At 58.0% G+C, this 57,671-nt stretch carries 49 protein-coding genes, 7 pseudogenes and 1 other annotated feature (1 of these 57 running past the window's edge); of the genes and pseudogenes, 32 read left to right on the top strand and 24 right to left on the bottom strand.

The features are described 5' to 3' along the window. From BG457_RS06665 to BG457_RS06655, 3 genes and pseudogenes are all read left to right on the top strand, one after another. A protein-coding gene (locus tag BG457_RS06665; protein ID WP_084657518.1) for a calcium-binding protein crosses the window boundary here: on the top strand, nt 1-481 show its 3' portion. The gene continues 2,144 nt to the left of window position 1, outside the view; 481 of the gene's 2,625 nt are visible here — the last part of the coding sequence; the start codon falls outside the window, past its left edge; its stop codon occupies nt 479-481. Nucleotides 482-671: 190 nt separating this feature from the next. Next, on the top strand, nt 672-1,700 hold the full coding sequence (locus BG457_RS06660) for an IS110 family RNA-guided transposase (RefSeq protein WP_071796248.1): 1,029 nt from the start codon (nt 672-674) through the stop codon (nt 1,698-1,700). Nucleotides 1,701-2,018: 318 nt separating this feature from the next. Continuing rightward, nucleotides 2,019-2,270 (top strand): annotated as a pseudogene (locus BG457_RS06655) (transposase); the annotation flags it as partial. A 27-nt stretch (nt 2,271-2,297) separates the two neighbouring features. Here the strand turns inward: BG457_RS06655 and BG457_RS06650 are convergent. Beyond that, nucleotides 2,298-2,681: pseudogene (locus BG457_RS06650) on the bottom strand (integrase core domain-containing protein); the annotation flags it as partial. Between the two features lie 312 nt (nt 2,682-2,993). Here BG457_RS06650 and BG457_RS06645 point away from each other — a divergent pair. Together BG457_RS06645 and BG457_RS06640 are read left to right on the top strand one after the other, a co-directional pair. Beyond that, nucleotides 2,994-3,443 (top strand): hypothetical protein, encoded by a 450-nt coding sequence (locus BG457_RS06645; protein ID WP_139257593.1) that lies wholly within the window; start codon nt 2,994-2,996, stop codon nt 3,441-3,443. 80 nt (nt 3,444-3,523) lie between these two features. Continuing rightward, the gene (locus BG457_RS06640; protein WP_071796246.1) at nt 3,524-3,850 is read left to right on the top strand and encodes a hypothetical protein; all 327 of its coding nucleotides are present in this window, start codon (nt 3,524-3,526) and stop codon (nt 3,848-3,850) included. A 489-nt stretch (nt 3,851-4,339) separates the two neighbouring features. On the opposite strand, the gene BG457_RS06635 is transcribed toward BG457_RS06640, so the two are convergent. Then, nucleotides 4,340-5,197, bottom strand: coding sequence for an endonuclease/exonuclease/phosphatase family protein (locus tag BG457_RS06635; RefSeq protein ID WP_071796245.1), 858 nt, complete (start codon nt 5,195-5,197; stop codon nt 4,340-4,342). A 339-nt stretch (nt 5,198-5,536) separates the two neighbouring features. Between BG457_RS06635 and BG457_RS20165 the strand changes: the two genes are divergently transcribed. From BG457_RS20165 to BG457_RS06615, 6 genes and pseudogenes are all read left to right on the top strand, one after another. After that, complete coding sequence (locus BG457_RS20165; protein ID WP_175546751.1) at nt 5,537-5,710, top strand: hypothetical protein; 174 nt, start codon at nt 5,537-5,539, stop codon at nt 5,708-5,710. A gap of 91 nt (nt 5,711-5,801) precedes the next feature. Next, entirely contained in the window at nt 5,802-7,937 is a 2,136-nt protein-coding gene (locus BG457_RS06630; protein ID WP_071796244.1) for a B12-binding domain-containing radical SAM protein, read from the top strand. Beyond that, nucleotides 7,912-8,169 (top strand): hypothetical protein, encoded by a 258-nt coding sequence (locus BG457_RS19905; RefSeq protein WP_139257591.1) that lies wholly within the window; start codon nt 7,912-7,914, stop codon nt 8,167-8,169. The genes BG457_RS06630 and BG457_RS19905 overlap by 26 nt, the downstream gene beginning before the upstream one ends. Before the next feature lie 159 nt (nt 8,170-8,328). After that, complete coding sequence (gene tnpA, locus BG457_RS06625) at nt 8,329-8,787, top strand: IS66-like element accessory protein TnpA (protein WP_071796243.1); 459 nt, start codon at nt 8,329-8,331, stop codon at nt 8,785-8,787. Further along, nucleotides 8,784-9,137 (top strand): IS66 family insertion sequence element accessory protein TnpB, encoded by a 354-nt coding sequence (tnpB, locus tag BG457_RS06620; protein ID WP_071796242.1) that lies wholly within the window; start codon nt 8,784-8,786, stop codon nt 9,135-9,137. Before tnpA ends, tnpB begins: the two co-directional genes overlap by 4 nt. A gap of 64 nt (nt 9,138-9,201) precedes the next feature. Further along, nucleotides 9,202-9,960, top strand: a pseudogene (locus BG457_RS06615) (transposase domain-containing protein); the annotation flags it as partial. Nucleotides 9,961-9,998: 38 nt separating this feature from the next. Here BG457_RS06615 and BG457_RS06610 read toward each other — a convergent pair. Further along, a protein-coding gene (locus BG457_RS06610; protein ID WP_139257590.1) for an IS3 family transposase occupies nt 9,999-11,233 on the bottom strand; the annotation gives its coding sequence in 2 pieces (ribosomal slippage) (nt 9,999-10,939 and nt 10,939-11,233; 1,236 coding nt in all). Further along, nucleotides 10,830-10,946, bottom strand: a sequence feature (AL1L pseudoknot). It overlaps the preceding gene by 117 nt. 86 nt (nt 11,234-11,319) lie before the next feature. Beyond that, nucleotides 11,320-11,460, bottom strand: a pseudogene (locus BG457_RS20525) (IS481 family transposase); the annotation flags it as partial. Between the two features lie 524 nt (nt 11,461-11,984). Between BG457_RS20525 and BG457_RS06590 the strand changes: the two are divergent. The 7 genes from BG457_RS06590 to BG457_RS20515 all read left to right on the top strand — a co-directional run bounded on the left by BG457_RS06590 (nt 11,985) and on the right by BG457_RS20515 (nt 17,727). Then, entirely contained in the window at nt 11,985-12,707 is a 723-nt protein-coding gene (locus BG457_RS06590) for a hypothetical protein (RefSeq protein WP_139257589.1), read from the top strand. A 90-nt stretch (nt 12,708-12,797) separates the two neighbouring features. Beyond that, nucleotides 12,798-14,051, top strand: coding sequence for a surface lipoprotein assembly modifier (locus BG457_RS06585; protein ID WP_071796238.1), 1,254 nt, complete (start codon nt 12,798-12,800; stop codon nt 14,049-14,051). A 73-nt stretch (nt 14,052-14,124) separates the two neighbouring features. After that, nucleotides 14,125-16,086, top strand: coding sequence for a sensor histidine kinase (locus BG457_RS06580; RefSeq protein ID WP_071796237.1), 1,962 nt, complete (start codon nt 14,125-14,127; stop codon nt 16,084-16,086). A 35-nt stretch (nt 16,087-16,121) separates the two neighbouring features. Continuing rightward, nucleotides 16,122-16,757, top strand: a complete 636-nt coding sequence (locus BG457_RS06575; RefSeq protein WP_071796236.1) for a response regulator — start codon at nt 16,122-16,124, stop codon at nt 16,755-16,757. Between the two features lie 134 nt (nt 16,758-16,891). Beyond that, complete coding sequence (locus BG457_RS06570) at nt 16,892-17,248, top strand: TA system antitoxin ParD family protein (RefSeq protein WP_071796235.1); 357 nt, start codon at nt 16,892-16,894, stop codon at nt 17,246-17,248. Next, a complete protein-coding gene (locus BG457_RS20520; RefSeq protein WP_245770945.1) occupies nt 17,223-17,516 on the top strand; it encodes a hypothetical protein in 294 nt (97 codons plus the stop codon). Before BG457_RS06570 ends, BG457_RS20520 begins: the two co-directional genes overlap by 26 nt. A 40-nt stretch (nt 17,517-17,556) precedes the next feature. After that, entirely contained in the window at nt 17,557-17,727 is a 171-nt protein-coding gene (locus BG457_RS20515) for a hypothetical protein (RefSeq protein ID WP_245770944.1), read from the top strand. A gap of 1,313 nt (nt 17,728-19,040) precedes the next feature. Here the strand turns inward: BG457_RS20515 and galU (BG457_RS06555) are convergent. Further along, the gene (gene galU, locus BG457_RS06555; protein WP_071796233.1) at nt 19,041-19,931 is read right to left on the bottom strand and encodes a UTP--glucose-1-phosphate uridylyltransferase GalU; all 891 of its coding nucleotides are present in this window, start codon (nt 19,929-19,931) and stop codon (nt 19,041-19,043) included. A gap of 578 nt (nt 19,932-20,509) precedes the next feature. Continuing rightward, nucleotides 20,510-21,565: a 3-carboxy-cis,cis-muconate cycloisomerase gene (locus tag BG457_RS06550; RefSeq protein ID WP_071796232.1), complete on the bottom strand. Its 1,056-nt coding sequence runs from the start codon at nt 21,563-21,565 to the stop codon at nt 20,510-20,512. A gap of 211 nt (nt 21,566-21,776) precedes the next feature. On the opposite strand from BG457_RS06550, the pseudogene BG457_RS20710 reads away from it, so the two are divergent. Together BG457_RS20710 and BG457_RS20505 are read left to right on the top strand one after the other, a co-directional pair. Then, a pseudogene (locus tag BG457_RS20710) lies at nt 21,777-22,001 on the top strand (transposase); the annotation flags it as partial. A gap of 52 nt (nt 22,002-22,053) precedes the next feature. After that, nucleotides 22,054-22,325 (top strand): annotated as a pseudogene (locus tag BG457_RS20505) (ISKra4 family transposase); the annotation flags it as partial. An 87-nt stretch (nt 22,326-22,412) separates the two neighbouring features. Here the strand turns inward: BG457_RS20505 and BG457_RS06540 are convergent. Both BG457_RS06540 and BG457_RS20160 read right to left on the bottom strand, forming a co-directional pair. After that, complete coding sequence (locus BG457_RS06540; protein WP_071796231.1) at nt 22,413-23,651, bottom strand: porin family protein; 1,239 nt, start codon at nt 23,649-23,651, stop codon at nt 22,413-22,415. Beyond that, nucleotides 23,648-24,334, bottom strand: a complete 687-nt coding sequence (locus BG457_RS20160) for a hypothetical protein (RefSeq protein ID WP_175546750.1) — start codon at nt 24,332-24,334, stop codon at nt 23,648-23,650. The genes BG457_RS06540 and BG457_RS20160 overlap by 4 nt, the downstream gene beginning before the upstream one ends. A gap of 328 nt (nt 24,335-24,662) precedes the next feature. On the opposite strand from BG457_RS20160, the gene BG457_RS06530 reads away from it, so the two are divergent. Genes BG457_RS06530 through BG457_RS20495 form a run of 3 tightly spaced genes read left to right on the top strand, consistent with a single transcriptional unit; the run spans nt 24,663 to nt 27,671 of the window. Further along, a complete protein-coding gene (locus BG457_RS06530) occupies nt 24,663-26,774 on the top strand; it encodes a sensor histidine kinase (protein ID WP_084657513.1) in 2,112 nt (703 codons plus the stop codon). After that, nucleotides 26,771-27,073, top strand: a complete 303-nt coding sequence (locus tag BG457_RS20500) for a response regulator (protein ID WP_071796229.1) — start codon at nt 26,771-26,773, stop codon at nt 27,071-27,073. Before BG457_RS06530 ends, BG457_RS20500 begins: the two co-directional genes overlap by 4 nt. Nucleotides 27,074-27,104: 31 nt before the next feature. Continuing rightward, nucleotides 27,105-27,671, top strand: a complete 567-nt coding sequence (locus tag BG457_RS20495; protein ID WP_245770943.1) for a response regulator transcription factor — start codon at nt 27,105-27,107, stop codon at nt 27,669-27,671. Between the two features lie 247 nt (nt 27,672-27,918). On the opposite strand, the gene galE is transcribed toward BG457_RS20495, so the two are convergent. Continuing rightward, nucleotides 27,919-28,917, bottom strand: coding sequence for a UDP-glucose 4-epimerase GalE (gene galE / locus BG457_RS06515; protein WP_071796227.1), 999 nt, complete (start codon nt 28,915-28,917; stop codon nt 27,919-27,921). Beyond that, nucleotides 28,914-29,804: a UTP--glucose-1-phosphate uridylyltransferase GalU gene (galU, locus tag BG457_RS06510; protein ID WP_071796226.1), complete on the bottom strand. Its 891-nt coding sequence runs from the start codon at nt 29,802-29,804 to the stop codon at nt 28,914-28,916. Before galU (BG457_RS06510) ends, galE begins: the two co-directional genes overlap by 4 nt. A 129-nt stretch (nt 29,805-29,933) precedes the next feature. Between galU (BG457_RS06510) and BG457_RS06505 the strand changes: the two genes are divergently transcribed. Next, nucleotides 29,934-30,881, top strand: coding sequence for a glycosyltransferase (locus tag BG457_RS06505; protein WP_071796255.1), 948 nt, complete (start codon nt 29,934-29,936; stop codon nt 30,879-30,881). A 40-nt stretch (nt 30,882-30,921) separates the two neighbouring features. After that, a complete protein-coding gene (locus BG457_RS06500) occupies nt 30,922-33,480 on the top strand; it encodes a glycosyltransferase (RefSeq protein ID WP_071796225.1) in 2,559 nt (852 codons plus the stop codon). A 73-nt stretch (nt 33,481-33,553) separates the two neighbouring features. On the opposite strand, the gene BG457_RS06495 is transcribed toward BG457_RS06500, so the two are convergent. From BG457_RS06495 to BG457_RS06485, 3 genes are all read right to left on the bottom strand, one after another. Continuing rightward, entirely contained in the window at nt 33,554-33,874 is a 321-nt protein-coding gene (locus tag BG457_RS06495) for a hypothetical protein (protein WP_071796224.1), read from the bottom strand. A gap of 615 nt (nt 33,875-34,489) precedes the next feature. After that, nucleotides 34,490-34,996 carry a DUF2793 domain-containing protein gene (locus BG457_RS06490; RefSeq protein ID WP_071796223.1) on the bottom strand — a complete coding sequence of 169 codons (507 nt, stop codon included), beginning with the start codon at nt 34,994-34,996 and terminating at the stop codon, nt 34,490-34,492. A 97-nt stretch (nt 34,997-35,093) separates the two neighbouring features. After that, nucleotides 35,094-35,897, bottom strand: coding sequence for an ABC transporter permease (locus tag BG457_RS06485; protein ID WP_071796222.1), 804 nt, complete (start codon nt 35,895-35,897; stop codon nt 35,094-35,096). Between the two features lie 265 nt (nt 35,898-36,162). Between BG457_RS06485 and BG457_RS06480 the strand changes: the two genes are divergently transcribed. Genes BG457_RS06480 through BG457_RS19665 form a run of 5 tightly spaced genes read left to right on the top strand, consistent with a single transcriptional unit; the run spans nt 36,163 to nt 42,888 of the window. Further along, nucleotides 36,163-37,242: a KpsE/RkpR family capsule polysaccharide export protein gene (locus BG457_RS06480; RefSeq protein ID WP_084657511.1), complete on the top strand. Its 1,080-nt coding sequence runs from the start codon at nt 36,163-36,165 to the stop codon at nt 37,240-37,242. Between the two features lie 18 nt (nt 37,243-37,260). Further along, nucleotides 37,261-37,914, top strand: a complete 654-nt coding sequence (locus BG457_RS06475) for an ABC transporter ATP-binding protein (protein ID WP_071796221.1) — start codon at nt 37,261-37,263, stop codon at nt 37,912-37,914. Beyond that, nucleotides 37,844-39,916, top strand: coding sequence for a glycosyltransferase family 2 protein (locus tag BG457_RS06470; RefSeq protein ID WP_175546749.1), 2,073 nt, complete (start codon nt 37,844-37,846; stop codon nt 39,914-39,916). The genes BG457_RS06475 and BG457_RS06470 overlap by 71 nt, the downstream gene beginning before the upstream one ends. After that, nucleotides 39,909-41,153, top strand: coding sequence for a glycosyltransferase family 4 protein (locus tag BG457_RS06465; RefSeq protein WP_071796219.1), 1,245 nt, complete (start codon nt 39,909-39,911; stop codon nt 41,151-41,153). Before BG457_RS06470 ends, BG457_RS06465 begins: the two co-directional genes overlap by 8 nt. A 22-nt stretch (nt 41,154-41,175) precedes the next feature. Next, nucleotides 41,176-42,888 (top strand): polysaccharide pyruvyl transferase family protein, encoded by a 1,713-nt coding sequence (locus BG457_RS19665; protein WP_175546748.1) that lies wholly within the window; start codon nt 41,176-41,178, stop codon nt 42,886-42,888. 31 nt (nt 42,889-42,919) lie between these two features. Here BG457_RS19665 and BG457_RS06455 read toward each other — a convergent pair whose 3' ends face one another. From BG457_RS06455 to BG457_RS19880, 6 genes are read right to left on the bottom strand one after another with little or no spacing between them, the layout of a single operon-like run. Then, entirely contained in the window at nt 42,920-43,864 is a 945-nt protein-coding gene (locus BG457_RS06455; RefSeq protein ID WP_175546747.1) for a phosphotransferase, read from the bottom strand. Nucleotides 43,865-43,924: 60 nt separating this feature from the next. After that, nucleotides 43,925-44,791, bottom strand: a complete 867-nt coding sequence (gene rfbA, locus BG457_RS06450) for a glucose-1-phosphate thymidylyltransferase RfbA (RefSeq protein WP_071796216.1) — start codon at nt 44,789-44,791, stop codon at nt 43,925-43,927. After that, nucleotides 44,788-45,636: a dTDP-4-dehydrorhamnose reductase gene (rfbD, locus tag BG457_RS06445; RefSeq protein WP_071796215.1), complete on the bottom strand. Its 849-nt coding sequence runs from the start codon at nt 45,634-45,636 to the stop codon at nt 44,788-44,790. The genes rfbA and rfbD overlap by 4 nt, the downstream gene beginning before the upstream one ends. Next, nucleotides 45,633-46,676 (bottom strand): dTDP-glucose 4,6-dehydratase, encoded by a 1,044-nt coding sequence (rfbB, locus tag BG457_RS06440; protein WP_071796253.1) that lies wholly within the window; start codon nt 46,674-46,676, stop codon nt 45,633-45,635. Before rfbB ends, rfbD begins: the two co-directional genes overlap by 4 nt. 3 nt (nt 46,677-46,679) lie before the next feature. After that, nucleotides 46,680-47,234: a dTDP-4-dehydrorhamnose 3,5-epimerase gene (gene rfbC / locus BG457_RS06435; protein ID WP_071796214.1), complete on the bottom strand. Its 555-nt coding sequence runs from the start codon at nt 47,232-47,234 to the stop codon at nt 46,680-46,682. 30 nt (nt 47,235-47,264) lie between these two features. After that, entirely contained in the window at nt 47,265-47,681 is a 417-nt protein-coding gene (locus tag BG457_RS19880) for a sulfotransferase family protein (protein WP_139257584.1), read from the bottom strand. Nucleotides 47,682-48,105: 424 nt separating this feature from the next. Here BG457_RS19880 and BG457_RS20155 point away from each other — a divergent pair, with 424 nt between their 5' ends. Continuing rightward, complete coding sequence (locus tag BG457_RS20155; RefSeq protein ID WP_175546746.1) at nt 48,106-48,264, top strand: hypothetical protein; 159 nt, start codon at nt 48,106-48,108, stop codon at nt 48,262-48,264. A 247-nt stretch (nt 48,265-48,511) separates the two neighbouring features. Here BG457_RS20155 and BG457_RS19875 read toward each other — a convergent pair whose 3' ends face one another. The 5 genes from BG457_RS19875 to BG457_RS06405 all read right to left on the bottom strand — a co-directional run bounded on the left by BG457_RS19875 (nt 48,512) and on the right by BG457_RS06405 (nt 56,220). After that, nucleotides 48,512-49,114, bottom strand: coding sequence for a hypothetical protein (locus BG457_RS19875; RefSeq protein ID WP_139257583.1), 603 nt, complete (start codon nt 49,112-49,114; stop codon nt 48,512-48,514). Nucleotides 49,115-49,195: 81 nt separating this feature from the next. Continuing rightward, a complete protein-coding gene (locus BG457_RS06420; RefSeq protein ID WP_139257582.1) occupies nt 49,196-49,873 on the bottom strand; it encodes a sulfotransferase family 2 domain-containing protein in 678 nt (225 codons plus the stop codon). Then, nucleotides 49,845-52,460, bottom strand: coding sequence for a glycosyltransferase (locus BG457_RS06415; protein WP_071796210.1), 2,616 nt, complete (start codon nt 52,458-52,460; stop codon nt 49,845-49,847). Before BG457_RS06415 ends, BG457_RS06420 begins: the two co-directional genes overlap by 29 nt. After that, entirely contained in the window at nt 52,453-53,892 is a 1,440-nt protein-coding gene (locus BG457_RS06410) for a DUF6212 domain-containing protein (protein ID WP_139257581.1), read from the bottom strand. The genes BG457_RS06415 and BG457_RS06410 overlap by 8 nt, the downstream gene beginning before the upstream one ends. Before the next feature lie 360 nt (nt 53,893-54,252). Further along, nucleotides 54,253-56,220, bottom strand: a complete 1,968-nt coding sequence (locus BG457_RS06405; RefSeq protein WP_071796208.1) for a polysaccharide biosynthesis protein — start codon at nt 56,218-56,220, stop codon at nt 54,253-54,255. 971 nt (nt 56,221-57,191) lie between these two features. Here BG457_RS06405 and BG457_RS06400 point away from each other — a divergent pair. Further along, a pseudogene (locus BG457_RS06400) lies at nt 57,192-57,551 on the top strand (IS110 family transposase); the annotation flags it as partial. Nucleotides 57,552-57,671 lie beyond the last annotated feature (120 nt).

The following is a 57,671-nucleotide window of genomic DNA, read 5'->3' as shown; positions in this document are numbered from 1 at the left end:
TGCGCAGACACTTGTGACAAACTTAGATCTGAACCATGATGGCCTGCCAATTAATGCCGGTGAAACTGATCAAGGTAGTATCGAAGATGATGATGATAATTTTTGGCAGAATCACATAGATTCAGTTTTCTCAAATAGTCCTCCAGATAATTCTACAAATGAGCCAGCCAAACCCACGCCGCCTCTCGACAACGAGGAGCAGGAAGAGGAGGCTCATTCTTCTGGAGGGTCTTGCTTCGTTGCGACAGCAGCTTACAGGAATCCATATCATCCTGATGTGGTGTTTCTACGAAGTTTTCGAGATGAGTTCTTGTGCAAGTTCTTCTTAGGGCGAGTTTTCATTACCATTTACTGGATAACAGGCCCTGTCTTAGCGGTACCTGTTAGGAACAGTGATCTCCTGGCGGCATTCTCCAGATACTGTCTCAGGGTTATTATTAGATTGATATCCTTTTCTTGGAGAAAAGTTGATCGCCAATGAAGGCGATTGGTCATCCTGATTGCGGGAAGGTTCACGTAATCGCGATGTTTCGCGAGCCGCGTCGACCTTGATAGGCTTTGATGATGTGCTCGCCCCCCCCCCCCGACAATGGGCGTTGATGATGTGACCGCCCCCTGACGGCATCTTTGTGCCAAGGTGGGTCTGTGAGGATCCACAAAGGAGGACGGTCATGTCGGAGATTATCACGGTCGGGCTCGACCTGGCGAAGAATGTGTTCCAAGCGCATGGTGCTGACGCTGCTGGGCGTGCAATTTTCCGCAAAAAGCTAAGGCGGGATCAGGTGCTGGCTTTCTTCGGGCAGCTGCAGCGATGCGTTGTCGCGATTGAAGCTTGCGGAGGTGCCCACTTCTGGGGCCGCGAGATTGGCAAGCTGGGACATGAGGTGCGGCTGATTCCGCCCGCCTACGTCAAGCCGTTCGTGAAGCGCCAGAAGAATGACGCGGCTGATGCCGAAGCAATCTGCGAAGCGGCGATGCGCCCGACGATGCGGTTCGTGCCCGTGAAGAGCGAGGAGACCCAAGGAGCCGCGACCGTCTTCCGGATCCGCGAGCTCCTGATCCGGCAGCGGACGCAGGCGATCAATGCGCTCCGGGGCCACCTGGGCGAGTTCGGCCAGATCGTGCCGCAAGGCGCCGCGAACGCTGCACGACTATTCGCCATAGTCGAGGACCCGGGCAGCGGGTTGCCCGCCGATGCCATCGGCACGCTGAAGGTGCTGGTCAGCACCCTCACCCATCTTGAAGCGGAGATCGGCAAGCTCGACGCCGAGATCGCGCGCCGCGCCAAGGAGAACGAGGTGGCCCAGCGGCTCATGACGGTGCCCGGCATAGGCCCCCTGATCGCCACCGCCATCGCGGTGCTGGCCCCGCCGCCTGAGACCTTCCGCAAAGCGCGCGACTTTGCGGCGTGGCTGGGTCTGACACCCCGCCAGCATTCCACGGGTGGCAAGCAACGGCTAGGGTCCACGACGAAGATGGGCGAGCGATCCTTACGTCGGCTGCTGATCATCGGGGCGAACAGCGTCATCATCAAACGGCATGTCCATGCCGCAGCCCGGCCGGGCACCTGGCTGGGTGGAATGTTAACGCGCAAGCCGCCGATGCTGGTGCGCGTAGCACTGGCGAACAAGATGGCGCGGATCGTCTGGGCTTTGATGGCCCGTGGCGGCGTCTACCGGTCTCCGACCGCGGCGGCGTAAGCCGACCGTCGGTCGCGAGGACGTCGGCGCGGAAGAGGGCAAGGAGAAGTTTGGCGCAACGGTCGTGAGACGGGATCAGGGAATCCAGCCTGCAACAAAGTGCCATCGAGCACGCGGCGTTGATTTGGGACCTGATCCGCGAACACCATACGGGCCCGCGGCATGGTGATGGCCGCAACTGAGGCCGGATACATGTCAGCACCCGACAGCGCGCGAAACTGATCTAGAAACCCTCTTGCGCATGGGGCGGTTATACATGTTGCAGAACCCCGACCGCGCGGGATGCACATCATGAATTCATGCGGTTAGATGGGCGGCATGAGCAAGCCTAAGCCCGCCCACTACCGCGTGACGAACTGGTCTGACGACAACGCGGCCCTCAGCAAGCGCGGGTCACTGCTGCTCTGGCTGGACAAGGAGATGGGCTGGTACGCGCCGCATGAGGGCCGTCCGGGGCACCCGCCGGTTTTCTCTGATGCGGCGATCCGGTTCTGCCTGTCGATCAAGGTGCTGTTCAAGCTGCCACTCAAGCAAACGGCCGAAAGGGTGGCCAGCCTGCTGCGTCTATCGGCGGGCGGGCACGCTCGAGATAAGCGACTAGGTGTTTAGTCCCAGCGTGTGATGGCTTGGGCAAACGATGAACCTTTCTGGTTCCGCTGTCCAGATTTTGCAGATGTATTCTTGGGGCGTGAGGCCATTGAGCGTCTTCAGACCGTGCGCGCAATTGTATGCCGCGATGAAATCTGTGACGAGCGTTTGCAACTGGGAATGGGTTTCGTAGTGGTATCGCTTCACTGTTGCTACCTTGAAGGAACGATTCATCCGCTCGACCTGGCCATTCGTCTAAGGGTGGTTCACCTTGGTCAGCCGCTGCTCGATGCCATTTTCTCGACAGACGCGGCTGAAGATTTGCTCGAAGGCGTATGTGTCTCGCTTGCGATTGGTGAACTGGATGCCGTTATCGGTCAGCACGGTATGGATAGCGGTGTCAGCAAATCGTGTTGGTTCGCACTTTGTTTCAACGCGTCAATGAGGTATGCTGAGGTTTCCGAGGCCCGAGGAGACCCGCCATGCCCCGCTTCGATCCAACCGAGTTTGGCCGCATGCTCGCCCGCCTGACCCCGCAGGAGCTGCGCTAAGCCGAGGGCCTCGTGGCCGATGCGCGTAAGCGTGCGGAGGCCGTCCTTGAGATCGACGCTCGGGCCAATGCCGGCAGCCCGGCCGCGCTGCGGGGGCGACGCACGCCTGCGGTGGGGTCGGACCAGAGCGGGCGCATAGCGATGGAATGGCTCGGTGACGGCACCTCCGGAGGGCTTGCGGGCCTGGGAGAAGAAGCTCGTCGCGGTAACCGATCGCGCCAGCCACCGGGCTTTCGAGGTCATCGCCGATGCGGGCCAGCAGGCAACATCCGCTGCGCTGCTGCCCGTGATGGCGCCCGATGCAGTGCTCTGCACGGACGGATTCGTCACCTACGAGCGAATCGCGAAGGACGAGCATATCCCGCACTTCTCACTGAATGCCGGACGGCGCTCGAAGCGCCCCCCGCGCAGTCACCACATCAACACCGTCAACGCCCTGATCAGCCGGTTCCGCGCCTTCATGCAGCCCTTCTGTGGCCCCGCGTCAAAGAACCTTGCCGCCTACGGCCGCTGGCACGCCGCAAAGAACAACGCGGACCGCTCCTACTTGGATGTGCTCAGGCCGCTGCTCGCTTCAGGCCCGCGCGCCAACACGATTTGCTGACTCCACCGCCCGACATATTAAGACTTAATCAACCAACTACAGCTAGGGATAAAGATGAGTTCAAATAGGGAGGCACAACCGTGACGAGCGAATTGATCCGATATGATCTAGTCAAGGAAGTTTGCGGGTTCATAGAACGCGTCGAAGAACTTGGTTTTCTACAGACTCGGGAAATCCTACTTGTGGGGTTGAGCATTCTAAGTCAAGAGACCCCACATCTTCGCAAACAGGTGGTCGTCCCGCTACGTGCAATTGGTGACGACCACGCAAACCGCGACACTGACTGGTCGGTTAAAGAAGCTGGCTATCTTCAAATGTTGATTGACGCTCAGGACGGTACAGTTGATGGCATGGATGCTCTCTCCTTCTGTGATGTCTTCAACAAACATCACCTTGGCACAATGTGACGCCGTCGGGAGGGGGCATCCATGCCATCAACGGTCCCCAAGGTGGGGAAAGATTGAATCTTCGTGTGGTATCGAGACTTCGTATTAGTATTTCGTGGTAACTACTACCATAGCAGTGCCCATATAGGGCCAATCCAGACTATACAAAAAATTAACCAGCCGCAGAGGAGAATAAAGTTATTTATCCTCCTCTGAAATTTCCGTGTCCGTCTGCTATTTTTTCTGCTTCCGCTCAGTGAACCACTGCAAGCATCCTTCTCGTACCCACTCGCCATTTTGCACCCGTCTTAGCTCCATAAACTATAGGCTGCTTTCGTTAACAATCTGTTATGCTCTTTACGCCGTTATATATTTTTAAGGGAAATAGCACGGCGTCAAGGCCGGGGGTCAAGACGGAGAGCATCTAGCGGAGCGTGAAGAGCGCCACACGGACGAAATGGACGGGTTTTGAACCAGTCAGTTCAGACAACTTGGCAGTAGGCACCACGGTCACAACCGCCCCAGATCGATATCGACGGAGATCGGGCAATGGTCTGACGGATAGTCGGCGACCGGCCCGCTGAAGGTCGTCTCGGCGAACGAGCCCTGCAGCTTCGCACCAACTGCATCATCGTTCAGGATCAGAAAATCGATGAACTCGCGGAACTGAGGCAGGCAGTTCGGGCGGATGCCCGCGCCTGCGATGTGCAGGTCGTTATACTCGTTGAGAACAGCCCAGAAGGCGTCATTCGGAACCTCGAGACGACGGTTCAGGTCGCCGCCAATGAGGACGGGTCCGTTTTGTGCGTCATACCAGTCGCGCAACACAGGCAGTTGCGCGAAGAGATCGCCGCAGGCTTGACGCCCTGTGCCTCCAAAGCAGCCGGATTTCAGATGGGTGTTGAGAATGGTGAGAGGGCGGGGGCCTGTCAGCTCGATCAGCACGCCATGGCGCAGCGATCCGCGCCCCGAGACATCGAGCGCTTTGAGATCAGGCAGACGGCGATGCGCGACATCCTTGCGGATGACAATCGCAGCGGCCTGAAACGAGAGGCGTTGGCCAGGGGTATTTCGGCATTCCGGATAGGATCGACGCGGCCTGCGCTCCTCGATATGCACCACCCACTCATCGTCTTCGAACACCCGGGCAAGGGCTGCTGCGCCTTCGATTTCCTGCAAGAGCCAGATATCGGCATCGACTTCTGCGATGACATCGCGCACGCGCTGGAAATCCGCCTCGCTACGCGGCCGACAGCCGCTGTCAGTGCCGACGACCAGATGCTCGATGTTCCAGCTTGCGATGCGCAGGGGCTCGGCGCTGGCAAAGGATGCCCAGAACAGGGCGGTGATGATTGTCAATATGCGCATTTTTCTCCAGAAATTTGCTTTCACAAGCAATCCAAGCCCTCGCCCACGGGACGTCGGCCATGGTCGAAAGGGTGATATGTTTCTGTCGATCATAGCGGTGGGATTGCAAACGTGCCAGACGCACAGGCATTTGATCGCGAGCGCGATGGCTGGGTGCGACCGTGACGCTCGACCGCCACGTGACCTAGACCACATGATCGCCTCTAAAGGGTTCTGTTGCAACAGAGCCTCTCTACAGATTCAAACATCTGTGACAGAAATTGTAGCGTTAACGGCTCAGATATGTTAACATCAACATCGAGCAGTATAAAAATTTTAAGCTGACTGGAGGATTTATTAATGGCTGAAGATCGTTCGAAGAAAGCTGTCTTGGTTTTACCTGATATGGGACTGAGCGAGGAGCAGATTGACGGACTCAAAGGCGAATTTCAGAATAACATCGCCGATACCATCCGTAGAGCTGCATCGGCAAGCAACGTATCCGTTATAGTAACGGTCGTTATCGTTTTCTAGCGTAGAAAGCGAATCATTGCGGGAGGCTGCGTAGTCGATTCAAGCTTGCGGGAGCCTCCCGCAAACAACTACCCTCGCGTGGGAGGCCTCGATGAAGGTTTGTCTTGTTAGCCCAGCTACCGTCACGGAATTTGAGAAATCCGTCGCGGAGGCTGATGCAATACGCAATTTAGCAGAACATGCGCCAATAGGTATTCTTACTCTGGCTGCAGTCCTAAAGGATCGAGGCATTGATCATTTTCTCTTTGATCTGAACACTGCCTACTATGACTTCTTACGCTCTGATCATCACTGTCAAGGACAACGCTTTTTCGATTATGTCATTGAACGCCTCAGCAAACTTGAGTTCGATCTTATCGGCTTTGGAACGATCTGCAGCACCTATCCACTTACCCTGCGACTTGCCGAAGGCGTAAAGAAAGCGCGCCCTCATAGCACTGTGGTTCTGGGAGGTCCTCAAGCATCGGCCGTTGATCAAGCTACATTGAAGGAATTCAATTTCATCGATTTTGTAGTACGATATGAAGCCGAGGAAACCTTTCCGGCACTTATCGAAGCACTAACGAGAGGCACATGCGTATCTGTAGTTCCCGGGATCACCTACCGCAGAGGTGGTGATGTTAAAAGAACCCAATCACCGCCGATAATCGCAAACCTTGACGCATTGCCCGTTCCATCATTCGACCTTTACTCAGCCATCTCGAAGGCTAAATTCATTCCGTTGGAATTAGGTCGAGGTTGCCCCTACGCATGTACGTTTTGCTCTACTAACGACTTTTTTCGCCGCAGGTTTCGGCTAAAGTCGCCAGAATTGATCGTTGAGCAGATGGTTTCTTTGCGTAATCGCTATGGGATTGCTCTCTTCGATCTAATCCACGACATGTTCACCGTTGATAAGAGAAAAGTTATTGAGTTTTGCGACTTAGTGAAGGCAGCGGAAGTTGATCTGTTCTGGAATTGCAGCGCACGGACTGACCGAGTCGATTTGGAATTACTCGAAATCATGGCGGACTCTGGCTGTAGAGGCATCTTCTTTGGCATTGAAACTGGCTCTCAACGCCTTCAACACACCATCCAGAAAAACTTAGTACTATCTGATGCGATTGATACCATTCGATCTGCAAGTGATCTTGGCATGAATTGTGCCGTTTCCCTCATCACAGGCTTTCCAGATGAAACCGTGCTGGACGTCCGAGACACAGCTGATTTTTTTGCTCGGTCAACTGCCTACGAAAATAGCATTCCACAACTACATATATTGGCTCCGCTCGCCGACACTCCACTCTCGCGCCAGTATGAGGCACAACTTACTTTTGATGATATCGTATCAGATATGTCTCATCAGGGGTGGGAACAAGATGATGAGGACCGTGAGTTCATCGCATCTTACCCAAACATCTTTCCAAATTTTTACGCCATTCCAACTGATCTTGACCGGGAATGGCTTAAGGAAGTCCGTTCTTTTTTGCTATATGGTGCCCGCGCTTTTTCGTGGCTTCTAAGCATGTTGCACACTTCTGAAAGCCATATCATTGACGTGTATGAAAGTTTCAAGGTATGGGTCCTTTCCCAAAGTAGTGAATCTAACCCAAGTGATCTTGCTCCTTATTTTCAGACAAAGGCCTTCAGAAGTGATTTTCTGAGATTTCTCAAAGAGCAGCACGCTGACTCAACTCGATGGCCGGACCTAATACGATTTGTGAGCGACTACTTCGCCATAGTTGATGAGGTTGCAATTGAGAGCATTGGTGACGAAAAGGATAAATCGGAGCACAATGACAAGAAGCGGGAGAGTTCGGAGGATCGTGTCTATGTAAAGGCGTTTGCTGACACTTCAGTTCCTAAAGTTTGTAGTGGCGTTAGAATCATCGAATCACCTGTCAGCTTCATTGATCTTAAGCTCCGCGTCGGGAAACATCTTGAGCTCGACACCTTGCCCCGATCTGGAGAGTCTTTGGCGACCCGAAGGCTACTTGGGCACTGGCCTGAGGTGCTTCATCTAAGCCATTTATCTCTCGAATTACTCTGTCTTTGTGACGGAAGCAGAACAGTCGAAAGTATCAAGCAAATTATGTGCTCCAGACACCCTGATATTGCTGGTGTATCTACCGACATAGCGGTGATGTTTGGTATGGAACTTCTCCGCTATGATGGACTTGTAGAAGTTGATACTAAGAAGTTAGCATGCGAGGCATTAAGTGATGCGAGAGAAAATCACGCCGCGTGACTTGGCACAACTGATCCAAGAAGAGTTCGACAATTGCTCGAAACTGTTTGGGTGTGAGTTGGTCGGCACACCTTCAAAATTGCCGGAACCTTACCCGGACGGTGGCAATTGGGATAGGAGTATTGCTATACGATTGAAGCGTCGCGACGATATCGACTGGGATCCACAGAAGTGTGGCGAGATGGCTGCTGAGGCGGTCGAGCGAATTGGTAAGAATTACAATTTGCTTTAGAGTGGCTCCCTGTTCCGTAAGCGGGAAGCTGAGGCCGTACGAGGTCCGTAGGGGACTGTTGCGTTAACTGTAAGCGACGTCTCCAACCCATTGATTTGTTATATTCCTGACGCGTGATGCGCCTGCGAGAAGGTCTGCGCGAGCAGATGGAGGTTTCGCATGGCGGATGGTGGCGATGGATTTATGGGGCGGTGTGAAATTGTTGAACCGCGACGGCGCAATCGCCGATGGCCAGCGGAAGTGAAAGCGAAGATCGTCGCGGAGAGCTATCGGCCTGGGGCTCGGGTCGTGGATGTGGCTCGCAAATACGATTTGCTCCCACATCACCTGTCAGATTGGCGTCGCCATGCCCGGCAGGGTCGGCTGGCTTTGCCGGGTGACCTGATGGATACGCTGAACGGATCGCCAGGGTCGGAGGCGGCGGAGCCTGCCTTTGTGCCGCTGTCCATTCTACCTGAGCCAATGGATCAACCGGTGTCTTTCACGGCTGAGGCCGCGCAGGCTGGCATCGGCGTGATGACGATTGAGGTCGGGTCCGATCTGCGCTTGCGCGTTCCTGGTGATGTTACGGTGGAGCGCGCGGCCGCGCTGGTGCGTGCATTGCGCGGGGCGACATGATCGTCGCGGGTCAGCGGCTGCCGATCCTGATCGCGACGAAGCCGGTAGACTTCAGGTGCGGTCACAACGCTCTGGCGCTGATCGTGCAGACGGAGCTGAAGCTCGACCCGCATTCCGGGGTGACGGTGGTGTTTCGGTCAAAACGCGGGGACAGGTTGAAGATCCTTGTGTGGGACGGCACCGGAATGGTGCTGATCTACAAGGTTCTGGAACAGGGCGGCTTCGCTTGGCCGAAGATTCAGGACGGGGTTATGCGGCTGTCCCGGGCGCAGGCGGAAGCCTTGTTCGAAGGTCTGGATTGGCGGCGGGTGGTGGCGCAAAGGGTTCTGGCACCGACTGCGGCAGGATGACTCAAGCCGCTGTTTTTGGCGTTGTTTTATTGGTCTTTCTGTCCCGGTTCGGGTAGAAATGCGCATGTCGCAGCCCTTCGATCTCAGCCAGTTTCCGGACCTGCCGCCCGAGGTGATGAAGGCCTTCGCGGCTGTTCAGCTCGAGCTTTCGGTCGAGCGCGCGGCGCGTCAGCACGAACAGGCTGTGGTCGCCGAGAAGGAGGCCTTCATCGCAGAGCTTGAGGGGCTGATCGAGAAGCTGGAAGGTCAGGTTCAGGATTATCGCCGCACCAAGTTCGGGCCGAAATCCGAGAAGCTCGATCCGGCCCAGCTGGAACTGGCGCTGGAAGATCTGGAAACGGCTATCGCCGAGACGCAGGCTCAGATTGCCGAGGCAGAAGAGAAAATAGCGGCCAGCGCGAGCGATCCGGAGAAGAAGAAACCCCGCAAAACACGCAAGGCCCGCGCATTGCCCGAAAGCCTGCCCCGCGTCGAGAAGGTGGTCGAACCCGACAGCATCGTCTGCCCCTGTGGATGCGGTGACATGGTCCGGATCGGCGAAGACCGCACGGAACGGCTGGATTACATCCCCGCGCGCTATCAGGTCATTGTCACCGTGCGTCCCCGATATGCCTGCCCCAAGGGGCGCACCGGTGTGGTCCAGGCAAAGGCACCTGCGCATCTATTGGAGGGGAGTTGGCCAACCGAGGCGCTGCTGGCGCAGGTCGCCGTGTCCAAGCATTCAGAATATATGCCGCTCAATCGCCAGTCCGTGGTGATGGCCCGTCATGGTGTGCCTATCGACCGATCTGTGTTGGCGGATTGGATGGGCCGCACGGGGGCTGAATCGCCCCGGTTTCATCGGAGACCTATAGCTTCACTTCACGCGACCATATCGAGCACGTCGCGCTGTGCATAGAAGTTCTCTTCGGCCTCTGCTGGCGGTATGTTTCCGATTGGGCCAAGCAGGCGCCTGTTGTTGAACCAATCGACCCAGCCGAGGGTGGCCATTTCTAGATCCTGCATGTTGCGCCACGGTCCCTGGCGGTGAACCAGCTCGGTTTTGTAGAGGCCGTTTATGGTTTCCGCGAGGGCGTTGTCGTAGCTGTCACCAACGCTGCCGACCGATGGTTCGATACCGGCTTCGGCTAAACGCTCGGTGTATCGAATGGACAAATATTGCCCGCCGCGATCCGAGTGGTGGACCAATCCGCTCTTTTGGACGGGCCGTCGATCGTGCAGGGCCTGCTCAAGAGCATCGAGCACAAAGTCAGTTTTGGCTGACCGCGATACCCGCCATCCCACAATGCCATCAGCGAATGTGTCGATGACGAAGGCCACATATACAAAGCCTTGCCAGGTTGACACGTAAGTAAAATCACTGACCCACAGCAAGTTTGGCGCCGGTGCCCGGAACTGACGGTTCACCTTGTCACGCGGACAAGGCGCTGACGTGTCTGGAACCGTTGTTTTGACCACCTTGCCGCGCACAGCCCCACGGATGCCGATCTGCTTCATCAAGCGCGCAACCGTGCAGCGAGCCACCTCAAAGCGCTCGCGCTTCATCTGGTGCCACGCCTTGCGGACGCCATAGACCTGATAGTTTTCATCCCAGACCCTTTTGATTTCTGGTCGCAATTCCGCATCCCGCTGATGTCGCGCCGATGCTTTGGACGGGTCAGCGCGACGTGCAAGGCGGTGATAAAACGTTGACGGCGCAATCGGCAAAACCCTGCAGATTGACTCGACGCCGTAAACAACACGCTGATCTTCAATAAAGGAGATCATCGCTTCAGTGGGCGGTCGAGTTCCGCCTGCGCAAAATAAGCTGACGCCTTGCGGAGAATTTCATTCGCCTGGCGCAGCTCCCGGACCTCACGCTCCAGGGCCTTGATCCGGTCCCGTTCCTCAGTGGTCACCCCATCGCGCATGCCGCTGTCTTTCTCGGCCTGCTTGACCCATTCGCGCAGCGTCTGGGGAATACAGCCAATCTTGGGTGCAATGGCCGCGATCGCGCCCGCCTGCGTTTCGTATGAGCCCTGATGCTCGAACACCATCCGCACCGCACGTGCGCGGACCTCGGGCGAGTAGCGATTTGCCATTTTGCTTTTCGTCATAACCATCATCCCAACTTAAGTTGATGGTCTCCGACAAACCCGGAGCGATTCAGTTACAGAAGTGGCAATCAACACTCAACAGCCTCGCGCTTGCGCCACTTCGCGACGGACTTAGGATTGATGCCCAGCTCCCGGCTCAGCTGCGCGAGCGAAGCTTGCGATCGCTGTACTGCAGCTCTGACAGCGTTAGTGGTCGTGGCGCTCCCCTGACGAACTTGTCCTAAGATGCTTCCCTTCCATTCCTGCGAAAAGATCGCACAATCAAACCGTGGGATCAAACACCTACCGCTCTATCGCCAGTAAGGGATCTATGCCCGCGAGTTGGTGGAACTCGACAGCCTGATTTTCTGGTAGTCGTCGGGGACCTTGAGAATAATCTGCTGCAGGCCTGGCCTCTACCGCTGGTGCGCCATGCCCGCGAGGCTTGATGAGATTGGCGATATGGATCCGAAGCATGCCGATGAAGAGCGCGTCCTTCTCCTTCTGGATGTGAGGCTCGGCTTCCTCGACGGGGTCCCGAACCGAAAGACGGGCATCGGCCGGACCAGTCGTCGCCATTCCCCGGCGCGTGGTGATCGCGATAAGTAGATCAACGCATGCTGCCCTGTTTCCCGATCAGTTTCTCTGACATTCACCCCGAGGCCACCGAAATTGCCAAAAACATTCCAAACCGTCCCCCGAACGGGGGACGCCGAGAACTCAACCGGTTGTTAAGTTACCGGCGCGGAATTAATCGAAAAGAGGGAAGAATATGCATATTAAACGCTTAGTGGCGCTTGGGCTCCTGATACCGTTGCTGACAGCGGTGGCGGCTTGTGGCAGCAGCACTAGTGGAGGAAGCGGCACGGGGGAGCCCATCAACGATGGGGGCGACGGCAATGGCGGTGGCAACGGCAACGGCAACGGCGGTGGAAATGAAGACAGCGTCTATGACGCGTCTAACATCCCTGCACCCGGAAGCGCCGAATACAATCTGCTCAATCCCAGCGGACAAGCCTTGATCGACGAGTTCCTGGCGCGCAATGCCGGTGAAGGATTTGATGTCGGTGGCCTTGATGGATCGGCGACCTATTCAGGGACGGTGGGAATGGTCTTGGATAACGCCCCCGAAGGCCAAACAGGAACATCCGTATTGGGCGACATCGGACTGACCGCAAATTTCGACACAGCGTTGGTGTCGGGCGTCCTCGACAGCTTCCTTGCCTACGACGATGAAGCAGACGATATTCCCATCACAGGGTCGCTTACCTTCAGCAATGGCGTGATCACCGGTAGCAGTTTCGGAGCGGCTAATCTTGGCGGGTCACTGTTCAATCCCGCAAGCGAAGAATTCCAGTTCACCGGCACGATTGAGGGAACTTTCCTGACTGATGGCGCCGGTCAGGTGATCGGTATCCTGGATGGTACTGTCTTTGATGTAGAAGAAGGCTTCACCGACAAGGTCGAGGGCATTTTCTCGGCAGATCGCAACTGACGCCCAGCACGTCGTTCCATTCTGACAGGCTTGCGCAGCGCCCCTACCGAGGCGCTGCGTATTCCCCTCGAACATGCGCAAGGCCATGTGATGAATTTCAAGCTGCGACACCTGCTTGCCGCGGGTCTGGCGATCCTTTTGACACCGGCGCTGGCCGTGGCACGGACGGCGGAAGGACAAGCTGACACACCGCAACAAATGTCCCGGCATGAATTGTTGCAACGCGCGGCATTGCAGACATGGACCGAGGCGGTCGGTCATATGCGCGAAAATCGCCCCCGTACCGCGATCCCGATTCTCGAACGTCTTGTATCACTGGCACCATCTGAAACACGTTTCCGACTGGAACTGGCACGCGCCTACTTCCTTGTTCAGGACGATGAAAAGGCCGGTTTCCACTTCGAACAGGCTCGGGGCGGAGCTCTGCCCCAAGAAGCCCGCAACGCCATCCAGACCTACGAGGACCGCATTCGGGAACGCAAACGCCGGCAAGCGCAGTTCAGCTTTGCCATTGTGCCCGAATCCAACCCCGGGCGTCGGACGAATGCGGAAACTGTCACGATTCTTGGTCAGCAATTCACCCTGAACGAACAGGCCAAAGCGGCTACAGCGCTTCACATGACCGGTCGGCTGACCTATTTGCCACCGATCACCCGCGACCTGAGCGGGCGGATTTCGGGCTCCGTCGACGCGCGCCTGTTTGAGAACAGCGCGCTAAACGACATACGCCTTGGCACCGAACTGGGGCTGAGCCTGCGCGCCGATGGTGGCCGCGAAAGCGGCCTCGGGCTGACCGGGTCGCGCCGCTGGGTCGGGTCCTCGGCCTTTTCCTACAGCTACGGAGTTTACGCCACCTTTGAAACCCGCCTGACCGAACGCACGAGGCTGCGGTTTCGCGGCGATCTGGAACGTATCCGGCACGACAACCTGCCAAACCGCGACGCAACAAGGCGCAGGGCGCAGGTTGATCTGACCCATGTTGTAAGCCCGAAATTTGGCCTGCGCGCCAGCACGTTTGTTGGCCGCACGAACGCGCGGACCGATTTCGAAAGCGGCTTTCAGGCGGGCGTCCGGGTCGGGGCGACATATGCCTTTGACGGAGGTCTGGTCACATCGATGGAGCTTGGCCACGCGCGCGAGCGACGTGATGCGGCGTCAAGCCTGTTTCAACGGGTACGCTCGGACCGCACAAGTTCACTCACAATCGGATTGCTGCATCGTGAAATCGAATTTGCCGACTATGCGCCGCGTCTGGACCTTTTGCTGGAACGTCGCAAGTCAACGATCGAGGTCTATGATTTCAACAATGCGCGGGTCTCTATCGGTCTGACCCGGAGCTTCTGAGTGATGCGCATCTGCACGACGAAAGCACGAATCTTCCGGCGCGGAGCCTCCCAAGTTGACGTATGGATAACCGATGGCTAGTGTCTCAGAAGCGGCGGGCGAACAGATCGTGTTTCTCAGGCAGAGTTATTCCATTGCAACGCTGACGCTATTTTGCGCAGTCATTCTGGCGGTCGGCTATCTGGTCCTGACATTTGACCCGCATCGCGCAGCGCCGCCGGTCGTCACGCTTGATCATGCCCAATCGGTTGAATTCACCGTCCTGAACACGGGCGAAGAGCTTTTGCGTCAAGGCCCCGTGCGTCTGTCACAGGACTGGCGCAACGACGTGCCGGTCAACGGGCGGGCGCCGTCAGGGCTGGTTCTTGGTGTCTATACGATTTCCTTTTCACTTGAAGAAGTTCCGCTCGAGCACATGTCGATCGTCATCCCGCGCGTGTCGCGAACGGTGGAGCTGGTGCTTAACGGACAGCCGGTTTACGCGGATGTCGAACAAGACCCCGCGTTGAGCTGGGAGTGGTACTCGCCACGGCTGGTTCCTCTGCCCGACAACGCGCTACGCGTGGGCGAAAACACCCTGATCATCCGCGTGACCGCGTCCTTCTTCGCCACTGCTGGACTATCAAAGTTGATGCTTGGACCGACAGCCTTGGTCGATGATATTCTTGACCGGCTCAGCTTCTTGCAGACCACCCTGCCACTGGCCACGAATCTGGCGACCCTCGTGATGGCCATTCCGCTAATCCTTGTTTGGTTGCAAGGCCGCAGGATGACCGATCATAGCCATTTCGCCACTTATGGGCTGCTTGCCGCAGCCATGGTGATCTTTGCGCTTCGGTCGCTGCATGTGCATGTCGAGAATGTCCCGCTGCCTATCGCTGTCTGGGTCCCGCTTGTGGCAAGCAGCCTCGCTTGGGCCGTGGGTTTCTTTTCGGTTTTTCTGTTGCGCCAATCCGGTGTGACCTGGCGCCTGCCTGAGCGGGTGATTTTTGGCGCGGTCGTACTTGGCACGTCGATCCTGTTTTTGTTTCCTGATAGCTATTTCTTCGAAAACAGGACTCTGTTGTTCTATTTTCCGGTCGCAGTTATCGGGGTCGGCTGCATCGCGTTCGTCTGTGCACGCACGGCCATGCGCCCGGAACGCGACCAAATCTTACTGGCGCTTGCATTGCTGTGCATCGTACCGCCGACAATCAACGATCTGGCCTGGCTTGGTGGTGCGATGCCATTTGAAACAGTGCTTTTGCTGCCAATCGCGATGCCTGCTGTCCTGTTCGCCATATCGGTTTCCATTGCCAACGCCTATGCCCGCGCCTGGGTAAGTGCGCATAAAACCAATGCTGAACTTAATCTTAGGATAGAGGCGGCGCGCGAAGAACTGCGCAGTTCCTATGAAGCGCGCATCATTGCCGAGAAAAAGGAAAGCATTGCGCAAGAACGCGCCCAGCTTATCGAGGATCTACATGACGGAGTCGGCAATCGGCTGTCGATGATGCTGGCGTCGTTCAAGGCGCAGAACCTTCCAGGCGCGGATGCATTGCACGGATGCCTAGATGATCTGCGCATCATCATGACCGCCCGCGACGTCGATACCATCGGCGAGGCGCTTTCGGATATGTGCCATATCCACCAGGGCGCGGCCAAAGCGTTGGGGGTTGAGATCACCGTCGAATGTACGTCGCAGGTAAAGGGCCTGAAATTGCAACCTGCCCAGATGCTCAGCTTGCTGCGCATTGGACAGGAAGCGCTGGCAAACGCGCTGCGGCACGGGAAAAACAGCAAGATCAGGGCGCAGGCCATGCTGGGCGACAGCGATGACTTTATCCTCAGGATAAGCGGCGCGGGCGCCGCTCTTGCGCGCAATCGGCCACCCGAAAACCCGGGCGGGCGCGGCCTCAAAACCATGCCAGCCCGCGTCGCGCGACTGGGCGGGCGTCTGACCATCGACCGGGACTACGACAAAGGCTGGGTCGTAGAATGCTCGATACCCTTGGCGACCTTCAACAACACATACAACGGCGCGCAATCGCGGTAACATGGCCCCATGATCACGGCGGCAAAGGGGGCAGTATGAAGCACAGGGTTCTGATTGTGGAAGACGACCCGGACTGGTCGATCTTCTTTCAGACCATATTTTCGCAATCGGTGAATTTTGAAGCCACAGCAGTTGCCTGCAACCTGCGCGCGGCGCAGTTGGCTTTGCGGCGCTATCGCTTCGATGCAGCCCTTATCGACATCGGCTTGCCTGACGGAACCGGCCTTGATGTGCTTGCCAATCTGGCCCGGTCGCAACCCGATGTCGAAGCCGCCATTTGTACGATCTTCGAGGATGAGGAAACCGTGGTCGCCGCAGTTCGCCAGGGAGCATCGGGCTACATCCTGAAGGAGAGTGCTGCGGATAGCCTGATCGAAATGATGTCGCAGATGATGGCGGGTGGTGCGCCCCTCAGCCCGAAAATCGCGCGATACATTCTTAAGTTCGTCATGCCTGCCCCCGAGGCCCCGTCAGAACCGGTCACATTGACCGAACGCGAGATGGATGTGCTTGTTAGCATTGCGGAAGGAAACACGCTCAGACAGGCCGGTCGGTCCCTTGGTGTCGCCGAATCGACCATCAGGACGCATGTGAAACGCATATATTCCAAGCTTAATGTGAACAGTCGTGGCGCGGCTCTGCTGGAAGCGACCCGTCGGCAGATTCTATGACACCGGCTGCGATCGGACTGCCGTCCCCATGCAGGAAAATTCACTCTGATCCCCAGAGCGATCCTGGGCTGGAGATACTCTCTAGTATTTTAGGTGGCATTATTCCACCTCTACTGTGGAAATAGGTGGATGGCATGGCCAAGTCCGTGAAGCTCGCGGACGGCATGATGGTTGCGGTGCGCCGGGAGGCGGTACTGCACAGACGGACTGTCGCGGGCCAGATCACCCTCCGGATCCGGCTCGGCCGCGCGATTGAGCAGTCGGGCGCCTATGACCATGCGCGCGTGACTGCGGCGCTGGAGGGCCGCCTCGACACGGTCGCGCTGCGGGACGAAGAGGTGGCCGCTTGGCTGAATGCGTTCACCAAAAAGATGTCCGCCCCCACTGTCGACGAGAAGACCTTCTTTGCGAAGCGCCGGAAACTCGGTTTGGGTGTGGGCCTCGACGCGGCGGGGAAGCTCGTGCATGCAGGATCTGACGCCGCAGCATGAGACCCAGCCTCGTCCAGCACGTCGGCCCCAACGGGCCGGGAATTCCACCCTCTACGAAACCCGGGTCGCGCCCAGCTTCGCCGGGCCGTTCATCAACGCGGACCTGACCCAGCGCGATGAGCTGAAGGACGCCTCGATGGAGGCGTCCTGCCGGGTGGCCGAGATCGTTGCTGAACGCCGGAACCGCCTGCTGGAGGACCGAAAGAGCTTCGCGACCGAGACCGTCTTCTCTCAAGCTTCGAAACTGTGTGTCATCACAGAGGCCTAGGCCCGCGGCTTCATCGTGACCGTGATGCATGTGGGTGTGGATGATCCGGCAGGCCGTGCGCCAGGCGGATCAGGGCATGGTCTTTGACAACTCCGGGCTCAACGAGCCTCCGCGCAATATGCTTCTCTTCACGGCCGGGCGTCTTGTCCGGGCGGAGCCGGTGCCGCCGGGCTGGATCCTGTCTGGCTATGCCGAGAATCTCGTCAGCTGACCCCGCCTCAGATTTCTCACGGGTGGTCACGATCTGGAAGCCCCACCCGACAGCGCCCGCTGCCGCGCAAGCACCCGTACCCTGACCGACCGGAAGTTATACGGGACGGAGCTGCCGGTCAGGTTACCCTGCGTCTGAAAGGAAAATGGTTGCTTCCATGAATGTTCCAGCATTGTCAGCCAGTAGCACGCGCTTTTCGGTCATTTCACAGTCAAGCCATCCACGCACACCGAAGCCTGAATAGCCATCTGCCTATTTCGGCCAAGTTTTTCAGCCCAGTATGGCACTAAGCCTTCCAGACATTGCGCCGCGATGGCCTCCGCCAGGACATACCTTCGATCCTCCGGCACTGAAGGATCGAACGGCAAATGACTGCATGTCATCTGTAACCCTTAACCCGAGAGCATGCCCCAACTCACCCATAGCCCGCCTCCTTCTGATGCCGCACGACCAGTACCACGGCCCTATTCCCATCGAGCCGATACAGAGCCAAGTATCCGCTATCGCCAAACCCGATCAACCATTCACGGAACCTTGGATCCATTTGCTAGACGGGTCGGCCCGCAGCAGAATGTTCGGCCACCACACGCGTTCCCTCCCGGATGGTCCGGACCGCGTTTGGGGCCGCCGTGGGGTTTTTGGGGGGCAAGGAACTTATGACAGTCCTGAATGTTCCGGAGCGCCTCGGGCGTCCAGATCAGTCGTGCCATTCAGGGGGGTCAGATCCAGCCCGGCTTCGAACTGGGATATCCACTCATCAGCCTCCTCATGGGTCATATGCTTCCCGGAAAGCCGTAGGCTTCCCATGCGTAAAGAGCGTCACGCCGCAGGGCTTCACGCCGCTTTTCCCGGTCAACCTATTGCGCAATCGCTTCGCGCATCAGGTAATGCACCAAGCGATCCTGCCTCTTCGCAAATTCCTTGATCCGGGCATGACACGCCTCATGGGTACTAAAAGGTATTGCCACTGGGGTCTACCACATCCTTGAGGCACCAAGAACAAGATAAATGCCGTGCAACTCAGTCGCGTTCCTCGATACTGTACTCGGTCCGTGCAGTGATGGTTTCTTCTGGCCTGATATGAAGGGTGATGATCGAGCCATAGGAAGGTCTCTTTCGGCTATCCGGAGGATGCGCCGCCGGTTGCAGAGGTGCAGATCCTGCGGCGCAGGGTGCTCGTGGAAGATGAAGCCCGTCCAGGAGCGCCGTGCGAAGGCCCAGAGCGCAGAGGGCAGGAAACACAGCAGAGAGATGCGGCGCGCTCCATCCCTGCCTGCCAAGGATTTCCCGGACCGCGCAGGCCGCGCGGTTGCTTATTGGCTGCAGCCAGGCCCGGTCAACCGGTCGCGCAGCAAATCCAGAAATCGCGTGCGGTAGTCCGGATGGGCCAGCGCATGATCGACAATCGCGGTCAGATATCCGAATTTCGAGCCGCAGTCATAGCGCTGTGAGGGGTTGGAAATGGCCGCAACCTTGCCAGCCTCTGCAAGCTGGTCGATCGCATCTGCCAGCTGGATTTCCCCACCGGCCCCCGGTTTGAGCGTGCGCAACACGGCAAATACCTCCGGGGTGAACACATAACGGCCGAAAGAGGCCAGTCGCGAGGGCGCGTCTTCACGCGCGGGCTTCTCGACGAGTCCCTTGACGGAGATCAGCCCATCTGCGCCCCGCTCACCAGGGCGCAAGATGCCGTATTTCGAGACCTCCTCGGCCGAGACCTCGGAAACGGACAGAAGGTTTTGCGGCTTCTGATCAAAGGCTGCAACCAATGCCGCAGTCGGCAAGGTCTCGCCTTGCATGAAGTCATCGGCCAGAAGCACGGCAAAAGGGTTGTTGCCGACAGCCGGGGCCGCGCAGAGCACGGCATGGCCCAGCCCCAGCGGCTCTGGCTGGCGCACGAAAATGCAGGACACGCCCTCTGGCACGATATTGCGCACCAGATCGCGCAGCTCCTTTTTGCCCTTGGCCAGAAGCTGGCTTTCCAGTTCCAGATTGGCGTCGAAATGATCACCCACGGCGCGCTTGTTGCGCCCTGTCACAAAAACCAGCTCGGTGATTCCGGCGCCGATGGCCTCTTCTACAGCAAACTGAATGATCGGCTTGTCGATGATCGGCAGTAATTCCTTGGGCATCGCCTTTGTCGCGGGCAGAAACCTTGTCCCCAGCCCCGCAACGGGAAAGACGGCCTTTGTAATACGTGTCATGTTCTGAACCTCTGAATTCCTGATACTAACCTGTAAAAGCCGTAGCATCTTTGCCTAGGACTATCCCGGTTTGCTTGCAAGGGGGCAGTCGAAGTGGTTTCGGCACGCTTGGCCCGAGGCGAAGCTTCGACGTCAGAATTGTTGCAACATGCTTGAATTTCATGGCCTTTTAGCCGGGTCTCCCTCAATTTATGCGGCGGGGGCAACATCATGGCCCGGAGGAGTTCTGGTCTTGCACCGCCGTACATGGCGCGCTTCAGGGACTTCAGGGGATTGATTTGGAGATTATGTACTTTGCAACACAAGTCGTCAAAGCTGTAGCGTTCGGGCGTGACGCAGTTTCAGTCAGTCCTTCTTCTTGCGGGGATATGAGCTAACCCATCTTTATCCACGCACGCCCGTCACCACCCGCTGTCTTCCGGTTCCCTGCACCTATCTCTGTCAAACCGTGCAGTATTTGCTGTCAGGCCACAGATGCGCTTGCGGATCTCGCGGCGCCACGCAAACGCAAGAACAATCAGACCATTCTGAACCGGCCTCTCAGGCAGATCACCGCATGACAGGAGCCGCGCGCCAGATCATTCCGGCGCGCCAATCCGCTTGATCGAGTCGATCAGTCTCTCTGCATGATTGAGCGCCGCGCCAGTCGCCTCCGCCATGGCAGGTAGAGTCAACCATTCCAGTGCCCAGGCGGCCCCGGAGCGTTCCTGTTCATGGACCAGTGCCTGACCCAGAATGCCTTGCTGTGCGGCGACAAAGCGCGCCAATGCGACCAGCATCTCTGCGGCAACGGGATTTTGCTTATGCACCATCGCTGATGATCCACCGCCACCGGACAAGGTGATTTCATCAATGCCCTGCTGCGCCATCAAGGCCACGTCTTGTCCGATCTTGCCGAGGGATCCGGCGACCAAGCTCAGCCAATGCCCAAAGGCCACGACCCGGCTGCGATCTGCATGCCAGACAGGGCCAAGGGACAGGCCAAGTGTTTCGGCAACCATAGCCGCACAATCCGCAACATGAGGATGCGGCGTTTCGCGGATGCCGATGGGTCCGCCGATCTGCGCCACGGCAAGATCTGCCCTGACAGATGCCGTCTGCGACAGGCGGTCTGCCAACGGGCGCCGCCACGCCGCAACGCGCAAGCCGACGGTTGCAGGCAATGCGGCCTGCATCCGGGTCCGGGCCTGCAGCGGGGCATCGCCATATCTGTCCAGAACAGCATCAAGCCCCGCAACAACCCGCGTCATGCGATCAGTCAGCCGCTCCAGCACCGACAGGCAGGTCAGTATCAGCGCCGTATCGATCACATCTTGACTGGTCGCCCCTGTATGAACAGCGCGGGCCGCGCCATCTTTCAACCCGGACTTCAAGGCCGCGACCAAAACCGGCACAGGTATCCCGTCACGATCACTGCCCTGCCCAAGATTGTCGGCTGAAAACCCCTTGATTGCAGCCAATGCGGTGTTTGCCTCCTGCGCGGTCACAACACCGCAAGAGGCGAGTGCCTGGGTCCATGCCGCCTCAAACTCAAGCATGCGGGTGCAAAAGGCCGATGCGCCGAACTCTGCTGCAATTTCCGGGTCAGACAAAAGGCCGCCAAGGATGCCGGATGTTGTGAAGGCATTGGTCACAGCAATCTCCTTTACTCAGGTTTCGTTTTCTGTTCACGACTGCCGAAGCCTCAAGCCGATTTGCGGTAGCCATTCACACCATGAGCAGTTCGTTGCACGAGGATCGCAGAAATTGCACGTCAAAACAAAAGCTAGAGGCGTTTAACTGATGTAAGCGGGAAGCTGAGTCGGTTCAGAGCCTGTAGTTCCAGGGCCGTTGTTCCGGTTATAGGCCCAGATCCGGAAGGTCATCTACACCACCAACGCCGTGGAATCGCTGAACCGGGTTGTCAGGAAGACGTTCAAAACAAGGCGCTGCTTCCCGACCGAGGAGGCCACCACGAAGCTGATCTGCTTCGCTATCTGCAACCTCGAAAGGGGCGGAAGAAATGTCTGGGAATGCATCACGGCCCGCAATCAACTGGTCACAATGTTCGCCGGGCGCTTCGACGCCTGACCGTATCTGAAAACCGAATGGCCCCGGTCAGATACACAGCGTTTCAGTCACTTCCCGAGAATTACGAGCAGCAGCCAGGGGCGTTAAAACCCGGCGTGAGGCTCTCTACTCCTACCTTTCCAACAATTTCGACGCGCTTCCGATTATGGATGTCGATACCGAAACAGCCTCGCGGTTTCACCGTCCCAACCAGAAGGCTGGGTCGCTGACTTCGACAACACCCGCGGGGGAGAGCACCGACGAATGAGATGGTCAGCGCAAGGCGCACATCGCGTTGCCGATACGCTGGCTGCCACCGTTGACGGGAGGCAAGCCATGTCAGAGATGCCTTGGAAAAGGGGGAAGGAGACGCACCGACAAGAAAGTCATGATACGACGTTTTGCGGATTTCTGGCATCCAATATGACAGCCTCAGAAAGAACGACTCAATGTCAAAGAAACACGCGTGTTGCGCCATGTATGCAAAGCACTGTTCGAACGTTGCCGCGTTGTCGATGCTTCGACGACCGGGGTGTAGTGTCCCAAGAGGATATCGCGATGCATTGCGCGCAGGCCAATCCCGGTCGTCATATCTTTTCGAATGATGCCGAATATCGGGTCGCTGCCATCGCGCCGATGGCTCTGTGCAAAAGCATCAACCCCGAGCACAAGCCCGCCTGCGAAACTCTGCTGCGCGCCCAGAGCGAAGCGGATACTGTGCCCGGTCTCATGTTTCGCGCGCGCATCGACATGCGAGACGGCCAGCGTTCCTGTCACCACCAGATCCGGGCGCAGGGCATGGCGCAGCGCCACCGAGGCCGAAAGGCGCAACCCGTCCAGTGACGGATGGCTGGCAAAGCGCCAATCCACGGCCTCAGCGTGCAATTGCAGCAGGGATCTGCCTCCCAGCCGCTGCGCCCAGCTCAGATGCAGCCCCACACCCTGACCAAAACTGCGCCCCCCCAATGCGCGCCGCGCAACGGATCCGGTAATCTGCCAGTCATGCCCGGCCATGGTCTGGCCCTGAAACCCCAGATCACCGCGCAGCGTGATATCGTGCAGCGCGCGATCCTCATACAGGCGCGCTGTTACACGCGTCCCGATGCGCAGGCGCAGACCCTGCGCGATCTGCGGCATGAGCGCCCCGCCTGCAGTTATATGCAGCCCGGTCGCGCGTTCTGCCTGCGCATTGGCATTCAGGCGAAAGGGCAGACCTCCGATCCAGACCGTATCGGTATCCGCGCGCTGGCCGGGGTTGGTTTCCGGCACGATTGCGAAACTGAACCAGCCTTCGCGGTCGCGTTGCGCTTCGATGCGCGCCAGCAATGCATCAAGTTGCGCGCGGTCCGCGTCAGTCAGAGGGGCCGCGCGTGCCTGCAGAAGGTGAAACCGGGCGCGATCCTGCGCGCCCGATTGCAGCAAGGCGATGGCCAGCCGGATCCGCGCCTCTGGATCATTCGGCTTCACAGAGACCTGACGATTGAGTGCCGCAAGGCTTTGCTGCGGTTCAGGCACCACTTGCGCCCAAAGCTTCGATGACCCCAGCAGCAGGATCAGCACCAGAGCGGCAAGGAATTCGGCGCCTCTGTGGGGCAGGCCAGAAAGATACCGCAGGGCGCGCGTACCTTTCTGAAAGCGCCCGGCCCACGCTTCCTGATATCCGCAGATCACTGTTGTTCGATATACCAGGTGCCACCGACAGTGTAATCCGACGCCCCGCCCGGTCGCCACCAGCTGCCCGCAGCCGGGCCATATGCCACCTGACCGCCCGCGCCAGCGAATGTGCCACCCAACATCAGATTTGCCTCTCCGGTCTCACCGTCGACAGTCACATCGCCGCCGAAATTCGCCATGATCGCGCCGGTCGTCAATGTCATTCCGGCAACATCGGTCTGGCTGATATTCATTGTGCTGGGGGGGCCCGCAGCGGCGGTTGTCAGCTCTCCTTCAAAAGTGACATCTTCGTCACCGACTGTTCCGCGGATGTTGTGCACGCGCCCTGACACACTCTGCGCAGTCGCGTCGGCAAAAGCCTGGCCGAAATTGAGCTGCATCTCGACATCGGCCAGCAATGTTCCGATCGGAGTGCTGCCCTCATTTAGAATGGTCTTGACGGAACCTGCATAATTCGCGCTGCCGCTTGTGGGCATATCAGTCGTCGGAACCATGCCCGAGATCTGATCGAAGCGCGCGTCATGCTGGCTGACCGTCCCGGCTCTACCACCACCGCCACCACCACCACCGCCACCGGCACCACCGCCGCCGCCAGCACCGCCACTCCCAAAACAGCCCGCCAATGCAAAGCTTGCCGAAATCGCGATAGCGGTGCGGATCAAAGAAATTCTTGTGACCATGTTTTCCTCCAAATGGTGCCGGGCAATAAGGGGCAAAGGACCCTTGATTGCCCTTCTGGTTCTTGTGCGGGTCAGCCTACCGGCCGCCCCAGACCTGTCACCCCCCTGAACAGGGGGGGCAACAACTGCTTTCCCAGATTGATAAAAGATCAGGGCGCGATAGAATGATAGTCGCATTGCAGTCCTGTATTTACCCAGTCCGCCAAGTCTGACCCGCCTGTCCGAACCAGGTTTCACGCCATTGCACATTCGCATTCCGCCGGTCATCCAGATTTACACTCTTGTCGCGGTCAGTCTTGTTCTCGCTGGGCTCGCTCTTGGGGTCGCCATGGACCAGCGCTATCTGGGCCTCAGGCTAGCGCCAGAGGCCCGCGTCGCAGTCCCCGTCCGTTTCGATGGGCTCTGGATCGACGCAGTCGTTCCGAACAGCCCGGCGGCGGCGCTCCCGGAAATAGGCATTCAGCCCTCGGTTCATGCGCTTGTTGCGCTGACAGATGCGACCGGGAAGACGCTTGCGCTCTCACCTGCTGATCTGATCGAAGAACCTGATGTGCTGAAAACCTATGCTGCGATGCAGGCATTCTTTGATCGCCAGGATGAGATTGCAGCAATGTTGCGGCGCGGCCCTGTCACCCTTGAGGTGCAGTTTATGGGCGAAAGTCGCTTTCATACGATACGGCCCGCGCGCCAGCGTCCGGCACTCAGCCTGCCTTTTGCCTTCTGGCTGCAGATTGCAGTGGGGTTGGGCGGGCTCTGGATCGGGGTTTGGATCTGGATATTGCGCCGGGCCGACTGGGCGACACGATGTCTGGCGTTCAGCGGTGTGGGGTTGATGATCTCGGCCTTTGCGGCGGCTGTCTATTCGACACGGGAACTCGCCATTCCGGGCGATCTGTTTCGCATTCTGTCTGCATTGAACCATTTTGGGGCCTTTGCTTTTGGTGTCGGAATGATCGGGCTGTTCATGGTCTATCCGCGCCGCTTGTGTCACGCGCGCTGGCTGGCCGTTCCGGCCTTTGTGCTCGGGGCCTGGTTCGCCCTGGCGCAATCGGGATTGATCAAAAGCCCCGCTATCGGAATTCATCTTGGCGTTATTCTGGCGCTTCTTTCCATCTTGACTCTGGTCGGTCTGCAATATCGCGCGACACGGGGCGATCCGCGCGACCGAGCGGCACTGTCCTGGCTGGGGCTGGCTGTTCTGGTGGGGTCGGGGGCATTTGTCGTGACCGTCATTGCGCCGCAACTGCTGGGAATGCCTGCCTATATGTCGCAGGGTGTGGCCTTCGTATTCTTTCTGCTGATCTATCTGGGCGTGGCACTGGGTGTGGCGCGGTTCCAGCTTTTCCAGCTGGAGACCTGGGCCTTTCGCATCCTCTATTATGTCGTCGCTGTCCTGTTGCTTCTGGGGATTGATGCGCTGCTGATTTTCACGATCATTGACGACCGCGCCCCGGCTTTCGCGCTGTCACTGCTGATTGTGGCTCTGGTATGGTTGCCTTTGCGCGACACGCTCGCGCGCTGGGTTCTGCGCCGCAAGGAGCCCGCGCGCGCTGACAGGTTTCGCAAGATCATGGATGTTGCCCTGACACCGCCCGAGCGCGATCAGTTGGGCCGCTGGCACGCCTTGCTGGGGGATCTGTACAATCCGCTGAAATATGCGCCCGGTTCCGAGGTCAGTTCCCCTGTCCTGCGCGAAGATGGGCTTGCGCTGGCTTTGCCGCGCATCGGCGCGATCCCGGCGCTTGAACTGCAATATGCTGACGGGGGGCGCAGACTGTTTTCAGCGCGGGATCTGGAACTGGCGACCGAGATATTCGCGATGCTGGTTCAGGCGCTTGAAAGCCGTGAAGCCTATGAAAAAGGCGTGTCCGAAGAACGCACGCGCATCGCCCGCGACATCCACGACAATATTGGCGTGCAACTGATGGCCGCGCTGCACAGCCCGGAACCGACGCGCAAGGATATCATGATCCGCGAAACCCTGACGGATCTGCGTGATATTATCAACAATGCGTCGAATCCGGATATGTCCTTTGATGAAGTGCTGGCAGATCTGCGCGCGCAGATCGCAGAGCAGCTTCACATCGCCAGGGTAAAGATGACATGGACAGTCCTGAATTCTCACGCTGTCGTGTTACCATTGCAGGTCGCGCATATGCTGCGCTCGATTATCCGCGAGGCGGTGCAGAACGCGCTGAAACACGCCGCCCCTGCGAGAATAAGCATCTCGGTCCAACTCACGGACGGAAAGATCATGGTTGGCGTAACCGATGACGGGAAGGGGTTTGATCCCATGCATGCCCCGCGCGGCAATGGACTGGCCAATCTCAGGGACCGCGCCGAGGCCGTGGGCGGTGTGATGCGCATTGACAGCAGTTCCGGCGGCACCCGCATGGAAGCCGAAATTCCGATGTCAGAGGCTGCAAGAGGGGGCGCATGATGCAGGTTCTGATTGTCGAGGATCTGAGCGAAACCCGCCGCTGGCTGAGCGAAGTCACGACCACGGCATTTCCCGACTGCACCATTCATGATGCGGCCAGCCAAAGCAGCGGTCTCGCGCAACTGGCGCGGCGCGACTATGCGCTTGCACTCATTGACCTGGGACTGCCTGACGGATCAGGGCTGGAGGTGCTGCGCAAGATGCGCTTGTCGCAGCCGGACGTGACTTGTGTTGTCACGACAGTCATGGGCGATGATGCATCAATCGTGGGGGCGTTGTCGGCAGCCGCAGATGGCTAACTTCTGAAAGAACAACCCTCGCGATCTGCGGGTGGTGCAGCTGAAACAAGTTGCTGCAGGCATTCCGGCGCTGTCGCCCTCGGTCGCGCGTCGGATCATGCAGCATTTCCAGCGCACGGGTCTCACCGCTTCGGAAGAGACCCTGACCCTCCGCGAACGCAAGGTGCTGGGCATGATCGGGCGCGGTTTGCGCAATGCCGAAGTTGCGCAGGCCCTGCAGCTTTCAGAAAATGCAATTGCGGGATATATAAAGGGAATCTACTGGAAATTGGGCATTTCATCGCGCGCAGAGGCATCATGGCATGCTGCAAGACTGGGTCTCGGAACCTCGGACATGATGCAAGGGCACCCTTTCAGGTTGGCTTGTCAACAACGCACCGGTCGCCGCCACCTCTGTATGGCCGTACGCTTCGCATCCTGTCCCTGCGTCGTGCAACCGAAACTCCCCTGGTTTTGGACTAAAGTTCTTGTTCCTTTGCTGTACACCAACGCATGTCATTACATTCATGTTCTTGCGTCACTTCCGGATTATAGTAATGCTATCGATCCATGTGGTTGGAGGCCTCGGTGGAGCAGGTTTGGGGTTATGTTCATCTGATTGGTACCCAGCGTTCGAAACCTGTTGCTTTTGCTACCTATTTTGCGCCTTTCCTTCGCGGTCCACAGATCAAATGGAAATTACCTTGGCGAGAGAGCCGATCTCGCTCGAACCCGCGATAAAACTGAAAATACGTCCGCCCCTGCACTGTAGCCTATTCGGCAATGTCCGATAACGCACTATTGGACATTGCGGACCGCGAGAGGGGCGGCGAGGAAAGGCATTCTCCGCTCAGACAGCGCCGGTTTCAAGCGCTATAGCCGCCGCTCTGATACCACCGCCAAGCATCGGCAATCATCTGCTCCAGACTGGAATGCCGTGCCTCCCAGCCCAGCTCTTCATGAGCGCGCTTGCTGCCTGACACCAGCTGTGCTGCATCACCTGCCCGCCGGGATCCTACAACATGGGGGACTTCGCGTCCTATCACATCAGGAACCGCCTTCAGCACTTCCGCCACAGAAAACCCGTGCCCGGTGCCAAGATTGAACACCTTGTTGCCACGCCCTGCGCGCAGCCAGTCGAGCCCGCACAGATGTGCATCAATCAGATCCATGACATGCACGTAATCGCGAATGCAGGTGCCATCTGCCGTGGGGTAGTCGCAGCCATGAATCGTCAGGGCATCTCGTGCGCCCGCAACCGCTTCGAGCATGACCGGGACAAGATGTGTTTCCGGCTGGTGCCATTCGCCGATTTCGGCCTCCGGATCAGCACCGGCGACATTGAAATAGCGAAAAATAACTGCGTTGAGGCCGTGGCTGACACCAAAATCACGCAAGACATCTTCAACAGCACGTTTGGAAGCCCCATAGGCATTGAGCGGGCGCTGGGGACTGTTCTCATCGAGAAGCACGCCGTCTTGATCGCCATAAGTGGCGCAAGTCGATGAAAAAACGATATCGCGACAGCCATGCGCGAGCATGGCCTCAACCAGATTGAGTGAGCCGCCGAGATTGTTGCGCCAGTAGCGGCCAGGATCACGGGTGGCCTCGCCCACCTGAGACAAGGCCGCGAAATGCATCACGGCCTCAGGGCGGTATTGGGCAAAGGCCGCATCAAGCGCGGGGCGGTCAAGCAGATCGCCCTGAACCAGCGGACCGAATTTCACGGCCTTTGCCCAGCCTGTCGAGAGATTGTCAAATGCGACTGGCACAAAGCCTGCGCGGGCAAGGGCCTTGCAGGCATGTGAGCCAATGTAACCTGCGCCACCAGTTACCAGAATGACGGGCTTGCCTGCTTTACTCATTCGTTCCGCTCCAGCTTGGCCACACGATCCCGCAGCAAGGCAGAAAACCAGTCACGGTAATCGGAATTTGCGAGTGCCAGATCCACGATTGCGTTCAGATAGCCGAATTTGTCGCCACAATCATACCGGCGGGAGGGGTTCATGATCGCACTAACCTTGCCCTGGGCAGCAAGCTGGTCGATCGCATCCGCAAGCTGGATCTCTGCGCCTGAGCCGGGCTTGAGGGCGCGCAGGAGGTCAAATACCTCTGGGGTGAAGATATAGCGCCCGAATGAGGCCATGCGCGAGGGCGCCTCTTCCACGGCGGGCTTTTCCACCAACCCCTGCACAGTGATCAAGCCTGAGGCGTCTTGGGCGCCGTGCTTGAGAATGCCGTATTTCGTTACATCAATTTCTGGCACTTCCGATACCGACAGGATCGTGTGCTGCGCATCTTTGAAGGCAGCCACCAATGCCGATGTTGGCAAATCTGTCCCATGCATCAAGTCATCGGCCAGAAGCACGGCAAAAGGGTTGTTGCCGACAGCCGGGGCCGCGCAGAGCACGGCATGGCCCAGCCCCAGCGGCTCTGGCTGGCGCACGAAAATGCAGGACACGCCCTCTGGCACGATATTGCGCACCAGATCGCGCAGCTCTGTCTTGCCCTTGGCCAGAAGCTGACTTTCCAGTTCCAGATTGGCGTCGAAATGATCACCCACAGCGCGCTTGTTGCGCCCTGTCACAAAAATCAACTCGGTGATTCCGGCCGCGATGGCCTCTTCCACGGCGAATTGCACAATTGGTTTGTCGATGATCGGCAAAAGTTCTTTCGGCATGGCCTTGGTCGCCGGAAGAAACCGGGTGCCTAATCCGGCAACGGGGAAAACGGCTTTGGTTACAGCAGTCATTGAAAGGGCTTTCTTGCATAGGAGGTTTACGTCTTCATGGCATACAGGCCAAGCACTAGCCCATCAAGAATGATAACCCCCGGGCATTCAGGCTTGCGTGCTTTTATGCCGACTGCCATAGAAATCACCATGCACGCCCCTGTTTCCAGCACCGCCCCAGAGCCCGATCATGACCCGAGGGTGCATGTCCTGCTATGCACCTGCAATGGGGCAGCCTGGCTGGGAGCACAGCTCGACAGTCTTCTGGCACAAAGCTACCCCGACTGGCAGCTTTGGATCAGCGACGATCATTCAACCGATGAAACGCTGAGTATACTGGCCGATTTCGCGCGCCATCATCCGCAGCGCGTGGCTGCGATCATGGACGGGCCCGGTCAGGGAAGTGCTGCAAATTTCCTGTCCCTTCTGTGCCATCCTGATCTGCCCGAGGGCTATGTCGCCCTGTGCGATCAGGATGATGTCTGGCTGCCGCACAAGCTGGAACATGCCATGATGCGACTGCGCCCGATGGCAGGCCTGCCCTGCGCCTGGTCGGGGCGATATGTCTTCACGGATGCGCAGATGCGTCCGCTCAGCCTGCCGGAAGCCTGGCCGCTTGGCCCGTCGCTGGAAAATGCGCTCGTGCAGAATATCATGTCCGGGCACACATTGACCCTGAACCCCGAAGCCCTGGCCCTGGTCAGACGCGCCGGACCCGTGGCCGTCCCCCATCATGACTGGTGGATCTATCTGCTCCTGATGGCCTGTGATGCACAGGCACTGATCGATCCGGAGGTCGTGCTGCATTACCGTCAGCATGGGCGCAACACGATCGGACGGCGGTCGGGCCTGCGCGCCCGTGCAGCGCGGTTAAGCGGGTTGATGAATGGTGCGCTGCGTGACTGGATCGTGGCAAATCTGGCCGCACTTTCGCAAGCAGATCTTCCGCTGTCGCCAAAGGCAAGCCGACTGATCGCCCTTCATGAGCAAGCGCAGGGGGCAGGATTGCATCATCTCCTGCGGGATTTCGCCATTCACCGCCAGAACCGCAGCGAAACCCTGGTGCTTGCACTGGCCAAACGGCTGCAACGTCTCTAGACAGAGAGCGCCAGTCTATTTTCAGTGAGGCTTTCGCCGCATGTCGCTTTCCTATCATCTGGCGCGGTACAGATGGCTGCGTGATTACTACCGCCACGCCCATCTGGAAACAGAGCTGGCTGGTTGCCCGCTGCGTGACGGGGACGGCACCACCCTTGGGTATCTGGAAGAAGCGCGGCTCCAGGAAGGGCGGCTCTATCTGCGCGGCTGGGTGCTTGCCGAACAGATCACTCTGCGTCTGGACGACATGCATGTGCGGCGTAGCGCAAAGGAAGAGCGCGAGGATGTCGCTCAGGCGCTTGGCTGTGACAAGCATGTGGGCTTCCACGCCAGCCTGCCTTTTTGCGATACGCCTTTGCTGATTGAGCTTCTGCAGGAGGGCAGGAAAATCAGCATCCTGCATGATCTTCAGGCTGCCCGCTTCCTTGCGCAGGCAGAGCGCCGTCTGAACCGCCGTTTCCTGAGGGATGTCCTGCCACTGGTGCCGATGATCCTTGCGGGCCTGTGGCGCCGTGATCCATCTCTGCCACGCAAAATCAAGGTGGCGCTCGGATTGGGAAGCAATCCGGCCGAAGCCATGCTTGATGCCGCTTTTCTGGCCCCGGCCGCTGCCACGGGACTGCCCGGCTCTGCTGCAGATGATGCGCAGGATGCACAGACAGCGCATGCCTGCGTGATCCTGCCGGTCTACAATGCGTTCGAGCTTCTGCCCGAGACCTTGCAGCGGCTGGAAGATCACACGGATCTGCCCTGCGATATCCTTGTGATCGAGGATGCCTCGCCCGATCCGCGGGTGCGTCCCTTCCTGCGCGACTGGGCCGCGCGGGATCATGGGCATTTGCAGGTCACGCTTCTGGAAAATGACCGCAATCTGGGGTTCATCGGTTCGGTGAATCGCGGCTTCGAGCAGGCGCTGGCGCAGGCTGGCGGACCCGTGATCCTGCTCAACAGCGATGCGATGGTGCCCGATGAATGGTGCAGCCGCTTGCTCGCGCCGCTGGCAGATCCGAAAGTCGCCAGCGCCACACCGCTGTCAAATGACGCCGAGATTTTCGCGGCGCCGATCCTGTGCCAGCCCACAGCGCTGATGCCCGGTCAGGCCGATCATATTGATCGCGTGCTGCGCGAGGTGATTGCCGCTGATGCCCCAAGGGTCGAAGCCCCGACCGGGGTCGGGTTCTGCATGGCGCTCAGCCGTGACTGGCTGACACGGCTGGGCGGGTTTGATACGATTTTCGGGCGGGGATATGGCGAAGAGGTGGACTGGTGCCGTCGTGCGGCAGCCGCAGGCGGGCAGCATGTGGCCGTGCCGGGATTGTTTGTCGAACATCGTGGCGGGGCCAGTTTTGGACCTGAAAAACTGGCGCTGGTACAAGAACACAATGCCATCATCGCGACGCGCTATCCCGGCTATGACCGCCTCGTGCAGGATTTCATCCGGTCCGATCCCTTGATCACCCCGCGCTTGATGGCCGCGCTGCTCTGGGCCGACAGCCTGCCCGAGGTGAGCGAGATTCCTGTCTTTATCGCCCATTCCATGGGAGGGGGCGCAGAGCATTACCTTCAGGCGCAAGTACAGGCCGCGCCCGTGTCGGTCGTGCTGCGCTTTGGCGGGGCCACGCGCTGTCGGATCGAGCTGAACAGTCCGGCTGGCCGTCTGATTGCCACGACAGAGGAACTGGCAATGGTGGGGCGTCTGCTGGCACAGGTTTCGAAACGGCGGATCCTCTATTCCTGTGCAGTGGGCGACCCGGATCTGGTCGATCTGGCAGGATTCCTCGAGAATCTGGCGCGGACAGCCCCGTTCGATCTCATGTTTCACGATTACCTGCCCCTTAGCCCCTCCTACACATTGCTGGATGCAGATGGGCGCTATCGCGGCGTGCCGGATGCGGATTGCGCGGATCCGGCGCATCAGTATCGCGGCAGTGACGGGCGCGTCACTTCGCTGCGTGGATGGCGCGAGCTCTGGGGGAATGTGGTGGCCGAGGCGCGACAGTTGGTCGTGTTTTCTGCATCAAGCGCCAAGATCGTCGCGGCAGCCTATCCGCAGGCCACAGACAAGCTTGTGATCAGGCCGCATGACCTGCTTCAGTTCATTCCGCGCCTGCCCCAGCCGGACAGCGCGCGCAAAGTGATCGGTGTTCTGGGAGCCATCGGGCCACAGAAAGGCGCAGCGGTGGTATCTGCCCTCTCCAATGCGCTGATGGAGCGCACGGATATCGGTCTTGCCCTCATCGGCCGTATCGCACCGGGCTTTCCGCTGGGGCGGCATGTGGCGCTGCACGGGGCCTATGTGATCGAGGATATTCCGGTGCTTGCGGCGCGCTACGGTATCACGCATTGGCTGATCCCCTCGGTCTGGCCCGAAACATTTTCCTACACTGTCCATGAATGCCTGGAGACAGGCTTGCCGACCCTGGCTTTTGATCTGGGGGCACAGGGAGATGCGGTCAGGGCCGCACACAACGGGATCGTGCTGCCCTGGAAAGCCGAGACTGTTGCTGCAGACAGGCTTGCCCGGCTTGTCCTGGAGGCTGTGAGCGAAGGCGCGCGCGTCGCGCGGCCCGCAACAGCCATGCGGCGGGCTGTGTCCTGAAGGCATGGTCTTGCCTGCCCCTGGCGGCGACAGGATATCCGCGCTTTGGCTGTCTGCAGGCAGGCACCCTGTCTCAGCCCGATTGCACAAGTCCGTGCAGGCCCTGCCGCAGGCGCTGTGGCCGCTGAAGCGTCCCGGCACGCAAGGCGCTCTCTTGCCCCCTTTTCAGCAAAACCGGCGGGTGCAGCCAGAGCGCCGAGGGTATCTCCCCAGGCGGGACTGGCCTCTGCTGCAGGCGTCTTGAGGGCGATGGCTGGTCCACGGGCATGAAATCGGGCAGGCTTTCTGTATGATCGCTCAGACTGCGCTCCAGCATGTGCAGAATATGCACCATAGCGCCCAGCACAGCCAGCACAAGAAGAGCGCTCACCCCGAGAACATAGATCATCACCATCGCAGATCAGTCCCATTTTCGTTGTCTCTTCTGCGGCATGACAGAACGTTGTGACCCCTTCATGACGCTGTTGCGAAGGTATTAAGGCATCTCGTCCCTTCCCCCGCTCAGAACAAGGCGCGCCTGACGCACATCATCGCAAACCGCTTCGCCGGTTTCAGCCTGGCGCATAAGCAGCCAGTCCGTATTCTACAGACAGGCCCGCGCCTCGGCGTGGCTGACGGACCGGGCGTGCGGCTGTGCTGCGGCAGTGATTTCTTCGGGGGTTCTGATCCGCAACTTCATGTGCTTGCATCCTCCTACTGCATGTGGCCTCTGGCCGGGATCTCGATAAGTCCTTGGGTATTGTCGATCCTCCAGAGGCTTGCCTGATCCGACGCGGCCGTGTCACCAAGCCGGGCGATGGCGGGCACATGCAGCACGCCGCCTGTCCGAGTGAATGGCGCGATGAAGGGGGCTCATCCTCGGGCCAGCCTTCCCCGCCTACGGGGATGATCGACAGGTCATAGGCCGTGCCGTCGACGGTGATCACATCGTCCGCGCCATGGAGGGAGATTTTCCGGCTGTCCGGGCAGGCCCTGTTCTGGTTTGAGTATGAGATCCATTGCTTTCTCCTCAGAACCAGCGGCCAAGGATGACCGTATCACTCGCGGCATTTTTGTCGATCTTGAGCAGATGGGCCGCGCCGTCATGGGTCAGCAGCGTGGGCTTTGACGCCACGGCCAGACGATTGGTCGCGTCAAAGCAGGTCTGAATGCCCAGCCCGTCAAGATTTTGCAGTTCCGGCAGATCCGGTACGCGCCAGTCGCCGTTCGGCCAGACCCGCAATTCACTGCCGCGCGCCGCGCGCCAACCCCTGCGCGGGATCAATAACAGCCAGCCGCCATTGAACCAGGCAGCGAGGTGGCCGCTCTGGCCAGCCCAGTCGCCCGAAGGCACACGCCCAAGGGCCCATATCTGACCGTACTCGCACAAAGCAGGCGGGGTGCTGGAGTCAAAGGATTCGACACTCAGCTGGACCAGCAGGTCTAGTTGCTCCAGCGCGTCATTATGGGTGACATCTGTTTGCGCCTGCGCGGGGTGGATATAGGGCAGAGCGTGGCGTGCTGTGCTCTGGGACATAGAGCGCCTCCGGTGAACTGAAAATCTGCGCAGAGCTTAATCTGCAACTCTTCAGTTTCGCCGAAGACAGCGTACGGGATTGCGCGGACCAGCGGCCTCAGCGGTAAAGCAGCTCGCGATGGTAGCGGCGCAGAAGCAAAAGGCCGATCCCCATCGGAACGAGCGCGCAAGTCAGCACGAAAACCAACGAGATATAGTCAGGTCGATACATCGGGTAGAACCCGTCGCGCATCAGACCCGTCAGATGCAGGATCGGATTGTACCACAGGACGGCCTGCGCCATGGGAGGCATGTCTTCATAAAGGATGATCACCCCCGAAATCAGAAAGAGCGGACGTGTCAGAATTCCCCAGATTTGCTGCCAGACCGGAAATCGCATGAAAAGAAACGCGTTCAGACAACCAATCCCAAGCCCCAGAAATGCGGCCAGTCCCATTGCCAGAAAGATCGGTCTCCAGCTTAGCAGCGTGTCGATATTCTCCAGGATCAGGATACCGCTTAATATCAGGAACGTCACCACATAGACCACCAATGCGTTGAGCATAAAGCGGGCGGCAATGGCATCAATCCAGGCCACGCGCGGATAGCGCAGCAAAGGCTTGGAGAAGGTCAGCGCATGCCCGACCTGTCCGCCCAGCACTGTGAAGGTCTGCAATACCAGGTAGCCGGTTGCTTTGAACAACAGAAAGCTTGTTCCCAATGTGGGCGTTCTGGCCAGCAGCGACCAGGCAAAGCTCAGGATGATGATCATGCCGAGCGGTTCCAGAATGGCCCAGAGATAGCCGCCAGGAGTGCGCCCATAGCGCGTTGACATTTCACGTAAGACCAGCGCCGCGATTGCGCGCAGACTGGACTGTGCCGGGGAGGGCACCCCACGCGTGCTGGAACCATCCCGTGACATGCAGTCATCCTTCCGCTCGGGCCATTGTGATCAAATCAGCGCTTGGGTTTCCCCGCTTCTCTTGTTAATTGAAACTTCAAGCGGGCTCCACAGCTGTATAGCGAGATGAACAGAGGTATAACAGTCCATGGCTGATACTGTGGAGTCCGGAACGGAAAAGCCCGAGAAGAAGTCCCGTACGCGTGACAAGGCCTCCGGATCTGTGACTCCGATCCGCCCGACTGCCCGGCCTGCGCGCCGCCAGACCCGACATCGGGGATTGCTCTTGAGCATTCTCATTATCGTGGGGCTGCCTGTTCTTCTGACAACGGTCTATCTGACAGTCTTCGCCAAGGATCAGTATGCTTCAAAAGTCGGCTTCACCATCCGGCAAGAGGAAACCAGCACAGCCAGCGAGTTGATGGGTGGCCTGAGTTCGATCCTGGGGGCCGGCGCGCAAAGCCACGCAGATTTGCTCTTCGAATTCGTCCAGAGCCAGGAAATCGTCCAGCGTATTTCGGAAGAGTTCGATCTGGTCGGGCATTACAGCGCGAACTGGCCCTATGATCCAATTTTTTCGCTCTGGCCCGATGCCTCCATCGAGGATGTCGTGTGGTTCTGGGGTCGTATGGTACGTGTTACCTTTGACAAGGCCTCGGGCCTGATGCTGGTGCAGGTCCGTGCGCATGACCCGGAGACAGCGCAGGTCATTGCCCGCCTGATCGTGCGCAAGAGCGAGGAGATGATCAACCGTCTCAACAGCACGGCCCGCATGGATGCAATGCGCCATGCTCAGGCCGATCTGGAGGCCGCGCTTGAGCGGCTGCGCGCGGCGCGCGAAGCGCTCGCGGAATTCCGGGCGCGCACCCAGATCGTCGATCCGCAAGCCGATGTTCAGGCTCGGATGGGGGTATTAAGCAATTTACAGCAGCAACTTGCCGAAGCGCTGGTCGAGCATGATCTGCTGTCACAGACCACCGATGCCAATGATCCCCGCCTGCGTCAGCTTACGCGGCGCATCGAGGCAATCCGCACCCGCATCCGCGATGAGCGGCAAAGCTTCACGCAGCTGGATGTGACCATTGACGATACGGATTATCCGCGCCTGATCGCCCAGTTCGAAAGCCTGCAGGTCGATCAGGTCTTTGCTGAATCGACCTATCAGGCGGCATTGACCGCGATGGATGCAGCCCGCTCGAATGCCTCCCGGCAAAACCTGTTTCTGGCCAATTTCATTCAGCCGACCCTGGCACAGCGGTCACAATACCCGCAGACGACACTTTTGATCAGTCTGAGCTTCTTCTTCTCGCTCATGTTCTGGGCGATCCTGGCGCTGGTCTTTTACAGTCTGCGTGATCGCGGCTAGGGCCGCTTCGGAGGGGGCGTGATCGAGTTTCGCGACATCACCAAAGGGTTCTGGGTCCGCGGGGAATATCGCCCCGTAATTCACGAACTGAACCTGATCCTGCCCAGCGGACGCTCGCTGGCCCTTCTGGGACGCAACGGCGCGGGCAAGTCCACTTTGCTGAACATGGTATCGGGCACCATGCGCCCCGATACCGGCGAGATCATCAGCGATGGAAGTATCTCTTTTACCGTCGGCTATTCAGGCAGTTTCCACAAGGACATGACCGGGGCACAGAATACCCGCTTTCTGGCGCGGGTCTATGGTGTGGACACGGAGGAGCTGTGCGATTTCGTCGAGGATTTCGCCGAGATCGGCCCGCATTTCCATATGCCGGTGCGCACCTATTCCTCAGGAATGAAATCCCGGCTGGCCTTCGGGGTGTCCATGGGGATCAAGTTCGACACCTATCTGATCGACGAGGCCACAGCCACCGGCGACGCGCGTTTCAAGCGCAAGAGCAAAGAGGTCTTTGCCGCGCGCATGGCACAGGCCAGTGCCGTGATGGTTAGCCATTCCATGACCGATATCCGCGCCTTCTGTGATGCAGGGCTGGTGCTCAATGATGGGCAAATCGAAGTCTTCGAGGATGTGGAGGATGCCATCAAGCGGCATCAAGAGCTGTTGGAGTGAGGCAACAGTTGGCGGACTGGGTTGCAAGTTGTATTCCGTGTATAACCCCGATACCCTTAAGTATCGCAATTATTTGCTTGCAGATCAGGAGAGTAAATTGAAGCTGAAAGAAATTTTTGCGGGTCAGCCACAGCTGGCTGGTACACAAGCGGAAAACAGTGCTCCAGCTATTCGCGAGATTGGTACGAAAGCTGCGGTTCAACGCCAGCCTGTGATCGTGAAAGACTCGTCTGCGCGCGAATTCAGGCTGTTTGTCGATGTGCTCACCCGTCTCGACGGACAGATCATCATCCTTGGCTGGTGCACCAGCCCAGTCATGACAATGGATCTCCTGGCAGGCTCTCAGAGGCTGGTCTCCACACTGACCAGACATGCCCGGGGCGATGTCGCCGAAGCACTCAGCCTGCCCTCGGGCGATATGTTCGGGTTTTGCCTGATCGCCGAGGAGGCATCCAGGGCAGCAGCGTTGGAGCTGGCTGTACATCTCCCGCGTGCTGCCCTGTTCCGCTCAGGCCCTCTTGCTGAAAAAACCGGCCTGAGCGATGCACAGCGCGCTTTGGTTCCGAAGCTTCTGGAAGGTCGCGTGGCAGCCTTGCAACGCTTGCCCATGGGCAGTGCCGACTGGTGGGAGGCCCTCTCCGACCTGCCGGAAGCAAGCAAGGTGCCTTCCGGCTTTCATGGGTTTGTCGAAGGTGTCTTTGTCAGCCCGGCGGGAAACGGCGTGGTGTTTGGATGGGCGCTGCATCCGGAGGAGGCAATTGTCTGGCTGGAAGACGAAATGCAGAACATCCATCCGCTCAAATCTGCCTTTCGTAGAAAACGGCAGGATATTTCCGAGGCGTTCAGGTCGCTCTCATGGTGCGATATGGACTCTGCCTTCATCGCCGTGCTGCCCGAGATCACGCATAACCCCTTTATCAAGCTGCGCGCGGCGACCGAAGCTGGCATTGTCACCTTGTCCGAGCGGGGCGGGGCGGAAATGCTGCCCGCCAATCCACGCGGCGCTGCGGAAAATCTCTTCGCCATTGAAACCGAGGCAGAGCACTATTGCGCCCGCGCGGCTCTGGTGGACTGGCCTGTTCTGGCCCCGATCATTGCGCGCCATTGCACCGAGCTGGATGCTATTACGCCTGAGACGCGCATATTCGGCACCCTGCCGGGCGCGCCCGAGGTGTCTGTCATTGTCCCGCTCTACAAGCGCTTCGATTTCATGGAACATCAGATCCTGGAATTCATCCGCGACCCTTATTTCCGCGAGCGGGTCGAACTGATCTATGTGATTGATGACCCCAATATCCAGAGCGCAACTCTTGCTGAAGCGAACAAGCTGTTCCAGCTTTATGACTTTCCTTTCAAGGTGGTCTCGGGGTTGCAGAATCGAGGCTTCAGCGGCGCCAATAATCTGGGCGCGCAATATGCCAGCGGCAAGGCCTTGCTGTTTCTTAACAGCGATGTGATCCCGCAGGGTCCGGGTTGGCTGGAAAAAATGCTGGCCGTATTGGAGGATGAAACTGTCGGCGCAGTTGGCGCGCAATTGCTCTTTCCCGGTGGGGGGATCCAGCATATCGGCATGGATTTCGAGTATCTGCCAGAGTTTCGCATCTGGAGCAACCAGCATCCCGGCGCAGGCATGCCTGCGCGCGATCCGGCCAGCCCTGCCTTTGACGTCCCCGCCGCGACAGGGGCCTGCCTGCTGATCCGCAGCGCAGTTTTCGCGCAGATCAAAGGCTGGGATACCGGCTATCTGCTGGGCGATTTTGAAGACAGCCATTTCTGTTTTGCGATCCGCGCGGCCGGATACCGGATCATGTGTCAACCTGCGGCGACCCTGACCCATCTGGAACGGCAGTCCTTTACCGGCATTGGCGGCGATGCTTTCCGTATCCGCATGACCATCTGCAATGCTGTGCGCCATCAGGCGCTCTGGAAAGACTATCTGGAGCAAGACCCGATGATATCCGAACCTGCCCAAGCCCCTCAACAGGATGCCACCGATGCGTAATCCCGGACACCGCATTCTGGTCACCAGTCACGGTCACCCTGATTTTCATCTGGGCGGGGGCGAACTGGCCGCCTATAATCTCTACAAAGCCTATAGCGCCCATCCGGATGTTGAAGCGGCCTTCTTTCTGGCCCGCCATGATCGCGGGCGCGGGCCGACAGGCGCTTTCTTTCCCCGCCGCGAGAATGAATTCCTCTGGGAGCAAGGTGTTGGCGACTGGTTTCGGATGAAAATGGCCACGCCGCGCGGAACGACCCACAATCTGGCAGAGCTGATCCGCCATCTGCGGCCCACAATCGTGCATGTGCATCACTATGTGCATATGGGGCTGGAATATCTCCATATGATCAAGCAGATCGACCCCAGCATCAGGATCGTGATGACGCTGCATGAATATATCGCGATCTGCTTCAATCAGGGGCAGATGGTCAAACCCGGCACAAACCGGCTGTGCTTTCGCGAAAGCCCGGATGACTGCAACCGCTGTTTCCCGCAGCACAGTATCGAGGATTTCTGGCTGCGCAAACACCGCTATCAGAGCTTTTTCAGACTGGTGGATCAGTTTGTCGCCCCCTCGGACTTCCTGCGCCAGCGCTATATCGACTGGGGGATTGCGCCAGAGCGGATCGTCACGATCGAGAACGGGCAGGCCAGTGGCGAAATCTTGCCACCCCGCCCGCTGGCCGAGGGCGAGACGCGCAACCGTTTCGCCTTTTTCGGCCAGATCAATCCGTTCAAGGGCGTCAGCCTGCTGCTGCAGGGGCTGGCGAGCCTGAAGAAATCCGAGCGCCGCAAGATCGTGCTGGAAATCCACGGCGCCAATCTGGAAGAACAGACGCCCGAGTTTCGCGACATGATCATGGCGCTGCGCGGGCCGCTTGAGAAAGAGGGCTGCCTGCAATGGATCGGCCCCTATGAGCCCTTCCAGATGGCCGGGCGCATGGCGGCGGTGGACTGGGTTGTCATTCCCTCCATCTGGTGGGAGAACTCGCCCATGGTGATTCAGGAAGCCTTTAGCCTTGGCCGCCCGCTTGTGGGCTCTGATATCGGCGGGATGGCCGAGAAGATCACGCATGGCCTGGACGGGGTGCATGTGCCGGTGGGCAATGCCAAGGCCTGGGGCGAGACGCTGCTGCGCCTGTCGGGCTATACCGAGGAGTGGGACCGCCTGCGCGCAGGGATCACGAAACCGATCAGCTATGCGGATTGCGCGCGGGCGCATCTGGAGTTGGTGTGATGCAAAAAATCAGGGCAAGCTGATGAAGCGAGTGATTTACGTCGTTGCTCCAACGTCAAGTGGCAAGACAACCTCCGCGCTAAACCTTTCACAAGAAATGAACCTTCCGTTAGTTCATGCGGACTCAGCATATCATATTATTCGCGATCAGCTGGAGATAAATGAAGATGCTGGTCAACTCACTGACTACCGTCGCTGGAATGACCCCCAGAGTTTTGGGCTGGCTAGCTGGGCTGGGCATGCCCACCTCGACGATCTGAAACCATCAGCATACAGGAAACTCCTTGAAGGAATTAATGGAGACTTGATAATTGAAGGATTTACATTGTCGTTTATTTCAGAGCGTAACATAATACGAGACCTAGTAGGGGACCACAAAAGCATCATAATTAGAATTCGCACAACCTTCCAGCAGTGGACTAGATTTTATATAAAAAGGAATAAAGACGAATCAGTTCTTAATAGGCGCAAGGACTTCGAAAGACTTACAAACTGCTTTGAACCAGATTCAAGCAGTGCCATCTTTACAGTGCCCCATCCAGAGATGGTAACAAAGAAACTGATCGCGTGCGATGAAGGAAAGTCGAGCATGAAAGATGTTTTTTTGGTAAGCGGTACTTCTTTTCCATCAAGCTTTGGGCTAGGTGAATCTCAAGATAATTTTTCGTCGGTTGGAAAGAATAGTGGTAACTTAGCCTTTTTTTCCGCCATCGGCAACCAACTCACAGCATTTGAATCTGTTGCGAAATGGAAAATGAGTGCTGAGGAAATTGATAGCTTTGGGGACATTGGAGTTATACCAGCAGCAAATAATTTTGGGGCACATTCGGATTATAACGGCCTATCAGAGAAGTTCGCTAAGCTCAAATGCAAGCTCGTGATGATAGGACTCGGCGCTCAGAGTAACATTGACGGAAGGATTCCCGAAGTTCCAGAAGGCACCATCAGGTGGATTAAGGAAATTGCAGCGCGTCGTCCAAATCCGCCAGCGCCCAATATATCCGTCCGTGGACCCGTCTCGCAGAAGATACTCGATCACTACGGTTTTGAGGGCCAGACGGTTGTTCTAGGATGTCCGTCTTTGTTCACCAATCCAGACCCAGATTTGGGCCAAAAGATCGCGGCGAATGTCCGGCCAATTAAGCGTGTCGCGGTTCCTGCAGGGCATGAGAGATGGCGCCATCTTTCAAAGCTGGAAGCATCCCTAACGCGCATCGTGAGCGCCACCGGCGGATCATATGTCGGACAAAGTGCGCTGAACATGTTCCGTCTCACCCGCGGCGAAGCGCGGCTGATGGACGAAGCCGATCTGCGCGCCTGCCGTGACTATGCCTGTCCCGAAATGGATCTGGAAGAATTCACGCGCTGGAGCGAACGCCACGGCAATCTGTTCTTCGATGTGCAATCCTGGATGGAACATTACCGGCGCTTCGATTTCGTCATCGGCGCGCGGATTCACGGTGTCATGCTGGCCTTGCAGGCGGGTATTCCGGGCGTTGTGGTCGCGCATGACTCGCGAACATTGGAACTGTGCCAGACGATGATGGTGCCCTATGTGCTGGCCAAGGACGTTCAGCAGGGCATCACCCGCGAACAGTTGCCGGACTTGTTCAAATTCGACGCCAAAGCCTTCGATGAAAATCGCCGCGCTCTGGCAAAGCGCTATGTCGCATTTCTGGAAAGCAATGAATTGACGCCGGTCAGCTGGCTGAAAGACATCGCCTCCCCCGCCTGAACCCGGACACGCGGCCAGACACTGGCCGCGCCTACCCCCCGGTCAGTGCATCATAATGCTTCAGCGCCCCCGCACAGAGCCCCGCCACCCGCTCTTCATTCGCCGCCATATCAAAGGCCACGAGCCGCATCATCGCATAGAACAGCGCATTCATCTCGACAACCGCCGGATCCATCCGGACATGACGCGCGTAATGCCTGGAAAGACGTTTGAAAAACTCCATCTTGCTTTGCGATCCGATGGCAACACGCGCAAAATGATGCAGCTCGGCCCCTATTACATTCTGCCCCAGCATCCCAAAATCAATGAACGTGAAAACCGGTTCTTCCGCCTGCATGGTCATGCCCATATTCGGCCAGAAAATATCATTATGCGATATGGTGACAGGCAACTGGCGCTGCAGGCGCACCAGATCCCTCAGCTTGGAATCGCTCCCGTTAACCAGATTCTCGATCTTGGAAAAAAAACTGCCGCCCGGCATGCCCCGATGCTCCAGTTCGATCTCTGCCGAGCGACAGATCACAGGCAGGACAAGCGACAGTTCGTAAATCGCCTTCGCCAGAGGGCGCACCAATGTAGTGGCAAGTTTCGTTGAGGGATAGATCACGCCATCCACATATTCCATGTAGATGTCAGTATGGGTTTCTGTCTCGGCAATGTCAAAAACCTTTGGCAGGGTCCACTGAACCTGCAAGGCGCACTTTGTGATGTCATGCGGATCCTGCAGCGCCTTCATGAAAGCGATTTCACTTTGCTTGCGGCCCGCGATGCGCTTGCGGATCATGAAGGGCCCGTCTTCTGTCGAAAACTGCATAAGAGAAATGCTGGCCTGTCCGCCCTTGATTTCGGACCGGGAAACCTGACCGGATTTCAAGCCAAAGCCATGTTCAAGAAACGCGGCCTCATCAAACCCCGCCTCCCGCCAGGAAGATCGCACCGGCGTGTGAGGACCTCGTGAAAAGAACGAACCTATCAATGTGATCTCCGGCCAGTGGCGGTGGATTTTCCGGTTTGCAACACAAATCTGGAGGATGCCCTATAGACCGGACAGGTAATGTCCATAGGCATTCTTGCCAAAAAGCTGCGCGCGCGCGGCGAGTTCTGCGGCGCTGATCCAGCCTTTCTGAAAGGCTATCTCATCTGGCGCACCGATCTGCAAGCCCTGCCGCTGCTCCAGCGTGCGCACGAAATTTCCTGCATCCAGCAGGCTTTCATGCGTGCCCGTGTCCAGCCAGGCATAGCCGCGGCCCATGGTCTCGACCGAGAGCGTCCCCTCGGCCAGATACATCTCCAGCAGCGAGGTGATTTCCAGCTCGCCCCGCGCCGAGGGTCTGACCTGCGCGGCCTTCGCAGAGGCCGTGCCGTCCAGACAGTAAAGCCCGGTCACGGCGTAATTCGAGGGTGGCACTTCGGGTTTTTCAATGATCGCGCGCACCCGCCCCTGAGCGTCGAAATCCACCACCCCATAGCGTTCCGGGTCGGCCACGCGGTAGCCGAATACCGTGCCGCCTGCAGGTTTCGCATCGGCCCGCGACAGCATCTCGGGCAGGCCATGGCCGAAGAAGATATTGTCGCCCAGCACCATCAGCGACGGCGCGCCGGCCAGAAAATCCGCCGCCAGCAGATAGGCCTGCGCCAGACCGTCGGGACTGGGCTGGATGATCCATGTGAATTGCAAGCCCCATTGGCTGCCATCGCCCATCAGGCGCTGAAACTGCGCCTGATCCTCGGGCGTGGTGATGATCGCGATCTCGCGGATCCCCGCCAGCATCAGCGCTGAGAGCGGATAATAGATCATCGGCTTGTCATAGACCGGCAGAAGCTGTTTCGAGACGCCCAAGGTGATCGGCCAGAGCCTTGTCCCCGATCCGCCTGCCAGAATGATACCCTTGCGCTCAGTCATACCCCGCCCTTCAATTCTGCAATCACGTCGTTCAGATCTCTGCGCCAATCCGGCTGCGTCAGCCCGAACCGCGCCAGTGTCGTGCAATCGAGCCGCGAATTCAGCGGGCGGCGCGCGGCTGTCGGATAGGCGCTTGCGGGGATATCCTCGATCACGCAGCCCAGCCCTGCCTTGGCCATGATCGCGCGGGCGAAATCCGCCCAACTGACCGCCGGGGCGCCCGAAAGATGATAGGTGCCGGAGTTTTCCGGCGCACGGCGCAAGGCCTCTGCCATGCTCAGACAGGTCGCGGCAATGGCGCGCGCGGATGTCGGTCCGCCGATCTGGTTCGCCACCACGCGCAGGGCGTCACGCTCCGCCCCCAGCCGCAGCATGGTCTTGACGAAATTGCTGCCATGGCTGGAAAACACCCAGGAGGTGCGCAGGATCGCATGGATCCCGCCCGCCGCGCGCAGGCCCTGTTCTCCTGCGAGTTTCGAGCGCCCATAGGCCCCCAGCGGGGCGGTCGGATGCTCCGGGGGAAAGGGCTGATCGCCCGCGCCGTCAAAGACATAATCGGTCGAGATCTGCACCAGAGGAATACCCAGTGCCGCACATTCCTGCGCCATGGCAGCCGGGGCTGCACCATTGATCACCGTGGCCAGCGCCTCTTCGCTTTCGGCTTTGTCCACTGCTGTATAGGCGGCGGCATTGATCACTGCGCGCGGCGCATGTGCACGGATCGCCTGCGCGCAGCCATCCGGGTCGCAGAGATCCGCCTGATCGCGACGCAGACACAGGGCTTCGGGCGCCAGTCGCGCCAGTTCGCACGCCACCTGCCCGCTGCGCCCGAAAACGAGGATCATACGGTTACCCCCAGCCGCTGCCCCACACCCCTGCGCGTCTGCAGCGGCCGCCACCAGTCCTCGTTCTCGAGATACCAGACCACAGTGCGCCGCAGCCCTTCCTCCACCGTGACCGAAGGCCGCCAGCCCAGTTCTTCGCGGATGCGGGTCGGGTCAATCGCATAGCGCGCATCATGGCCGGGGCGGTCGGTGACAAATGTGATCTGATCGGCATAAGACCCGCTGGCTTTGGGCCGCAACTCATCCAGTATCGCGCAAAGCCTGCGCACCAGGTCGAGATTGCTGCGCTCATTCTCGCCGCCGATATTATAGCTGCGCCCGAGCGCGCCCTTTTCCACCACCAGAAGCAGCGCATCGGCGTGATCCTCGACATAGAGCCAGTCGCGGATATTGGACCCGTCGCCATAGATCGGCAGCGGCTTGCCTGCCAGCGCGTTCAGGATCACCACAGGGATCAGCTTTTCGGGGAAGTGATAGGGGCCGTAATTGTTCGAGCAATTGGTCATCACCACGGGCAGGCCGTAAGTGTGATACCAGGCCTGCACCAGATGGTCAGAGGCCGCCTTGCTGGCCGAATAGGGCGAGCGCGGATCGTAAGGGGTGGTCTCAAGGAACTGGCCGGTCGCGCCCAGCGAGCCGAAGACCTCATCGGTCGAGATATGATGGAAGCGGAAGCTTTCGGGGCGGCCTTGCGCCACCCAATAGGCGCGGGCGGCTTCCAGCATCTCGTAAGTGCCGGTGACATTGGTCGAGATGAAATCACCGGGGCCGTCAATCGAGCGGTCGACATGGGATTCGGCGGCCAGATGCATCACTGCATCGGGCTGATGGGTCGCGAAAATCCGGGTCAGGGCGGCGCGGTCGCGGATATCAGCCTGTTCAAAGGCATAGAGCGGGCTTTGGGCCACCGGGGCTAGATTCTCCAGACAGGCCGCATAGGTCAGCGCATCCAGATTGACCACATGATGCCCCCGCGCCACCGCGAGCCGCACCACCGCAGAGCCGATAAAGCCCGCCCCCCCTGTCACCAGAAGTTTCATCATTTACCCTTCAAACTGAAACGGACTTTCAAAATCAGAAAAATGCGGTGCTTTTGCGTCCTTGTCAGACAGCACTGGCGCCTCCGTCCCCCAGTCGATGCCGCAGGAATCCCAGGCCACCCCGCCATCGCAATCGGGCGCATAGGTGTCGGTGCATTTATACTGCACTTCGCAGTCTTCCGTCAGCGTCAGGAAGCCATGCAGGAAGCCCTTGGGCACATAAAGCTGTGCGCCGGTTTCCGCCGAGAGTTCGACCGCGACATGCTGGCCGTAACTGGGCGAGCCTTTGCGCGCATCGACCGCCACATCGAGGATACGCCCCCGCGAACACCGCACCAGCTTGTCCTGGGCGCGCGGCGGGCGCTGGAAATGCAGGCCTCGCAGCGTGTGGCGGGGGCTTGAGAAGCTGTGATTGTCCTGCACGAAGTCAGGCCAGTCCAGCCCGGCCGCATGCAGCGCGCTTCGGTTCCAGGTCTCGCAAAACCAGCCGCGCGCATCGCCAAAGCGACGGGGGGTCAGAAGGATCGGGCCGGGGATGTCGAAATGCTTAATGTCCATGGGCCAGTCATAGCAGGTGTTGAGGTGGGCTCAACTGGAATTTCCGGTGCCTAGGGCCGTCAGAGAGGACTGAAAAAGCTCGAAATCCATGCGATGGAAGTCCTGTACCCGCAACCGAACTGCGAGATCCCACTCCACCTCGATTCTCGAACTGGCGGTTTCATGCATACTGGGTAACTCACGCGGAGGCTCAACCTCCAGCAGGGCCGCGATCCGGGCGGTGATCTCTGACGATCCAAGCTCAAAGGGCATCACCGTCACGCCCGAGCCGTGAAACTCCCAATGCGGTCGCAAGTGATTGTCCAAATGAAAGGGATTTTTTTCTGCGGCTGCAAGATTTTGTTCCAGACAGAGCGTGAATGTTCGCGAGGTTTTCCAGAAACTTTTGCCAGCGATGACTGCGCGAATGCGGAATTCGCTTTCGATGCGGTCATAGGGATTGCGCACGTCATCACCGCAGGATCGAAATAGCCCTTTCCGAAAAGGGCATTGAAATCGGACATGCGAAAATTCTGGGGTGTTCGGCGCAGCGCTGTGGGGACGCCCACGCTAGGGAACAGCAGAGATCCAAGCATCTGAAGCAAGGCGTCTATCGTGTCACCACCGGTCTTGGGAACATGGAGGTGGTGCAGTTGACGGTTCTTGAATTTCAGCAAGGGCATCAGCAAGAATTTCATTAGAAATTAGTTGGTTAACCCGCCCGAAACTGAAGACTCTCAGCATAGCCATGCACAAGTATATGCCAGTTGACCACAGAATGCGCGCGCCCCGGTACGGACCGCGGCTTGCGCCGCGATTGACAAACTCATCACTTTCCAATAGCTTACTTTCAGCTGGCACTGCCGCGAGCTGTATAATAAAGGACCATAAAATGGCATCAAATCCACAACAGAAAGAATTGCGCGAGGTCAACACGCGCATTAAGGTCAAAAACGAAGAACTGAACCGGCTCAAAGAAGAGGTAAAGGCGCTCAAAGCGCGGCGCTTAGAACTCAAGTCCGCCTTGGAAGAGGTCGCTCCTGTATCTTAACCCTCCAAAGATTTTCAACGGCACCCGCAGCGGTGCCGTTTTTAAGTTTTAGCTCTGAGTTGATATTTTTCTGCAATTAGGATAAACCTCCGAAAGCCACAACATAATCAAATGTAAAAATTCTCACCGATGACAGCAAAAATCAAAAGAGGCTTCCGTAACAAATTAGTCTACAATTATTTTCTAATGCAATAGGATTTCACATTAAGCGGCACCTAGATGGAGGCCTGACCATTTGGTGAATAGGTTAATTGCCAGCGCTATCTCTAAGCTGCTCCGGAAGTGGTGAATTGTGATGCAGCATTTCCGCCAACTTATATTTCCCTTTTACGTGAATCAAAAAAGGCCGAACTGGGAGATGAATGTCTAGAATCCACGCCAGCGCCGTTCTATGATGTGCACCGCCCGCGAAAAATATTTCTCCGTTCATTCCAATATGAACGATAGGATCGTTAACTGAATCGGAATAAAGCTCGCCTCCTCCCGCTAGATAGTCATAAAGACGATCAATTTTTTCATACCGCCTGACGAGACCTTCCGAAGTAGAATAACCGTCCAGTTTCTTCCCTGACTTCTCGATATATCGCATACCAGATTCAATAATTCCAGTGTCCTCCCATGACAAACCATCACAGAAATGCGCTATACATGCGGCAATTTTGGGAGACGATTGAAGCTCACGAACACTCTCAAACAGATCACTCCCCCCATCCTCTGAAAATACCGTTGGCATTATAAATTCGTGGTGAAATTTTCTACCGAAAAAATCTGATGTGGTTTTCTCAAGAACGTAACCTTGAATTAACTTTGCCGCCACGGCAAATGGTGACACCATGATAGAAGCGCTCATATTTTCCCCTGCATTATCAATGCGTTATCTGCTTCCTGCCTCAAAGATCTTACTATCTGGGCCAAATAGAATAACTAAAGCTCAGAACTCATAAGAGTCGTAATCCTCCTCATAAAACTTAAGCAGCTTCTTTCGCGCTTGAGCGCTTATGTCCCCTTCTGATATTTTGGGACCACCGCTCTGCGAATGTGGTAGTATCAGGCTCTTCCCAACCCTGACTTCAAGCTCAACGCGCAAATTGTTCAACTCATTCACCTTGAAGGTTCGATCATAAAAATTCTTGTCGCTACCTAGAAAATATACTTGCGGCAAAGTGTGATGAAACACAGATTTTGACACCTTTCTATATAATGCGAATTTTTCTAGGAACTCTTCTAAGCTTGGATTTGGCGTTGCTCCACGAGCGATGTCCGAAGCATTTAAATACCTTTCCGACAGCTCTTTATGAAACACAACGCGATTTGAGTAAGCAGAGATCGCCCGTTTAATAGGATCTCTTACTACCGCTACTTTCCAAAAACTCTTACGCACATCCTCTGATATAGAATCAAACTTGGGAGTTGTGTAGAATTTATGAATATGGTATTTTTTGCCATTTCGCTTCAGATTCTTAAAATGAAACCCGTTCTCTATATAGAAAAACATTTCCTTTAGAGATGTACACGCATTTTTCGGTGCGGGAGCATAGCAAATTTTATGTTCGGCTAGCGTTATCATTGTTAACTTCTCTTTAGAGCGATTTTTCTTGGCTGCTTCCACTTAGCCGCGCCACCAGTTCCTCGACATTCCCGGCCCATGTCCGGCTTTGCATAACCTCGATCCCGGCCTCGGACAAGCGCCGCAATGCCGCCCGGTCACGGCTTAGGCGCCGCAATGCCGCCACAGCGCCCGGCACGGCCTGCGCCTCGGGCAGCAGCACACCGGTCACCCCGTCCTGCACCATCTCGCTGGTTGCGCCCACATCGGTCGCGATCATCACCGCGCCCGCGCGCATCGCCTCCAGCACGGTCAACGGCAGCCCTTCATAGCGCGAAAGCAGCACCACCACATCCGCCCAAGCATAGACCTCGGCCAGGTCTTCAGGGGTCGCGACGGGTGGTTCCAGCACTGCGGCAATTTCTGGCGGCAGGCTGGGAGCGTCATGGGCCATCACGGCCTTGCCCAAAAGCCGCCATGTGATGTTCAGCCTCTCGGATTGTGCGCGTGCGATCACACGCGCCAGACGGTCAAGGCCCTTCTGCCGGTCCAGCCGTCCTAGATAGAGCACGCGCAGGGGTTCGGACGAGTCGCGCGTCTTTCGGGCGGCGATCCCCTCAGCCGTGATTTCAGGGGCAATCTCGAAACCGGGCGCGTTCTGGACGGGCACGATCTTGTCATGCGGTACCCCCATGCCTTGCAGCCAGTTTCCCAATTGATGCGAACAGGGCACGAAATAGTCGAAGGCATGTTCATAGGCCAGCCCCAGATAAGTATTGCCGACCGGCTGGCCCATCGGCGTCATGTCGCTCAGGTGCAGCGAGTCCAGCGTCTTGACACCCAATCTCCGTAATTGCCCCATGACACCGGTGATGGCACCTCCATGGAAGTTGACCACAGCATCCAGCCAGTGAAGCATGCCCAGGACGGCCCCATGCTGCCCGCCTGCCGCCCATTGCGGCACATTGGTGCCAAGGTAATCCTGCGCCCCCCCGCCCCAAGTGCTGAAGCTTGAATCGGCCAGAAGATTGGTCGAGGCGAACACGTCCTGCCAGTCTTCGGTAAGGGCGATATTTTGTGTTTCCAGAACAAAGGCATGCGGGACCCAGCCATGCGCGCGCAAGCCGCGCGCCATTTGCAGCGCGACCTTTTCCACGCCCCCGAATTCGACCAGCGGCAGCAGGAAGCCGATATGGCGCTGCCCGTCTTCCAGCCGCGGAAACACCGGGGCATTCTGGAAGCGCTGGCGCACAAGAATATGCTCCTGGCCACGATGCGTAATGCCGGCAGCACGATGCCCCCATCTTACTTGGGCAGGCGTACGCCAGGGCGAGGCGCGCATTCTGTGAACCCCTGACAACAAGTCATAGATCGTGGAACTTGATTGTCGCAAAGCTGTCGATAGGATGGTGCCCTCTGGCAAGCTCAGCTGGAGAGCCGTGATGGGGGGCATGGCCATGGTCTGGGCCATTGAATCGATCCAGTCTGAGCGCTGATCCTGCAAGACATTGGCAAATAACTGCTTGGGCAGGGCCACAGCGAGCGCCTGGCGATGCATTCCGCTGCGCCCGGCATCCGTCTGGGTGGAAAGCGCCAGTCGCCCGGTCCGGTTTCCTTCCACGGTGAGAGCCGCAATCTGGTTACGGTCTGAAATTGTCTCCAGCTTCCACAGAATATTATGAAGCAATTTGGCGCGGGTCAGCCCGTCCATAACAGCACGAGTCATGAAAATATTGATTGGCGGGGTGCGGTACCGTCCCGGTGCGATCAGGCTGCTCCAGAATTCCTTGTCAAACTCCGCGAAGGACAGTCTTCGGGTGCCCGGCGCGACGGGATCAACGCAGTGCAGCACATTCTGCTCATCGGTCAGATGGATCGCGTAACGCGGCGCTTCTGCCTGTTCCAGTTGCAATAGTGATTTAGGCTTGAACAAGGGCTTGTGTTTTTGTTCCATCGCCCCCTGCAGAGCGCCTGTCTCCCGCTCTGAATCGGCAAGCATGCTTTCAGGACGTTTCCGATAGAGAAACCCGAAATTCTCGATATTCTTGCCCCGAAATTCCTGCCTTGCCGCGCCGAGAAAGAAATCCCAGTCCTCCCAGCCCATCTTGAAACTCGTGTCGAAGAACACGCCCGCCTCGAACACACGACGATGGATCAGACTGCCGGCTTCGCAGATATTCATCGCTGAATGGATCAGCAGGGAGTAGGTGCCACCATAATCCCCTGCCCAGTTCAAACCGAACATATCAATATTGGGATAGATCCAATCCACTGCGGGGTCAGCATCCAGCGCGGATTTTGCCCGCGCCATTGCATCCGGGCGCAGACGGTTATCGGCGTCCAGCAGATAGATCGCCTCGGCACTCGGGATATACTCCAGCACATGCCGGATCCCGCAATTGCGCGCATCACTCAAGCCACCATTGGCTTTGCGCAGATAGGTGATGATCTCCGGATAGGCGAGCGCATAGTCGCGGCACACATCATGCGTCTCGGCAAAGGGGCAGCCATCATTCACAAGGATCAGCCGGATCCCGTCTGAAAACCGCTGCCTGAGAACGGATTCAATTGCCTCTGCCAGCAAACCTGAATGCTTGAAAATGGGAATGATAATGGCAAGCTTGGGCTGAGAGGCGGCAAGATCATGCATCGTGATCGGCCTCGGGTGCCAGGATCTGGATCCGGATATTGTCAAATCGCGCCCAGCCGTAGGCCGCGTCACCAGGCCGCTTGGCAAGACGTGTCATCAAGACAAGATCATGCACATCTGCAAGCGGTTCTTGCATGAAAAGATGCACTTCCCCTTTGCTGTCCGGAGTGAGCAAGACCCAGTCCGAACTCTGTTCAGGCAGAGTCTGATCAAAGGTCAGGGGTTTGGCGGTCTCCGAGGAGGGCAGCAGACCGAGGGCATATTCAATATTCTGCGCCTGATCCGAGGCAGTATGAATATTGGCCGAAACCTGCACTGCACCCTTTGGAATTCCGCGCCTGATGCACATCGCCGAAATATCTTCCGGCAAGGGATGTACCTGTATCGCGGCTCTATCGGCAACATATTCAGAGGCCGCACTTTCCGGTGTCATGTTCACGACTGTCGCAAGCAGGGCGCTGTCCAAGACGCACTTACGCAGATCTGTCTCGTTGGTGCTCGCAGGCAGAATACCATCCACAGGCAATGGCGCCATGCTCCCTGGCAAATAAGTCCAGAGACGCATTGCCAGCACGTTGACGGCAGGCATGCCGTCCAGCTGCGCCTGAAACCGCTCGTCAGGATGCGCCATGGCATAGCCGAGCGGCAGCACCGTGCTCCCATCCCAGCCCAGTTCCAGCACCGGGCTGCGGATGTCAGATGACAAGGCGACCGGCAGGCAGAAGCGCAGGGTTGGTCCCGAAATCTCTTCTGCAGACACAATCCAACTGGCATGTTCGACATCGTCTTCCAGCGTGCGCAAGACAGCAGTCAATATCCCCGAGGAGCGCTTGGGCAAAGCCGCGCAATAGATCTCGATATCGCTCAACCCCTCGCTCGATACCGGCAAACGCTGCACGACCTGCTGCCCCGCCCGCAGCTTCAGCGAAACAGAGGCTGTTGGAGCAAGTGTGAGGCTTTGAGTTCTGGAGCAAAGATTGTTGCCGCTCACGAAGGCCTCGATTTTCTTGAAGGCGCTGAGGGTCTCTTCATGCACGCTGCGCACAGATTTCAATGCGCTTGACAGATCCACAATGCGGCGGGCCTGGCGTATGGTAATCGCGTTCAGCTGTTCTGCAATGAATTGCGCCAGCGCCGCTCCCGCCTCAGCTGTTGGCATGTCCGTCACATCCGCGATCGGGAGCATATCAAGACCACTGGCCTCTGAAAGGACCTTGAGCGCCTGCTCCACTGGCCCTTGGCTGTCCGCATGTGCCACCACAGCGCCAAGGCAGCGCGCAGCAACATCCAACGGGTTGAGGGCCGAAGGCATGTCGGCTGACATAAATCCGCTGCCATCCGTGACAACAAAATCCACGCTGCGCTGTCCCGGAAAACCGCCGATTCCGGCAAGGTCAGCTTCAGTAGCCAAGATAGTAAATCGCGCCGTCATGTTCCTCGCCTCTTTGTTGAGTTTTTTCTTATGCGTGCCATAACATCGGGCCGAGTTTCAAGAAAGCGCCAGAGGCACTTTGTCGGGAAAGTCTTCATCTATGTCAATCCTCCTGCCTTAAACTCTGGCACGTCATTCATCGGACAGGCAGCACTGCCGTGATCGCTCTCGCCCGAGGGATTCAATGTGTCATAGAGCCCCCAAAGAAACTGCCCAGTGTTGTCCCCCAGGATGCGGGCCACGGATCCTGTGGTGGGACAGGCGCGCAGGGTTGATACGCCGTTCAAGCAGTTCAACGGCGCACTGGCGCGGCGGGTCATACCGCACGTATCGCATGGGCATTCGTCATGCAGCATGTGCTCAACTCGCAGTGCCTGCCCTGCCTGCAACCACACGCAACTGCGCAACCGGTCGCTGTATTTCGACCTCCGGCCACAGCACATCGCGGATTTCATGGGCAGGGGCGCGATAGTCCAAAGGCGCCGCGCGCAGCATTGCCTGCAAACTGGGCAGATCAAAACTCTTGCAAGCCAACCATATCTGCTCCAGCAACGCGTCCAGCGCTTCTGGAGAAAGTGCAAGCTCCGAAGCGGCCATGATACGAGGATGTTTCGTTCCCCGAGGATTACCCGCTATCAACAATTCTTCATGGAGCTTCTCACCGGGCTTCAAGCCGATGAACTGAATCGGAATATCGCCCGCCTCCATCTCGGGAGAACGCTTCTCGTCCAGAATATAGGGCACCAAACCATGCAGCCGGATCATGGATTTCGCCAGATCGAGGATGCGCACGGGCTTGCCCATATCGAGTACGAAGACATCTCCGCCGCGCGCCATCGCTCCCGCCTGAATCACCAGTTGCGCGGCTTCGGGAATGGTCATGAAATAGCGTGTCACTTCCGAATGTGTGACAGTTACGGGACCGCCGCGCGCGATCTGGTCGTGAAAACGCGGTATGACCGAACCGGATGAGCCCAGCACATTGCCGAAACGCACCATCGAGAAGGTGCAGCTGCCGCCGCGCTGCGCCTCGGCTTGGCAGATCAGTTCCGCAAGCCGCTTGCTGGCCCCCATGACACTGGTCGGCCGCACGGTCTTGTCAGTCGAGACCAGTGTGAAATTTTCTACCCCGCAATCGGCGGCGGCCTGAACCATGACCTTCGTGCCGAACACATTGTTGCGCAACCCTTCAATCAAATTCTCCTCGACCATATTCACATGCTTGTAGGCGGCAGCATGATAGACGGTCTGCACAGCGAATTGTTGCAACACAATCCGCATCCGGGACTGGTTCTGCACCGAGCCCAGCACCGCTCTGACGATATCCTCGTTTTCCTCGCCCAACTGGTCGCGTAATTCGGTCGCGATGGAATAAAGCGCAAATTCACAGACATCGAGCATGATCAGCCGGCGCGGATTCTGCGTGAGTATCTGGCGGCACAGTTCCGCGCCGATCGTGCCTCCCGCGCCGGTAACCAGCACGACCTTATCCTTGATATGGCGTGCCATCAGATCGGCGCGCGGGGGTACAGGGTCGCGCCCCAGCATGTCCTCGGGCATGACCGGGCGCAGATCAGTCACCCGCGCCTTGCCCGCGACCAGATCGCCCATAGCCGGAATGGTCTTGACCTCGACCCCCAATGTTTCAAGCCGCGAAATGATGCGTCGGCGACGCTGGCGGTTCAGGCTGGGCATTGCCATCAATACCTCGCGGATATGCCAATATTCGCAGAGCCTGCGCAATTCGGCCGGGGGATAGACGCGCACACCATTGATAGTGGTCCCGTGCATGCGTGTGTCATCATCGACAAAGGCGACGGGACGGTACTCAGGGCTGAGGAAAAGTGCGGCAACAAGTTGCTGGCCTGCCCGCCCGGCGCCGTAGATAATGATCGGGCGCGCTTCACGCAATGCGGGTTTGCGCATCAGCGTGCGCAGCCCGAAGCGCAGCCCCGACACGGTCAGAAGCAGCAAAACCGCATGAGTCGCGATCAGCCCCGGCGGGACCGGCAGGCCCAGAAGATGCGCCATGCCCAGAAAGCCGATAGCCCCCAATCCGGCGCCGGTCATGATGGCAGGCATGGCCGCGCCGGTGATATAGCGCAGCACCACACGATAGAGTCCGCGAAGCTGGAACGTATAGAGCACCAGCGGCACAATCGCGACCACTGCCGTCCAAAGCGCGGGCTGGTTCAGCAGGGCCAGCGGTGCCCCATGCAAAATCACGGCCAGCGGCAGGCAGGCCAGGATCAGAAACGCATCGGCCCCGAGCAGCACGAGGCGCTTGGCACGGCGGCTGAGGCTCTGGGTGGGCGAAACGGCCCTCATATGGCGCAACTGGTTACGCCAGCGCGCCTGACCGCGACGAAATTTGGAAATAGGGAGGCGAAGAAATAGTGCAGGCATTGTCAAGACCATAAGGCTTATCATGCAGAGGGCGCCACGGAACCGGGCGAGAGAATATGGAAACCACGTGTATACTCGATGACCCTTTCAATAACATGAGTCCGTATCGCACGAATCAAACCAACAGAACAAGCTGCGGTCAGTTGGGGATTTCAAGCATGCGCGTATTTATGCTTGTTTTTTCAGCAATACTGAGGCCGAAACCTATACTCTGGGCCACTTCTTCACTGGAGTGATCCCTGTGGGGCCGGGTGCTAACAACTGTGTCTGATCGGGCAGGATGTTGAAAATAGGGGCAGTGATTCGGTGTCACTGGGCACCAGTCATGTGCCATGTTTTCTGCAACATACCACAAAACGACGCACATGGATGAAAATATAGAACATGCTCTGTTTTCTTAGCAAAAACAAGGACTTTCTTTCTACCCTCCTTGGCGGACCTTCGCCCAGATCAGAAGTTGTATTGTGGCTGGATTCAACCAGCTGGCCCAGATTAGATCGTAACATTCTGATAACGAATAAGAATATATCTTAGAGGTGATTCCGGGTCCAAGCTAGCGCAACTTGGAAGCCCCGATGAAACAGGCCGGTAGGCTGGAAAGAGTCTGTGGGTAGCTTTGTGCTCTGCGTCAATGAAACCCCGATAATCCCCGACGAGCGCGAGTCCGGCAAAAGAAGGGGCGCAGGCAGGCAGTAAGGCGCCTTCATCGTAGCTTATGTTCGCGCGCGCCGATTAGACTGCATGATCGCATCCTGAGCTGACTGGCTCGGTGGTCTCGCCCGCGGCATTCTGCATTCGAGGGTTGCGCCAGGTGAGCGCTGCCCACCCTCAGGAATGGGGGAGAGATCAAATGCAAGATTAGGTTCATTGGGTTGGATCTCCGTAAGTCGTAGATATCGGTTTCGGTTGCGCCCGGGGAACGTGGCGGCGAGGTTCGCCAATGAAGCAAGGTTCCGCACCGGCCGGATCATGTTCGGAAGCTGGTGGAGAAACTGGCCGCTCGTGGAGGCCGGTTGCATTTCTGCTATGAAGCTGGCCAGGGCGGTTCTGGCCTGTATTGCCAGCTTGTTAAGCTGGGGCACGCTTGCATCGGGGTGGCGCCCTGGCTCATTCCGATGAAGGCCGACGACCGGCTCAAGACGGACCGCCGTGATGCGGTGATGCTGGCCATGCTGCACCGTGCCGGTGAATTGACAGCGGTATGGGAGCCGGATGCAGCGCATAAGGCCATGCGTGATCTGGTCCGGGCGCGTGACAGCACCTACTTTCATCTTACTGGCGCTGCGGCTTTGCAGAAACTCACCCAACGCTCTTGGACCGAGGGATGATCAAAGCCGATGCGATGACGCTTCAGATTGCCCCTGAACTTCTCG

It is taken from the genome of Natronohydrobacter thiooxidans, assembly GCF_001884735.1.
GTDB lineage: Bacteria > Pseudomonadota > Alphaproteobacteria > Rhodobacterales > Rhodobacteraceae > Roseinatronobacter > Roseinatronobacter thiooxidans_A.
This window is presented reverse-complemented; position numbering and strand designations above follow the sequence as displayed.

What these genes read in the sequence shown, in the direction of transcription:
- rfbA (WP_071796216.1), bottom strand. Translation starts at nt 44,791, where the DNA reads ATGACTGAGCGCAAGGGTATCATTCTGGCAGGCGGATCGGGGACAAGG.
- BG457_RS06470 (WP_175546749.1), top strand. Translation starts at nt 37,844, where the DNA reads ATGATGGGCAAATCGAAGTCTTCGAGGATGTGGAGGATGCCATCAAGC.
- BG457_RS06585 (WP_071796238.1), top strand. Translation starts at nt 12,798, where the DNA reads ATGAATTTCAAGCTGCGACACCTGCTTGCCGCGGGTCTGGCGATCCTT.
- BG457_RS20165 (WP_175546751.1), top strand. Translation starts at nt 5,537, where the DNA reads ATGGCTGAAGATCGTTCGAAGAAAGCTGTCTTGGTTTTACCTGATATG.
- rfbB (WP_071796253.1), bottom strand. Translation starts at nt 46,676, where the DNA reads ATGAAACTTCTGGTGACAGGGGGGGCGGGCTTTATCGGCTCTGCGGTG.
- BG457_RS19665 (WP_175546748.1), top strand. Translation starts at nt 41,176, where the DNA reads ATGAAGCGAGTGATTTACGTCGTTGCTCCAACGTCAAGTGGCAAGACA.
- BG457_RS19905 (WP_139257591.1), top strand. Translation starts at nt 7,912, where the DNA reads ATGCGAGAGAAAATCACGCCGCGTGACTTGGCACAACTGATCCAAGAA.
- BG457_RS06575 (WP_071796236.1), top strand. Translation starts at nt 16,122, where the DNA reads ATGAAGCACAGGGTTCTGATTGTGGAAGACGACCCGGACTGGTCGATC.
- BG457_RS06485 (WP_071796222.1), bottom strand. Translation starts at nt 35,897, where the DNA reads ATGTCACGGGATGGTTCCAGCACGCGTGGGGTGCCCTCCCCGGCACAG.
- BG457_RS06410 (WP_139257581.1), bottom strand. Translation starts at nt 53,892, where the DNA reads ATGACGGCGCGATTTACTATCTTGGCTACTGAAGCTGACCTTGCCGGA.
- BG457_RS06580 (WP_071796237.1), top strand. Translation starts at nt 14,125, where the DNA reads ATGGCTAGTGTCTCAGAAGCGGCGGGCGAACAGATCGTGTTTCTCAGG.
- BG457_RS20520 (WP_245770945.1), top strand. Translation starts at nt 17,223, where the DNA reads ATGCAGGATCTGACGCCGCAGCATGAGACCCAGCCTCGTCCAGCACGT.
- BG457_RS06530 (WP_084657513.1), top strand. Translation starts at nt 24,663, where the DNA reads ATGGACCAGCGCTATCTGGGCCTCAGGCTAGCGCCAGAGGCCCGCGTC.
- tnpA (WP_071796243.1), top strand. Translation starts at nt 8,329, where the DNA reads ATGGCGGATGGTGGCGATGGATTTATGGGGCGGTGTGAAATTGTTGAA.
- BG457_RS20160 (WP_175546750.1), bottom strand. Translation starts at nt 24,334, where the DNA reads ATGGTCACAAGAATTTCTTTGATCCGCACCGCTATCGCGATTTCGGCA.
- BG457_RS20515 (WP_245770944.1), top strand. Translation starts at nt 17,557, where the DNA reads ATGATCCGGCAGGCCGTGCGCCAGGCGGATCAGGGCATGGTCTTTGAC.
- BG457_RS20155 (WP_175546746.1), top strand. Translation starts at nt 48,106, where the DNA reads ATGGCATCAAATCCACAACAGAAAGAATTGCGCGAGGTCAACACGCGC.
- BG457_RS19875 (WP_139257583.1), bottom strand. Translation starts at nt 49,114, where the DNA reads ATGAGCGCTTCTATCATGGTGTCACCATTTGCCGTGGCGGCAAAGTTA.
- BG457_RS06465 (WP_071796219.1), top strand. Translation starts at nt 39,909, where the DNA reads ATGCGTAATCCCGGACACCGCATTCTGGTCACCAGTCACGGTCACCCT.
- BG457_RS06415 (WP_071796210.1), bottom strand. Translation starts at nt 52,460, where the DNA reads ATGCATGATCTTGCCGCCTCTCAGCCCAAGCTTGCCATTATCATTCCC.
- BG457_RS20500 (WP_071796229.1), top strand. Translation starts at nt 26,771, where the DNA reads ATGATGCAGGTTCTGATTGTCGAGGATCTGAGCGAAACCCGCCGCTGG.
- BG457_RS06570 (WP_071796235.1), top strand. Translation starts at nt 16,892, where the DNA reads ATGGCCAAGTCCGTGAAGCTCGCGGACGGCATGATGGTTGCGGTGCGC.
- BG457_RS06490 (WP_071796223.1), bottom strand. Translation starts at nt 34,996, where the DNA reads ATGTCCCAGAGCACAGCACGCCACGCTCTGCCCTATATCCACCCCGCG.
- tnpB (WP_071796242.1), top strand. Translation starts at nt 8,784, where the DNA reads ATGATCGTCGCGGGTCAGCGGCTGCCGATCCTGATCGCGACGAAGCCG.
- BG457_RS06500 (WP_071796225.1), top strand. Translation starts at nt 30,922, where the DNA reads ATGTCGCTTTCCTATCATCTGGCGCGGTACAGATGGCTGCGTGATTAC.
- BG457_RS06505 (WP_071796255.1), top strand. Translation starts at nt 29,934, where the DNA reads ATGCACGCCCCTGTTTCCAGCACCGCCCCAGAGCCCGATCATGACCCG.
- galU (WP_071796226.1), bottom strand. Translation starts at nt 29,804, where the DNA reads ATGACTGCTGTAACCAAAGCCGTTTTCCCCGTTGCCGGATTAGGCACC.
- rfbD (WP_071796215.1), bottom strand. Translation starts at nt 45,636, where the DNA reads ATGATCCTCGTTTTCGGGCGCAGCGGGCAGGTGGCGTGCGAACTGGCG.
- galU (WP_071796233.1), bottom strand. Translation starts at nt 19,931, where the DNA reads ATGACACGTATTACAAAGGCCGTCTTTCCCGTTGCGGGGCTGGGGACA.
- BG457_RS06590 (WP_139257589.1), top strand. Translation starts at nt 11,985, where the DNA reads ATGCATATTAAACGCTTAGTGGCGCTTGGGCTCCTGATACCGTTGCTG.
- BG457_RS06630 (WP_071796244.1), top strand. Translation starts at nt 5,802, where the DNA reads ATGAAGGTTTGTCTTGTTAGCCCAGCTACCGTCACGGAATTTGAGAAA.
- rfbC (WP_071796214.1), bottom strand. Translation starts at nt 47,234, where the DNA reads ATGGACATTAAGCATTTCGACATCCCCGGCCCGATCCTTCTGACCCCC.
- galE (WP_071796227.1), bottom strand. Translation starts at nt 28,917, where the DNA reads ATGAGTAAAGCAGGCAAGCCCGTCATTCTGGTAACTGGTGGCGCAGGT.
- BG457_RS06405 (WP_071796208.1), bottom strand. Translation starts at nt 56,220, where the DNA reads ATGAGGGCCGTTTCGCCCACCCAGAGCCTCAGCCGCCGTGCCAAGCGC.
- BG457_RS06635 (WP_071796245.1), bottom strand. Translation starts at nt 5,197, where the DNA reads ATGCGCATATTGACAATCATCACCGCCCTGTTCTGGGCATCCTTTGCC.
- BG457_RS06495 (WP_071796224.1), bottom strand. Translation starts at nt 33,874, where the DNA reads ATGGTGATGATCTATGTTCTCGGGGTGAGCGCTCTTCTTGTGCTGGCT.
- BG457_RS06660 (WP_071796248.1), top strand. Translation starts at nt 672, where the DNA reads ATGTCGGAGATTATCACGGTCGGGCTCGACCTGGCGAAGAATGTGTTC.